Genomic DNA, 57,671 nt, shown 5'->3' with positions numbered 1-57,671 from the left:
CGCCAGATCGGTCGACCCCAGCTTCAAGACATAATCACCCAGTGTTTCAATCTGCGTCGTGAACCCTTCGGTATAGCGGAAATAGGGTAGCAAACGCAGATGCAGCGCGACCCAAGCCGACAGCGGATACTGCCCCTCGCCCCCTGCTTTATAGATATCTGCCAGCAATTCTTGCGCCTGCGCCTCAATCGGGGCGGCTTCGGCACGTTCGGGGAACCGCAGCAAAATACGGCCAAGGGTCAACACCGCTTCGGGATGATTGCCCAATGCATGGTACACCCGTTCAAGCCGACGCAATACTTCCAGCTCGTACCGCCCGCCGCGCCAAGCCTCTGATCCGCCCTCTAGGGTCGATTGTGCCGCCAGCAGCGCCCCTCTTCCGCCATCGGCAAGCGCCATATCCGCAACCGCCAAACGGGCGCGCACGGCGTATTGGTCCCAGCCCTCTGCCGCTTCCAGATAGATCTTGAGCGCGGTCGCCGCGTCCCCCCGCTTTTGCGCGGCCCGTGCACGCAGGAATGTTCCGGATGCGGCCCCGGCCAGCTCTGGCATTTCGTCCAGCAGGCGCAGGGTCGCGTCGACATATTCGCGCTTATCCAGCTCAATCGCCGCCTCAAGCAGCACAGGCAGAACGGCCCTCACGACGGACTCCGGCTGTGTGCTCAGCCCGCCAAAGCTTGGCTCGATATTATCCGACAAGCGCCGAACGTCGGAGGTGGCAATCGCGTCCAGACTGGCCCAAAAGGCGCGATCTGGTCGGTTGCCTGCCAGCGGAGACGTGTTGAAAGGGGGCGTTACCGCGGTCGGTGCTACCCCCGCCAGCAGACGCACCGCGTCGGACAGCGCACGGTGACGGCGTTTATGAACCGGCGTATCAGGGGTCACTTCGGCAAGGATAGAGCCCGCCTCGAACAGCAGCATATGGGCCATATAGAGTTCGGCCACATCCATCATCACCCGCGTCTGGTCGCTGCCCCGCTGGCTGCCGAGCTTGGCAATGTTGTGCCGCAAATCATCGCGCAACCCGTCAGGAGACCAGCGCCGCAAATCCAGATCCCGCCGCCATGTCTGCCCTGCGTCCAACGCGCTGTGATCCAGCGTATCAACCACATCAGAGGGCGCGGCCACAAGTACACCCGCCGGAACCGCAAGAACCAGCAACGCCTTAACGACCGTTATGCAAATATACTGGCGCACACCTATCCTTGAGAGTGTAAATAGAACTTGCCTTATCCTTGTATTCATGAAAATTTGTATTTGCAATGACATGTACAATGCGTTTTTTCGTGATGCTTCAGCACCGCCGGAGGATGAGATGAGCAATATCAGTTATGTGGCGCTTTCTCAGGCAACTGCGCTGACCCGCAGCATGGACACGACGGCGCATAACCTCGCCAACGCCACGACCTCGGGCTACAAGGCGATCCATCCGGTGCTTGAATCCGTGCCCGATGGCAGCGGCGACAACGCGATCAACTATGTGCGCGAAAGCGGGACGTACCTTGAACTTGCCGACGGTCCGTTGATGCAGACCGGCAACCCGATGGACATCGCCGTGGCCGGTGATGGCTGGCTCAGCTTCCAGCTGCCCGGCGGTGAAACCGGCTACAGCCGGCACGGGCGCCTTGTTGTGGATGTGGACGGCCAATTGAAAACCGCAGGCGGTATGCCCCTGCTTGGCGTGGGCGGCGGGCCTGTCGTGCTACCCGATGATGTGGGGGACGAGGTGGTGATCACCACCAGCGGCACCGTGACCAACCCCCAAGGCGCGGTGCTTGGCGCGGTCAGCGTTGTTGCGATCAACGAGGCGGCGCAGATGCTGCCCATGGGCGCGGGCATGTACCAGTTGCCCCCGAACGCAGGTCAGCCGCAGCAGATGGAGAACCCGCAGGTCAAACAGGGCTTTATCGAGGGCAGCAACGTGAACGCCGTCCTCGAAATGACCCGTCTGATCGACATCCAACGGGCCTATGAGAATTCGGTCAAACTGATGGGGTCGGACGATGATCTGACCCGCACGGCCATCCAGAAACTTGGGCGCGTATAACGCCGCCGGAAGGAGCATAAGATGAAAGCACTCGGGATCGCGGCCACGGGCATGTTGGCGCAACAGACCAACGTTGACGTTATCGCCAACAACATCGCCAACGCCAATACCACCGGCTTTAAAAGCGGGCGCGCCGCGTTTCAGGATCTGGTCTATCAAAGCTTTGCGAGCGCTGGATCGCTGACCTCCGAAGAAGGCACTGCGCGGCCCGTAGGCACTGATATCGGCTTGGGCGTGCAAGCGGCGGGCGTGATCCGTCACAACATCCAGGGCGGCTTGATCCAGACCGAAAACCAGCTGGACCTCGCGATCGAGGGGCGCGGCTATTTCACCGTGAACCGTCCCGATGGCACACAGGCCTTTACCCGCGACGGGAACTTCCAGCTCAGCGCCGAAGGCCAGCTGGTCACCCTGAACGGCTATGAGGTAGAGCCCGCGATCATCGTGCCCGAACTGACCCGTCAGGTTGAAATCAACCAGGAAGGCGTGGTCATGGCTTATGTCGAAAACGACCCTGAACCGGTGGAACTGGGCCAGTTGAACTTTGCGACCTTCCTGAACGAAGCGGGCCTGAAACCCGTCGGTGACAACTTGATGGAGCAGACCGCCGCATCGGGTGAGCCTGTGCAGAACGTCCCCGGCACCCCCGGCGTCGGCATCACACGGCAGGGATATCTTGAACAGTCGAACGTCAACATCATCCAGCAGATCACCGACCTGATTTCAGCACAGCGCGCCTACGAGATGAACTCCAAGGCAATCGAGACCGCCGATCAGATCATGACCACGACGAACCAGATCAAGTAACGGGTTGAACCGATGAAACGTGTTGCCATTGCCCTTTTCGTGTTGTTCCAGCTTGCCGCCGCTCTTGTGGTGGCGGGCCCTGTGCTTGCTCAAGCCGTGCCCGTGACCGACCTGATCGAGGAACGCGCCGTCGCCGAACTGGGTGCCACTTTGCCCGCGAAAGCCAAACTGGATATCCGCATGGCCGAGGGGATGATCAAGAAGGGCAACTTCGTGCAGGAGTTCTGGATCGACCCTGACTCGGGCCAATTCATCGCAAATGTGGTAACCGACAGCGGTGTCCCGCAACGCGTATGGGGTCTGGCGATGGTGACATTGACCGTGCCTGTTCCCAACCGGCGCATCGTGCCCGATGAAATCGTCCGCGCCCAGGACGTATCGCTGGTCGAAATGCCGATGCAGCGGGTCGGCAGCTATGCGATCAATGAATATGAACAACTCGTCGGCCAGCAGGTGCGTCGTATGCTGGTCACCGGCCGCCCCGTCCCGCGCAATTCGGTCATGCCGCCCCGTATCATCAGCCGCGGTGAAAAGGTCAAAATCCGCCTGACCCACGGCGGGTTGCAGCTAACGGCCAAAGGACGTGCCCTGGATGATGCCCATAAGGGTCAGGAACTGCGCGTCGTCAATCTTTCCAGCAACAAGGCCCTGTCGACCATCGCGATGGCAGCAGGCGTCGTCGAGGTCGTACAATGACATCCCTTCGTTTTCCCGCTCGGCTCGGCTGCCTGCTTGCAGCTTCGGCGCTTTTTCTGGCGGCCTGTGGTGATTTTCAGGAAACCCACAACCCCACGGTCAGCGATCTGACGCTCAGCCCCGACCACATGGGCGAGGTCAACCGCGTGAGCATCCCGATGCCTCTGCCCAAAGCGCCTGAACAGCCCAAACGCGCGGATCAGGCCAGCCTCTGGAGCAATTCAACACCGCGTCTGTTCCAGGACCGTCGCGCCGGCGACGTGGGCGATCTGGTCACCGTTCTGATCGATATCGATGACCGCGCGCAGTTGCAAAATGCCACAGGGCGCAGCCGATCCTCCTCCACTGGGGTGGACGACCCCGATATCCTGAACTTCGACACCTCGACCGACAGCGGACAGCTGATTGGCCTGTCGAGCAGTTCGTCCAGCGAAGGCGAAGGGTCGATCCGCCGGAACGAGACCATACGCTTGCGCGTGGCCGCCCTTGTGATCCAGACCCTACCTAACGGGAATTTCGTGATCGCCGGACGGCAAGAGGTCAAGGTGAACAACGAACTGCGCGAGCTGCGCATCGCTGGCATCATCCGCCAGTCCGATATCAACGTCGGGAACACCATCGACTATGACAAAATCGCCGAGGCACGGATCACCTATGGCGGACGCGGGCAGATTTCGACGGTGCAAACCGCGCGCTACGGTCAGGACGCGCTTGAAGTGTTCCTGCCCTACTAAGGCGGGACGCGGGCGTGATCAAATACATCATCATCGCCGTTTGCGTGATTGGTGCGGGGGCCATGGGCTATGTCGGGGAACGCTTTATGCGGCCAACGACATCAGCCCCCTCGGATCAGGCGGCCACGCAAGAGTTGATGTTCAAGATGCCCTTGGGCAAATTCACCATGCAAATCATCCAGAGCCGCAAAATCCTGCATCTGGTGTTTGACATGGATGTCTATGTCATGGGGGCTTCGTCGTTTCACGAGATCAACGGTGCCGTCGGGCGCGCCCGTTTGCGTGACGCGACCGTTTCAGCGATCGCCGAGCTTGCGGAAACCGACCTGAGCCTCGCCCAACCGATCGAAGAAGAAGCCCGCAAAGCAGAGCTTGCCGCGCAAATCGTGCGCAAGCTCTACGTTAATTTCCCGGCAGTACGTACGGCGCGGCTGAACAGCTTTTACGCCAATACCAGCCTGCGCAACTGACGGATCCGATCAGCTCGCCGATTTCACGGTGATCGACGACGCCGTTTCGCCGCCGTCCAGACCAAAGATGATCTCTCCCTCGCGGAAACGTACATCTTCGACGCGGGCACTGCGCGACGGCTGGATCGCGATATTGTTGCCAGCGGCATCTTTCGCCGTCAGCACCACGGTGTATTTCCCCGCCAACTGCGCGTTGCCGTAATCGTCCTTGCCATCCCACCCCAGCGGGTTCGCGGTGCCCGATACCGTGGACAGACCGTTGATCGTACGCACATTGCGCCCCAGCGGATCATAGATTTTCGCGCTGACCTCGGCTGCGCCGGCCCCCACCTCGTATGAGGTCGAGCTCGTGCCATCTTCCAGCATCACCACATCGGATTGCACCGTAACATCGCGCCCCAAAAGATCGGTGCCCCCCAGATTCAGCAAGCCGCTGATCTGGCTGGTCAATGTCTCTAGCTGCGTGTTTGTCTGCACCGCTTGTTCCACCTGCGACAACTGCGCAAGCTGTGCGACGAACTGCGTGCTGTCGACCGGCTCAAGCGGATCCTGGTTCTGGATCTGCGCGGTCAGCAGGGTCAGGAACTTGGTATAATCCTCGCCCAACTGGCCCAGTGAATCCTGCGCCGAGCTTTGGTTCGTGCTTGTGAAATTGTTCAACAGTGTCTGGCTTGTCAGCATGGATCACACCCCCTTAGGTGAGAATATCAAGTTGTCCGTCATCCACCACATTTTTGTGTTGAACGCCAGCGGTCACAGGGCCTGCGCCGTCATCAATGCCCCCTCCGAACCCCGCGGTAGAGCGTTGTTGATCGCGCGCACCGTCGTCAGAGAACCCCTGCTGGAATTCAAAGCTGCCCGCGTCGGTAAACCCAAGCCCCTGCGCCAAAAGCTGGCGTTCATCACGCAGCGTTTGCAGCACGGCAGGGTTCTCGACACGGACTACAACGCGGGTGCCGCTGTCCTTGTCGGTGACGACCTCGATCTCGATTTGCCCCAACCCGCGCGGATGCAAGCTGACCGAGGTCCGGCCGTCTTTCGCCTCGACGGCCTTCACTTGCGAGATCAGCGCATCGGCAAAGGGTTTCGGTGCAGGTTTGGCCTGCGTCTCGGCACTTGGCGAGGCGGCTTTCAGATCGCTTGCTTGGTCAGCGAGGATCAGCGCGTTGCTTTCCACGGGCTGCGCCTGAACCACCTCGGCGGGCCGGAAGGTCGCGGTGACATCAACGGGCGCCTTGCCCTGTGCGGCTGCGCCATTCTGACCTGCGTTCAAAAAGGTCGGCTGCTCTGCCCCGAAAGCGGCCTGTCGCAACGGCGCGACGGGCGTATCCGCGTCGATCGATGGTTCTGGCGGGGCGGTTCCCTCAACAGCGGCCGCGGCTTGGAGTGCTGCACGCGGCGGGGTCGACACCTTGTCACTAATCTGCGGTTTAGGGACGGGTTGCACCGCCGCCCCTACCTGCGTTTGCGCAACGCTTTGAACCTCTGCCGTGGCAGCGATCGGTTGCTGTGCCGCTACTGCTGTCGCGGGGGCAGCAACAGCCTGCGGCACAACAGAGGTTTGCGGTGCGGGTGCCGCGATTTTGACATCGGTTTTCGCCTCGACAGGCGATGGTACCGCAGGTGCAGCCGCTTTGGGCGCGACCTTAACAGCGGTTTGCGTCACATTGGCCGCTACCGCGTCGGCGGCCAATGTCGGCGCGGCCAACGGCAACTGGGGGTCAGTTTCGCCAGCTACACCTTGCACGAACGTCTGTGGCACAGTGACAGCGGGAACGCTGACCGTGGCCGCGGTGGTCACCGCCCCCGTTGCTTGAGCGGTCGCCCCCTCGCCCGTCGGTTGGGCGGCCGTCATCAGACCGGTGAAGGATGCCTCCATCGACAGGGCCGTCGGATCGCCCGCTTGCTCTGTGGTCAGCGAAAGCCCCAGCACATCTGCCATCCCTTCGGCGGTAGCATCGTCACTACCCAGCAGAATAGGCTCACCATCGGGGCCGAGGGTGAAGGGCGGCACCGTCGCGCCTGCCTCGCCAATTGCGACGGTCCCCATCAGCGCGGCGAACCCTTCGGGCACGGCGCTAGAGCCCTTGCCGGTTTTCACGCCAGCCTGCCCCGTCATCAATGCGGATAGAGCGACATTCATCTCAGTGCATCTTGCTTGTCATGACGCCACGCGCCGCGAGCTCATACTTCAACCGCGACATCGCGCGACGTTCGATCTGGCGCAGCTTGGCGGGGGTGACCTCCATCCGCGTGGCAAGATCCTGAATACTTTCGGGGGGCTGCTGCAAGGTCCGTGCCCGCAGCACCTCGCGGTCCATCGGTTGAAGCCGTTCCATCGCCTCAAGCAATCGCGCGCGGATCAGGGTTTGCGACGACTGCGCGATCACGGCCTCTTCGGGGTTGGGGTCTTCCGACGCAAGCAGCGCAAAACTGTCATCGTCGTCAATGGAATGCTGCACTGTTTTCTGCACGCCCGCCGGAGTCTCGACAATGGCGCGCAGGTGGTTGCGGGCGGTCATCGTGGCGTTCTTGACCCACCATTTCGCATAGGTCGAAAACCGCACATCCCGGTCCAGATCAAACAGATCGGCGGCGTGGATCAACCCCAGTATCCCTTCGGAAATCAGGTCTTCGCGTTCGGCCTGATCATCGCTGAGCTTGCGCGCCCAGTAGAACACGATACGCGCATGGGACAGCACCAAGGATTCAAGTGCGAACTTATCTTTGCTAACCTGCCAATCCTTTAACAGGACACGTTCATCTTCCAACGCCAACATCGGCGCATTGCGCGCTGCTGCATAAGTTATTGTCATTGCCTGCCCAACTTTTTCCCCAACATGACCACACTTCACGAATCTGGGAAAGTTTATTTTGCTTAAGGCACGGTTAAATTGGGTTTTATCCTTGGCAAACAACCCGATATCAAAGGACAGTTCCCCCTAGAACCCGCTGAGCGTCGGCAACCACGTGGACAGCGCAGGGATAAAGGTGATCAACAGCAACGCCCCCATCAATGCGATAAAGAACGGTGGCATTTCCTTGATCAGGGCCGATGGCTTGATGTTCACCGCGGACGAGACGACAAAAATCAGGCTTCCCACCGGCGGTGTGGTCAGACCAAGGGTCAGGTTCACAATCACGATAATCGCGAAATGATCCGGGTCGATGCCAAGCGCAAAGCTGATCGGCGCAAGGATCGGCACAAGGATCATAACCCCGGGCAGCGGGTCCATGAACAGGCCAAAGACCAGCAACAGCGCATTCACCGCCAGCAAAAAGACAATCGGCGACAGATCCCAGGCAATGATCGTCTCTGCCAGAAACTGCGGCACGCCTTCGATGATCAACACCCAGGCAAAGGCCCGCGCCGCGCCAAGGATCAACAGCACCGCCCCCGACACCAGGGCCGCGCGCAGGATGATCGCGGGCAGATCCGCGACCCGCAGCGACCGGTAAATGAACATGCCGACGAACAGCGCGTAGAAGACCGCGATCACCGACGCCTCGGTCGGGGTGAACACACCAAAACGGATACCGCCGACGATCAGCACCACCAGCATCAGCGCGGGCAGCGCGTAAAGCGCGATCCGCGCGATCTCCGCCAAGGGGGGCATCGGCGCGCCGCTGGCATAACCGCGTTTGTGGCTGACCCGCGCATTGGCCAGCAACACCGCTGCGGTGATCAGGATACCCGGCAGCACACCCGCCATGAACAGCGACCCGACCGATACCTGCTGATCCTGCATGGCGTAGATAATCATCGTGATCGACGGCGGGATAATCGGCCCCACGACCGAGCTCGAGATGGTGAGCGCTCCGGCATAGGCACGGCCATAGCCGCCCTTCTCCATCATGCGGATCATCATCGTCCCCGGCCCCGCCGCATCGGCCAGCGCCGAGCCGGAGATCCCCGCGAACATGGCAGAGCTGACGACATTCGCATGACCCAAGCCCCCTTTCAGATGTCCCACCAGCGATTGTGCCAAGCGCAGCATCGCAAGGGTCACCGCCCCGCCGGTCATGATCTCCGCCGCGAGGATAAAGAACGGCACCGCCAGAAGCGGGAAACTATCAAGGCCCGAGAACATCTCTTTCACCACAACGAGGTTGGGGTAGGACGACCCGAAGCTCAGCGCGACAAAGACGGATATCGCCATCGCAAAGGCCACGGGCAGACCAAGGGCGAGCAATACGAAAAGCGCGGGAAAAAGGATCTCAGCCATTTGCGCCTCCGGGCAGCGGATCGGCGGTGGCCCCATCCATACGTTTATAATCCCCCGCCATGATGAAGGGGTGCGCAATCAGCAGCAGGTGGGCGATCAGCAGCGCAAACCCGACCGGAATCGCGGCGTAGACATACAGGAAGGGCATCCGCAGTGCGGGCGTCACCTGATACTGCATGCGCTGCGCATATTGGATGCCGACGTAGACCATGAATCCGAAAAAGACCAAAAGCCCCAAGGCAATTCCCGCCCGCAGCAGCTTTTGCCCCATGCTGGGCAGCGCATCCTGTAGGTTGGTGATCGCGACATGCCCGCCGGTGCGCAGCACAAGACCCGCGCCGCCAAAGGTCATCCAGATCATCAGATAGCGCGCCGCCTCGTCTGCCCAAGGCAGCGAATGGGCGGTCACATAGCGCAGGGTGATATTGGCACCGACGACCAGCGTCATTGCCGAAAGCATGAGGATCAGCGCCCAACCGTTCAACGCCACGAAAATGGTTTCCAGTCTCTTCACGGCTTCCCCTCGCCCGATGTCGCCGGCACCCGTTGGATGCCGGCGGTATTGCTCACTCGAAGTTTACGATCGAGTCGACCAGCTCTTGGCCGTAGGTGTCATAGTAGCCTTCATAGGCCGATTTGATCGACGCCTGAAACGCGGCTTTCTCTTCGGCGGACAGGGCGTTTACTTCCATGCCACGCTCTTTCAGCGTTTCCACACCCGAGGTTTCCACATTGTCGACATAGCCCCGCATCGCGGCAGCCGCTTCAGTTGCGGCTTTTTCCATCGCGGCTTTCTGATCGTCGTCAAGCCCGTCCCAGAAAGGTTTGGACACCAGCAGCATCGCGGGCGAATAGACGTGGCCCGACAGGGTCAGATATTTCTGAACTTCGTTCAGCTTGACCGAAACGATCACCGACAGCGGGTTTTCCTGACCGTCGATCACACCTTGCTGCAACGACGAAATCACCTCGGGCCATGCCATCGGCGTGGGGGCGGCCCCCATGGCGTCGAAGGCGGCGAGGTGCACGGGGTTTTCCATCGTGCGGATCTTCAGCCCTTCGACATCGGCAGGCGTGTGGATCGCGTTGCGGTTGTTGGTGATGTGGCGAAAGCCCTGTTCGCCCCATGCCAGACCGTGCAGGCCGACAGTGTCGAACTCGCCCAGAATTTCCTGACCGATGGGCCCGTCCAGCACAGCGCGGGCGTGGTCCAACCCGCTGAACAGGAACGGAATGTCAAAAACACCGGTGGAGGGGACGAAGTTCGCCAGCGTACCCGAGGACACGATTGTTGCCTCGATGGTGCCCAGTTGCAGCCCCTCGATCACTTCGCGTTCGCCGCCCAGACCCGAAGACGGGAAATGCTTGAAGCTGAACTGATCGCCGGTCTCCGCCAGCACCACCTCTTCGAATTTCTGCGCCGCGACGCCGTAGTGGCTGTCGGGGGCCAAAGCATAGCCGATCTTGATCTCGGTCTGCGCGGCGGCAGCACCCGCCAGCGCGACAAAGGCGCTTGCGGCCGCAAAATGTGTCAGATTGAATTTCATGGTAACCTCCCAGTAACCTTGTGGATGTGCTATCTAAACCCACCAAAGCTGACAAGATGCAGCCCTCGTGGCACCGCGCAACGCTGACTTAGCCCTGCGCGGATTTCCGGAACAACTTTACCAGCTCGGGCACATAGGCCTGACCATGCCCCGCCTCGACCGTTCGGGCGAGCGCGGCAGAGACGTTATCGGCGACGGTCTGTTGCGCCCCCGATGCGGTCGACATGGCACGGTAATAGTCGATGTCTTTTTGTGCATTGCTGACGAAAAAGGGCAGCCCTTCGCGGTCGCCTTGCGTGATATAGGGGGCAAGGCGGTCCAGCGCGACACTGGCCCCGCCGCCACCGGCCAGAACGTCCACGAACACCTGCGGATCGATCTGTGCATCGGCGGCCTGCGCTGCGGCCTCGGCCAGCAGGGTCATGAACCCGACCGACACATAATTATGCAGCAGCTTCAACCGGTGCCCGTGGCCAAGCGCACCGACGTGGTCGACCGTATCGGTAAAGCTTCCCAGCACGGGCCGGACCTTTTCCAGCACCGCGGCGTCACCCCCCACCAACAGGTTCAACGCCCCGTCATGGGCGTGTTTCGCCGTGCGCGTCATCGGCGCATCCAGATAGGCTCCGCCCGCGGCCTGCACCGCGTCGCCCATACGCAGGGTGCTGTCGGGCAGCGCGGTCGAACAATCGACAACCACCGCACCGGGTTTCAACGCCGACACCAGCCCGTGATCGCCGGTGACAATCGCCTCCACCTGAGGCGATCCGGTGACGCAGAGTATGATCACATCACTCACCGCCGCCAGCGCGGCAGGCGTGTCATACGCCACCGCGCCAAGGCCCGTAATCTCGTCTACCGGCTGGTTGCCGGGGTGATCCAGAAAGCCCAGTTCGAACTTGCCCTTGCGCAAGACGTTCCGCGCAATGCCGTGGCCCATCAGACCGACACCGATAATGCCAACTTTCATCGCGTTCCTCCCTTTGTCCCGCAGCGCGGTTTAATCCGCGTTGATCCAGATCGCTTTGGTGTCCAGATATTCTTCCAGATGCTCGGTCCCACCTTCGCGGCCATAACCCGACATCTTGACCCCGCCAAAGGGCACCGCTGGATCAATGGCGTGATACATATTCACCCAGACGGACCCTGCTTTCAGCCGATGGGCCAGCTTGTGCGCCGTCCCCAGATTGGTCGAGAATACACCAGCAGCCAGCCCATAGGGCGTGTCGTTGGCGCGGGTCACGACCTCGTCCAGATCATCGAACGGCAGCGCGGAAATCACGGGGCCGAAGATCTCTTCGCGGGCGATGCGCATGTCGTCGGTGACGCCGCCAAAAACGGTGGGCTGGATGAAATGCCCACCCTCCAGCGCCGCCCCTTCGGCGCGTTGCCCGCCGGTCAGAACCGTTGCGCCCTCGGCCGGACCGTCCGACAGGAAGCCGGCGATCCGTTCGGCCTGACGGGCCGAGATGATGGGTCCGATATCCGTGCCCTCATCAATCCCCTGCCCGATCTTCAGCCCCGCGGCAAACTCCGCCACACGACGGGTGAATTCGTCATGGATCTCGCGCGCCACAAACAACCGCGATCCGGCGATGCAGATCTGACCCGAATTGGCAAAGACCGACATGGCCGCGACCGGCACCGCCTTGTCGATATCCGCATCCTTGCAGACGATGACCGGCGATTTCCCCCCCAGCTCAAGCGAGACGCGTTTCAACGTGCCCGTTGCCGCGCGGGCAATCGCCTGACCGGTGGCCGTTGAACCGGTGAACACGATCTTGTCCACATCCGGATGCGCCGCCAGCGCGGCACCGGCATCGGCCCCCAATCCGGTCACCACATTCAGCACCCCGTCGGGCAGCCCCGCTTCTTGCATCAACCGCGCGATCATCAGCACGGTCAGCGACGCCTCCTCGGACGGTTTCAACACCACGGTGCAGCCGGTCGCCAGCGCGGGCGCGATCTTCCAGACGGAACCGGCGATTGGCGCATTCCACGGGATGATCGCCCCGACCACGCCCACGGGTTCACGCACGGTGGATGAATAAATCTCGCCGGGGAAGGAGTTCGGGATTGTCTGGCCGTGGATCATCACCGCCTGCCCCGCATAGAACCGCAACATCCCCAACACGCGACGGCTGTTGGCCAGCGTGCGCTGGATCGGCATCCCCATATCCAACGTGTCCGACAGACACAGGCGTTCCCATTCTGCCTCGAACTTGTCAGCGATGCGCAGCAGCAACGCCTGACGCTCGAACGGGGTGAACTTGGCCCAAGGCCCCTCGAACGCCGCGCGGGCGGATTTTACGGCGGCATCAATATCCGCCGCGCCCCCCTGCGGTACAGTCGCCAGCAAAGACCCGTTCGCCGGATTGCGCGCATCCATCTCTGCGCCCGATTGGGCCGGACACCATTTACCGTTGATGAACATCGGCCGAAAGCTGCCGTCATACAGCGCGCTCGCCAAAGCGTTCCAGTCTTTCATACGTGTCTCCCTTGCTTTGCAGACCACCGCGTATACGGCGTCTTTCTGCACCTCGGATCGAGGCGCCGCAAGGTAAGGTAGGCGAATTAATCCAACTTTTTGAAAGTTTTACGGCAATGGCATGCCCGAATGGCCCGCAAACCTGTGTTTTGTCAGGATATTCGGACCATCTCTTTTGTGTTTGCGGGAAGGGGCACCCCATCAGGCTGCCCGCCCCGCGTCAGAACTTGAGCGAGAGACTCGCCCCGATGTCGTGGCTGTCATAGTCGAACAACGCCACATTCGATTTCGCCCGCGTGTAGGTATAGGTGATGCGCGGCACGTATTTCCCGATCTGCACCTTGTTGTGCTGAACGGTGAAGGTGAGGCTGGTGGTGTCATCCTCGCGCGGGGTCGTGGTGCCGGGGAAGATGCCGTCGTATCTGTCCTGTTCGTATGCCAGTATCACGCCGGTCGAGAGACCCGATTTCCACTGTTTGTCGATCCCCATCGACACGCCGGTTTCATGGTGATCCAGATGCGCGCGCTGTGTCGTTTCGCGCAGCTGCGACAGGCCGAAGGATAGCCCGAGCGTCGGCGTCAACCGATGTTGGTACGAGACCGAGGCCCGCATCCGGTGCCCGTCCCGAAACGGGCTTTGGTCATAGGTCTGCCGATCAAACCGAAGCGCCCCCGACACCAGATCACGCGGACGCAGCTGATAGGCGCCGCGCAGCTCCGCCCCCCACCGTCGTCGCACGATGTCTGAATCAGAAAAGCTCAGCTCGGCAATCGGCCCGAAAGAGAACCGCCCTCGCTGCCCGCCACGAATGACATCGAACCGTGCGACGGCCGTGGTTTCCGTGTTCAGCGCGGAATCGTAGAATTTCGCATCCAGACTGGCCGTGCCCACGCCGGACCATCTTTCATTCCACTGCCAGCGCCGCCACGCAGTGCCGCCAATCGCCAGCCCCACCCCGGAAGACGCGCGCGACGCGGGGTTCAGCGTGAACGGCACCCCGCCAATCAGGATCTCCTGCTCGGCACTGCCGCGGGTCTGGTTCGACGACGGCAACAGCGCGAACCGCAGGGCAAAGCCGCCGGGCTTGCGCGAGCTATTGTTCAGGATAAAGGTCTGCAATCCGGCGCGCAGCTGTTCGTCGGCGGTTTCCGCGACCAACCGTTCCGCATGATAGCGCGCAGCGGTCACGTCACCGCGATAGGCCAGCAGCAGGGTCAGCTCTCGTCTTGCCGGTTCATAATCGGGCGCGATGCGCACCAGATCGCGAAACAGATCAACCGCCGCCGCAGGCTGGTTCTGGCGCATCAGGATTTGACCTTCCAGATAGGCCTGATGCAAGGGCCCGTTCGGATCCCCCTTGACCAACTGCGCCAGACTGGCCCGCGCGGCGTCATAGTTTCCCTGTTCCAGATAGTCCTGTGGCGTCGCGGCCTGCGCCTGTCCGGGCGATTGGCACGCCAAAAGAACGCCCATCAGGGCGGCAAAAAGCAAATGTTTCATGGATTAACCCTCAAGCAGTTAAATCGGCGTGAAACCTGAACTCTGCACTGCGTCTCCCACATGAAATAATGGGGAGACGCAGGCATGGCTTGAGGTCATGCCCACGCCCAGAGAAGCGGGACCCGTAATTTGATCGACGCTTCTCTATCCCGTTGTCGTCGACCTTAGTCGACTTTGTCGGCCGAGAAGTAGCCGTTCCCGTTCAGCGACCCGTCGTCAGCGCCGATACCAAATGTCAGCGCACCGGCAACCTGTTCGGCATTTGGCCCATAGAACGCACCGGAGTACGTCCCTTCGGCGCTATTGACGTCGATATCGCTGATGAAGTCCGCATCTGCCGTCAACGTCCCGGCAAAACCATTGTTGTCGAACGTGGTTTTATCCATCGCGATGGTCCCTTCAACGGCGTCACGTTCACCGTCTTCGGGGTCTTCGATGGTGGTGTTCCCGATGGTGCCCCAGATCTCGCCGGCGCCAAAGTCTGCCGTCATCGCGATCTCGCTACGCACCTTGTACCGGCTTTCGCTGTTCGATTCGAAGCCGCTGTTTGGCACAACATTGATCCGCGACCGGCCCGTATATTCGGCCTTTGGCAGATCTTTCAAATCTTCATCCGCCGTCTCGGTGCCAAAGATCGCAAAGGTACTGTCGCCGGAGACGTGACCTTCGGCGTTCTCGGACGACCGGAAAATCTGCACCACCTGGGCAAAGCCGTTGCCCGCCGTCAGCAGATCTTCAACCGGACCATTATAGTTGTAGACGCCCGCGAATTTCCCATCCACCTCGACCTCGTAGCCGTCACCTTCGCCATTCACGTCGGCAGGGGTGAACGCCAGCTCTTCGCCGTCGATGGTCACGGTCAGCGCGCCATCATCATTGCGCTTGATCGACGCGGTGACATCAGTCGTCGTGCTGGTTTCCCCGGTGTGATAGTTCAGGTTCTGCAAGGCGACGCCCACGGCGCGCGCGGTCAGTGTCTTGCCTGACGCAATGGCCGCACCGGCATCGACCGGATCACCGTCCTCGTCTGTCGCAAAGGTCCGTTTGGCCTGCGCCTCTTCGGTGATGTCTGTCACATCAATCACCTTGTCGACCCCGTTCGATGACCCGCAGGCCGCGACGCTCAGCGCCAGCGCGGTCGTTGTCATCAATTGCATGTAAAGTTTCATTTCAATGCCCTTTCTAAATAGCCCCAAGCGGGCGGGTGCCTGCCGAAATCGCAGCAGGTTAAGAAAGGTTAAAAATCGACCGTAAACGTACCGTAAATTTTTGCGCGGCGCTCCGTGAAAAAATCGTGAAAAAAGAATGCATCAGGCGGTTTTTCGTCGCTAAACGCTCAGAGGGCCTAACCTATAGTTGCGACAGATATGCCAGCGCCTGTTTGCTTGGCATAAAGAAGTAGCCCCCCGCCACCGTTCGGGTGAAATCCACCGGCGCAGGCTGCGCGACCCCCTCCCCTTCCGCGCGAGACATCGGGCACATATCCAGCGCCAGCGACTCCTCCGACCCCGGAATAATGAACGTATCACCCTTCTGTTTCGGCGTGATCAAAGGGTCCGGCCCATGCCGCCCACCGTGGAACCCGTCTGCGTTGATCCAGGTCTGCTGCACGAATTCGAACTGCCGTTCGATATTGGCGTTAAAGCACATAAAGAAGGTGCCTTCCTCTTCCTCAACCGGCGGTACGGTCTCGGTATCGCGCCGCACCCAGCCCGCGTCGATCAAGCCTGCGTCCTGCGGCGTGTCAAACGTGCTGCTATAGGTCCGGCCCCGCCGCAACAGCCGATGGCGGTTGTTGATCTGCAATGTGATCTCGTGACCGGGGCGGAAACTGTCGCGCGGGTTGGCGCGGCGGATATGCGACCCGATCGGGCAATACAGCCCCAAGGGGTCGTCCTCACCGTGGCGGAAGTCATTATCGGGGATCACCGGCCGCAGCAGATCGCGCGGTATGCCAAGGGGGCCGACTTCATGCTCAAGCTCTGACAAGGCATCGTTGAACGCGGCCCAGCCCTGCGTCGTCCAGATCGTCTCATCCATGCTCAGCCCGCCATGCACGCCCAAACGGCCGCGACCCCTTGGCGTATGTGTCCGGTCAAGGAACTGCTGCAGCGCAACAAGATGGCCGTCGGTCGCAGGGCGCTGGTCCGTCGCGGCTTGCAATGCCTTGAGGCGCAGCCCGACATAGCGCCGCACGACCGCGTGATAGCGCGCGCGGTTGCGCAGGCTGCGCGACACCGACGGGTTGCGCGCCAGTGAACTGCCGTCCGCCCACCGACCGATGATCTTGGCGGTGATCCATTGCTCCATCCAGATCTGCCGTGCATCCGGCCCCATAGGCACATCGCCATAGGGCGACTGATCCATTTGCCCGCGCTGCATATCCCCCAGCACGATATCCTTGTCGCCGGGCATGCGGTCGCCCTGCCGGATTCTGATGTCGGCCTGAATATCCTCGCGGATCGCATCCGCGATGCCCTTTTGCGGCAGATGTCGCGCCTCAAGCCCGCGCGCCTTGGCCGCCACAAACTCCTTCAGAGCCTTGTCATTGTGCAAGATCTGCCGCACCGCCAGAAAGCTCCCGCCGCGGCCAAAATCACGCTGGTCCCCCAGATGCAGCCGCCCAAAGCGCGGCACCAGATCCGTGACCGGCCGCTCGACCGCCGACAGCCCCTGCGCCGCCGGCGTATCGGCGGGCACGGTGATCGCCAGCGGCAGGTAGCCCCGGGAATCGGGATACCCCAGGATGAACTCCCCCGCGCTGACCACATCATCCGGCGCGGCCTTGCCTTTGGCAAAGGCCTGGGTGTGGCGCATGATCGGCTGCGAGATACCGTCACGCGTGCCGAATCCGTCGCTATGGACCAAACCGCGGCGTTGCAGATCCGCCCGCACGATGCTGTCCACCGCGATGCCATATTGCTCGAACATCACGGTCAGCGTGTCGTCGGTTGCCGCCTGCTCCAAAGGATCGCGGGCATAGGACAGCAGCAAAGCGTGCGCGGCGCCGTCGCTCCATCGCCAGCGGGCGGGATCGGCGGGCGTGCCCGCATCGCCCAACACCCGCGCCCGTGCCGCCATGCCGCTGGCAAAGGCATGGGGCAATGTCGCGCGCCCGTCGTGGGGCGTGTCGGGAAACCCCAGCAGCGACAGCCCGCCAGACGACAGGGCAATGAAATGCGCCGGATAATCGGGATAGGCGTCGCCAAAGCTCAGCCGCGCATCCCAAGGCGCACCGGGGGTCTCGGCATTGCGTGCCTCTTGCAGCAACTGCGCGATCAGGCGTTTGCCCCCCTGTCCCGTGTCAAAGCGCAGCACCCGCGCGGTCATCAACGGATGCCGCCCCAGCCCGTTGAACAGCAAGGTCTGCACCTGGTCCGTCTCGATCGCATCGGCGGGGCGCGGCGCGGTGTAGAATAGGGTGGCCCACGCGCGATATTCGTCATGGGTCAGCGCCCGCGCCAGCCCGTCGCGCACCAGCGCATTGGTGCGGATCATCCCAGTGGTCAGCTGCGGAAAGCGGCTGTACCAGACCTGCGTCTGCACCTGCTGGCGCCGCACCCAGCGTTTGAACCTGTCACCGTCCTGCGCCCCATTCAGAAAAAACCACCGGCTGCGCGGAAAACCCACGCAGTTGTTCCACGCCATCGTCTGGCCGCGGTGCACCTTGGTGATGAAATCCTCTAGGTAGCTTTCCCAGCTGCCGTCGTAATTGCCCTGAAAGATCAGCTTTTGACTGCCTTTGGGGCAGTACCAGCGCGCATAATGGATGGTGGCGAAATCGGTGACAAAGCCGGGGCGGAACCACAGGATTTTCATATATTTGATGATGTGGAACGCCAGCGCCGTGGTCAGCCGCCGCAGCAGCCCGGGCTTCAAGGCACTGACCGAGGTGATGTGGTTCTGCGCATAGCCGGGCAGATCCTCCATCGCTTGCACGGCGGCGACGTGATCATGAGGCGCATAGCGGTCATCCGGCGTCTCGTGCGTCTCGACCCGCCGCAACCATGCCAGCACCCCGCCCGCCACCGTGAGCGCCAGCAACAGCGGCACCATCCACAGCGAGACATAGACATCCGCCGCCTGCAGCAGACTGACAAGACCAAAGGCGACCAGTCCCACAGGCAGCACCAACGCCAGCAGCGCAAAGACCGCCAAGGGCTTCAGCCCCAGCCCCGCATATTTCGCGATAAACCCCCAGAAGGGGAAATCCTTGTGCCGCGAGAAGCGCGGATAGCGATGGGATGGGCGGTACAGCAGCGCCGCTTTCGCAGGGTCCTCCTGCATCTGGTTGCGGATATCGGCGACCAGATTGGCAGGGTCCGTAGTGCCCTCGGCTGCGCGCTGTCGCACCTGCGCCTCGGCCCAGTCATACAGGTTTCTCTCCTCCTCGATCTGGCGCACGGGCATATGTTCGGTGCCGTTGAAGTTCACCCCGATGGTGCCCCAGGGCTTGGTATCGGGGTGTAGCAAATGCGCGCGCACCGCCGCGATAAACCCGCCCTGCGCGTCTTTCAGAAACCGCAGCACTGTCGAACAGGGCGCGTCGATCCGTTGCGCCAGCCGCGCCAGCGCGTCCCGCGGCATGCCATCGGTGTTGAACTCTGCCAGCAGATGCGTGGGCCGCGCATCAAGCCGCGTCTCGGCCCCCAGATTGACCAGATTGAGGCTTGCGAAATGCACGATCCCCGTGCCCTCAAGCCCCTGCTTCAAATCCGATGTCTCCTCCTGCAACCCCGCCAAGACCGCGCGGAGCGCCTCGATATCCACCCCCTCTTTCAAGGGCACAGGCGCCACGATCGTCGACTGTGCAGCGTGGCCTTCCACCATGTCGAACCGCATCCGCAAGCGGCCCAGATAGGGGCCATAGAACTTTGGCCGCTCGGGCAGAAAGGCGATGCCGGGGCGCGACAGGATGATCTGGAATGCCTCGGTGATGATCTCATGGGCCATCTCGTGCCCCAGACAGTGATGCATCCCCAAACCAAAGGACAGATCCGGCAGCGCGGTGCCGTCCTTGGCCAGGAACCCTTCGCCGGGCATGAAGCGGTTGGGGTGTTTCACCACCCGCGGATCATGCAGGGCTTGCGCTGTTGCCAGAATGACCACGGCACCGGGTTTGATCCGCCGCAGCGCCTCGGGCAGGCCGTGGGTATCGCCGGCCTCTTTACGCAGGCGGAACTGGCCGGGAAAAAGCGACGGATTGAAGCGGGCGATCTCGAACAATATGTCACGCAGGGCCAAGCGGGCCTGCGGGTCGTCGGGGGAAGCTTCGGCCCGCGCGGCACAGCGCAGCGCCTGATGGAACTGGTCCGGCTTGCGGCGCATCTGGTCGAGTATCTTGCCCGCCGCAAGCGCGGTGGTGGGCACAAAGCCGGTGATCACCCCGAACAGGATCACCCGCACGGTGTCTTTATCCGACTGTTCCCAAACCGGTCCGCCATCGTCCTGCCGCGCGACCTGATCCATCAACCCTTGCAAGAACCCCGCCTGTACGGGGTCCGCCCGTTCGTCGGCGGACAGCTTGGCATAGGCGTCGATGCTGGCATCCAGCAGATCGCAGATGCGCTTGGCCCCGATCATCGCCTGCCGACGCACCGCAGGCGTGCCCGAGGGGTCGGCAAAGATCAGCGAGGAACATGCCGCCGAAAACGCGGCAAAGTTTTCCGCGCTCGGGGCCGCGATGCCAAAGGTCTTCAGACAGGCCTCTGCCGTGACGCGCATAAAGACATCGCGCGCCATGTCGATCTGCCCGCCGCTATCCTCCAGCAAAGCTTCGGTCACGCGGCGCACCACAGGGCGCACATGGGTCACCGGATCGATTCCCGCCCAAGGATCGCGCAAAATCGCCATCTGCGCGGCATGGGTCTGTGCGTCATCGCCCAAGGCAAAAACCGGCGGGCCTGCCATCTCTTCCATCTCGGGGCCAAAGGGCACGCCGAAAACATCGGGCCGATGCAATGCCGCGACAATATCGGCGTGGCGCGTGACAAAGTGATATGGCCCCAACCGCACCACCGGCGCAATCCGCTGCATCAGGCGCAGCCCGCCATGTTTCATCAGCCCTTGCGTGATCCGGCTACGCAGCTGTGCGACCCAACTGCCGTTCAGCGCATCAAGCGTGAAATGCCGCGTTCCCAGATCAGAGGGATGCGCCCGCTCCTCCGCCTGCGCTTGCCGGATACCAGCGTAGTTGTCTGCATATTTCGTCATGCGTCGGATGCCTTCTGCAAAGGCCCCTCGGGGGGTCACCAGCCGGCGCGCCGTACCTAGAACATCTCTTCAATCATACGTGCGTTCAGCGACCGGTCCGAAAAGGGAAGCCAGTTGATATAGCTGCGGTTGAAACGGGGCTCGAACTCGTACAACTCGCGCTTGGCACGCGCCACGGCGTCGGGGCGGCCCATGCGGTGCAGCGCCAAGACCTTGACCATATGGGCGTACCAATAGGCGGGGCGCAGCAACAAGGCGTGATCCGCGTGCTGCAATGCGGCCGACAGATCACCCGCCAGCAGCGCGGCAAGGGCTGTCTCCCCCTCGAAACAAAAGCGCTGCGGGTGGTGGGGCGACAGGCGAATCGCGTGTTCCAGCGCCTCCAGCGCCGCCAGGGGGTTGCCATCATAGGCCAGATTCGTGCCGCGCTGGTCATGGGCAAAGGCCAGCGAGGGGCACAGCCGGATCGCCTCGTCCGTGTAATGCACAGCCGCCGTCTTGTTGCCCAGCCAACATTCCGCACAGCCCGCGATCCAATAGCCCCGCCCGTCCGACACATCCAGCTTGATCGCCTTTTGCGCCTGTCGCCGCGCCAGCTTGATGTCACGCGGATCGGCGCGGCAGGTCCAGACCCGCCACAGCGTGGTCAGCGCAAGATAGACATGCGCCTCTACATGACCGGGGTTGCGCGCGATGATATCCTCGAAGATCGCCTGCGCCTTCTCGAAATCCTCGGGGGTGAGGCGGTTGATATGCCAGCGCCCCTGCCACACCAGCGCCTCGTCGCTTTGTGCCGGCCGCGACTGGGACCGCTGTTCGTAGGATTGCGCCAACGCACAGCTGAAATTCCCCGCCACCTCGATCGCCATATCCCGCGCGACGGCGGCAAACCCCGCCCCGATATCGGCAGCATCGGCCAGCGGCGCGGTAAATTGCGCACGTTTCACCGATTGCCCCGTGGTCAGATGCGTTAGCTCCACCATCAAGACCAACCGCCCGCCGCTCTGGCGCAACTGGCCGGTCACCACGTAATTCGCCGTCGCAGGCCGCGCGGCACCGGCGGCGCTGCGGCCACTGTGCACGGCCCAATCCATAAAGCTGATCCAACGATGCCGCGCCAGCTGGTCCAACACCTGCTCTGCCAGCTCTTGCGCCTGAGGGGTCAGCGGCTCGGCACTGGCAAAGGGCATGAGCGTCACACAGGGCACATCCAGCGGCGGGGCGAAGTCAACCTCTGATGGGTCGGGACCGCTCTGCGAGGTCTCTAGCTGGCGAGACCAAAAGGCGCGCTGATCGCGCAGCCAGTTGTCGAACTCAGGGTCCCTGATATCAAGCCCTTCAAGAAACTCCGCCTGCCCCGGCAACCGCTGCGCCACCGACGAAAGCTCAAGCACATCTACCGCGACCTCGCTCAGCGACAGCGTGACCGTGGTGCGATCCGCCTCCAGCACATCGCCCATCGGGGCAAGCGCACGGCGCAGGGCAGACAGCGTCTGGCGCAGGCTGGCCGCACCCTCACGCTCTCCGCGTTCGCTCCATAGCTTGTATTGCAACCAACGTCTTTCGCGCCTGCCACCGGGGGCGACCGCCAACATCGCCAGCACAGCGCGCGCCTTCTTCGAGGTGATGGTGACACGTGACCCATCGGTGCGCCGCAAATCGAACGGCCCGATGACATTTAGCTGCAATCCTAGAGTTTTATGAGAACCATCCGCCAAAACTACCCACCACTTTCGTCATGGTTGAGTGTGCGGGATACGTTTCCATCCGTCAATTTTTTTTCACCGCCGATGTTTCCCTAACGGCATTGCAAAACCTGCCCCGGCGTGCTGCATCTTCGGCAATCGAAAATACCAGATGACATGGACGGAGCCCGACCAATGACCCAGAACGCCCCCCTCAAACGCCGGACCGGCGGACAGGTCCTTGTGGACCAGCTTTTGATCCACGGGGCCGACACCGCCTATTGCGTGCCCGGTGAAAGCTACCTCGAGGTGCTGGACGCGCTGCATGACGTGCAAGACCGGTTCACCCTGATCAACGCCCGCCACGAGGCCGGTGCGGCGAATATGGCCGAAACCTACGGCAAACTGCACGGCACCCCCGGCATCTGCATGGTCACCCGCGGCCCCGGCGCCTGCCACGCCGCCATTGGCGTGCATATCGCGCAACAGGATAGCACGCCGATGATCCTGCTGGTGGGCCAGATCGCCCGCGACACCACCGACCGCGAAGCTTTTCAGGAAGTCGACTACCGCGCCATGTTTGGCCCTATCGCCAAATGGGCGACCCAGATCGACGATGCGTCGCGGGTGCCTGAGTATATGGCCCGCGCCTTCCGCGTCGCCACCTCTGGCCGGCCCGGTCCGGTTGTCATCGCCCTGCCCGAGGACATGCTGACCGATATCGTCGAAGTCGCCGATGCGCGGCCCTATACCGCCACGCAGGCCCAGCTTTCGACAGCAAATGTAGACGCGCTGAAGGACGAGATCGCCCAAGCCAAACGCCCGCTGATGCTGCTTGGCGGCTCCGGCTGGACCGAGGATGCCGCCGCCGCGATCACCCGCTTTGCCGAGACCAACAACATCCCTGTCGCCACCTCCTTCCGGCGACAGGATATCGTGCACAACCTGTCGCCTGTCTTTGCGGGCGATTTCGGCACCTCCACCGCGCCGACGCTTTTTGCCCACAAGAAAGAGGCCGACCTGCTGATCGTCATCGGGGCCCGCTTGGGCGAGATGACGACCAAGACCTACACCACCCTGCAATCGCCCAACCCCGATACCCGTCTGGTGCACCTGCACCCTGACGCGGACGAGATCGGCCGCGTCTATTCCCCCGACCTCGGCTTTGCCGCCTCCCCCGCCGCTGCGGCATCGGCGCTTGGGGGCCTTGATCTGGGCCGCGCCGACGATTGGCAGGATTGGTGCGCAAAGCTGCATGGCGATTACCTGACCGACACCGACAGCCCCAATGGCGCGGAATGGGAGCTCGACATGGGCGTCGCCCTTTGCCAGATCCGCGATAGCCTACCGCAAGATACAATCGTGACGCTGGACGCGGGCAACCACACCGGCTGGGCGCAACGCTATCTGCGTTTTGGCCGCCCGGGGCGCATCGTCGGGTCGACCTGCGGCGCGATGGGGTATTCCGTTCCGGCCGGCGTCTCTGCGGCGCTGGCGCATAAGGATCAGCTGGTGCTGTCTTTCGTCGGCGATGGCGGTTTCATGATGAGCGGGCAAGAGCTCGCCACCGCCGCGCAATACGGGGCAACGCCGATCGTGCTGCTGTTCAACAACGGCATCTACGGCACCATCCGCATGCATCAGGAACGCGACCACCCCGAACGCATTTCGGGCACCACGCTGATCAATCAGGATTTCTGCAGAATGGCCGAGGGCTACGGCGCGCATGCGGAACGCGTGACCAAAACCGCCGACTTCGCCGCCGCCTTTGACCGAGCCCGCGCCAGCGGTCGCCCGGCCTTGATCGAACTGGTCACCAACCCCGAACAGATCTCTACCCGCACCACGATCACGAAACTGCGCGATGCGGCAAAGAAGTAGGCTCTGAACCGCGGATTAGAGACACATAACGGCACCCCGCCCGCTCGTTTTTGCGCGGGCGGGGCCCCTCCCCTAGCCGCGCCCGATAAAAGGCATCTTGGTCGCCATCACCGTCACGAACATGGCGTTTGAAGCAGGCGGCAGGCTTGCCATATAGACCAGCGTGCGGCCCACATCCTCTACATCCATGCGCGGCTCTGCCCGACGTGACCCGTCCGGTTGCAGCACACCCTGGGCCATCTGCTCTGTCATCTCGCTGGCGGCATTGCCGATGTCGATCTGACCACAAGCGATGTCATGCGCCCGCCCGTCCAGCGACAACGACCGCGTCAGCCCTGTCACCGCATGTTTCGTCGCCGTATAGGGTGCCGAGAACGGGCGCGGCACATGGGCAGAAATAGACCCGTTGTTGATGATCCGCCCGCCCTTGGGCGACTGCCGTTTCATCAACCCGAAGGCCGCGCGCGCGCATAGAAACGACCCCGTGAGGTTCGCGGCCACAATTGCGTTCCAGTCGTCCAGCGACAGGTCGTCAATCTCGACCGCGGGGGCGTTGACGCCCGCATTGTTGAACAGCAGGTCCAACCGCCCGAACTGCGCCTCGATCTGGTCAAACAGCGCCAGCACATCCGCCTCGACCCCGACATCGGCGGTGATGGCCAGATGCCCTTCCCCCGCCAACGCGGCGCGGGCCTCCTCTAGCGGGGCCATCCGGCGCCCCGTCAGCACCAGCGTAAACCCCGCCTCTGCCAGCGCTGCGGCGCAGGCGCGCCCGACGCCGCTGCCCCCGCCGGTAACCAGTGCAATCTTCCTCTCCATCATCCCCCCGATCTGCGCCTTTGTGATCCGCGCAAGCTGATTTATACCAAGGGCATAGCAACCCGTTTTCCCCCCTGACGCAAGCCGAAGGACGCCGCAATGATCGACCTCTATACCTGGACCACCCCGAACGGCCGCAAGGTCTCTATCCTGCTAGAGGAGTTGGGCGTCCCCTATACCGCCCACCCCATCGACATCACGAAGGACGACCAATTCGCGCCCGACTTCCTGAAAATCAGCCCCAATAACAAGATCCCCGCGATCAAGGACCATGACAATGGCCTCTGCCTGATGGAATCCGGCGCGATCATGTGGTATCTAGCTGATAAATATGGTAAATTCCTGCCGAGCGATGCGATCGGACGTGCCAAGGTGCATGAATGGCTGATGTGGCAGATGGGCGGCTTGGGTCCGATGGCCGGACAGGCGCATCACTTCTTGCAGTTCAACCCGGGCAAGGCTCCCTACGCCGAAACCCGCTATGCGACAGAGGTCCAGCGGCTTTACGGCGTGCTCGACAAACAGCTCGAGGGGCAGGACTTCATCTGCGGAGACTATTCGATCGCGGATATGGCCTGTTGGCCCTGGGTCGCGCGCTATGAATGGCAGCGGGTGGACCTGACGCAATTCCCCAATGTGTTGCGCTGGTACAAAGCACTGCGCGCCCGCGACGCGGTGATCAAAGGGTATCAGGTGCCGAAAGATGTGGGCGAGGTTCCCCGCGGGGAACCGTAAGCCGCGGACACCGTCACAGCCCGTCGATCAGGATATCCAAGGCCCGCTTCAATGCATCGCGCTCTGCCTCAAGCGAGGTCACCTTGTCGCGCAGCGCGGTGCCGGGCACGGCGGCCAGCTCTTGCACCCGCACGATCCATGCGGTGCCGTCGACCTCTACCTGCGGCGTCAGACCGGGAAAGGCAGCGTACCGCCCCGCCTCGCGCAGCGGTGCCACCATGCGCGAGGCGTCGATGCCAATCAGGTCGGTTTGCAGATCCACCACAAGCTGCCCGCCCGCAAGCCGGTACACATCAAACTGCGCCATAACGCACCCTAGAAACTGCGGAAGCGCTCAAGCGGCAGGCCCTCGGCCTCTACCTCTTGCGCATAGGCATCCAGCGCCTGCTGATTCTCGATCCGCCAGCGGCGATTGCGTTCCGCCTTGGCGGCGTCCGAAATCGCAGCCTCGGCCAACCGCGACATGTTCAGCCCAAGCGCGCGCGCCGTCTCGGCGACGCTGGCATCCAATGTAAGATTTACTTTGACACGGCCCATGACACCCTCTCGCACTATGCGTATAGGGCAGGAGTATAGGTGAGGATGAAGATTCGGGCAAGGCGGCGATGGTTGGCGTGTATATGTAGGCCTATCGCGCGCATTAGGCCCGACCCATCGCAAAGAAGAAGGGGCAAGGCGATCCGCCCTGCCCCCTTCGAGTTTCAGTCTTTCTGATCCAGCGCTGCAAGGAACGCCTCGATCCCGCGCTGTAATCGCGCCTTGCTGACAGCCGAGAAATCGCGCGGCAAGCGCATCTCTACCTTCCCGTCCGACGCGATCACCCGCATCTCCCCCTGTGGCAACCCAAGCCGCAAGGATGTCTTGGCAGAGCTTCGGCCCGCGGGCTTTGGTGCGGCTTTCTTTGCTGTGATCCCTGCCCGCAGAATCGCAAGTTCGGCATCGGCATCCCGTTCAGGCTGCTTGATCAACGCCTTTTTCAGCGCCATCGCATTGCCCGCCTGCGCATCAAGGAACCGATAGACATCCAGCCCAAGCGCGCGCGGGATCGCCTCGGGGTAGCGCAGCGCGCCGTCCAGATCGGCAAGCACACGGGCGAATTGCCGGATATAGGTCTTCTTCTGTTTCAACGCAGAGGCATAAAGTGTGCCAACCGCGTCACTCACCTCGACGCCCGAATCCTGCGCATAGGACAGGGCCAGTCGCGCCATCTCGCCAAAGGACAGGTCTTTGCGCACAAGGTTCTCGTCCACCATCTTGCGATACAGATCCGCAAGGGGTTCCCCGCGGGGAACCAGCGCGGCGGGGATGCGGGAATAGCGCGGGTCGCCGGTTTCCGCCGCAAGCTCGCGAAAGGCGGTGAGCCGGCGGAAACCTTGAATAAGCTCATACCCGTTATCCGTCTGCTCCACCCGAATGGGGTTGGAGAGGCCGACCGACTGGATCGACTGCTTCAGCTCTGCCAGTTCGGGGTCGACATTGGCCGACCGGTCGCGGGTCAGCTTGTCGGTATGCACATCCGAGGTCTGGATCAGATCGGTGATCAACCCCAGCCGTTTCAGCCGCACATGCTCATGCGCCAGCGCGTCGTTTTCCGCGCGAATGGCGGCCTCTGCGCTGGCGCGCTCGGAAGTGGCTTCAAGCGTTTCCGAGATCGCGCTTGCCATCGGGCCGCGTCGCGACGGGGCAGGGGGGTTGGGCACAGGATCAGAGTTCTGCAACGGGTGTCCCTGAATGTTGTACTCTTTCACAACGGGCGGTTCGGCAGGTGCGTTCCCCGCGGGGAACCCCGCGTCTTCCTCTTCATCCAGATCGAAGTTGATATCGAAAACAGAGCGTTTCTTAACCATTATTCATCCTCCAGTTTATCCCACGCATCGACAAGCGTGGCACGGAATTCATCATAGGCCCGATCAAAGGAGGCCCGCGCGCGGCGCCAGGTCTCGCGGGTCATCTGGCGGTAGTCCATCTCATAGATCGACGACAGGAACCGGCCTGACTGTTCAACCGCGCGGGTCATTTCAATCGGGTGCTCTGCTACATGTGGCTTAAAGACCTGATTAAATGCTGACTGCATCGCACGGTGCAGATCGTTATTAGGCTCGAAACGGGTCAATAGAAACTTGATGTCAGCAAAGGCCTTGACCGGATCGGTGCCCGACGGCAGCCGCCCGCGGAAGCGGCCCAGATCCTCAAGCGCTTCAGAAAGCTGGCCGATGAAGCTGGTGGTGCTGTCATATTCCCAATAGCCGGGGCCGGAGGGGATATACAAAACATCCGCCGCAAAGACCGCGTTCATCGACTGGTAGCCAATGGCGGGCGGGCAGTCGAAGATGATCAGGTCATAGGCGTCCGGCGGGATCGTATCAAGATAACGGGACACGGCGGCAAAGAACGACCATTCGGGGTTCAGGTGCCGGTACTGCGCGCTGGCAAATTCAACGAACGCGGCGTTGGCACAGCTGGGGATCAGGTCGATCGTGGGCCAGCTGGTTGGCTTGATGAAATCGGTGGCGCGCAATTCGCTCAGCCCCATGCCGGTAACAGAGGCAGGCAGTTTGCGTTGGGGCAGGGTGGCCCCGCTTTCCGCGCCGCCTTGCACCGCGTTCATCCGCTCTGTCTCGCGGATCAGGTCGCGGGCCATGATACCCCAGACAGTGACCTCTTCCGAGACATCCGACAGCCCCATCGAATGGCTGAGCGTGGCCTGCGGATCGAAATCCACGGCCAGCACGCGGTAGCCGTCAAGCGCGGCCGCATGGGCGAAATGCAGCGCGACGGTGGACTTGCCTGCGCCGCCCTTGAAGTTGGCAATCGCGGCGCGCACCGCCCGCTTGCCCGCAGGGCGCGGCGGCATCAGCGACCGGTTCTTGATCTTCAGCTTGCGCCGCAGCTCGTTGATCTCTTCCAGCGAATACCAGCGCTGGCGGCCTTCCTCTTCCACCTGCCCCTCGGGCAGGGACGGGTCGGCGGCCAGCCGGCCGCGCAGGGTCGACGGGTTGGTCTTGAAGATCAGCTCCGCCACTTCCCAGCTTGAGAACCGGCGCAGGGTCTTTTCCATCTCGGGCGAATAGGTCTGATGCCGGATGTGCCCCTGCATCTTGAGCGACTGCGCCTGAAGCTTTGCCAGGTCCGCATAGGTAAACATAAGCTGTCCTTTTCCCTACCCGTTCCCCGCGGGGAACCGTCGCCCCGCACGCTGTGGCGGCACCGGAAAACCCGAAAGAGAACGCTAATTACTACTCAATTTGGATTTACGCTGAATTTGCATCTCATGGAAAGACATTTATTCTATAAACAGGTTTTCAATATCCCTTATACCACAGGGCCTCGGCGCGATTCGGGCGATAGGTGCGGCTCTATAGCCCCGGGGCGGAAATATAGGGGGACAGCAGGATCGGCCCCGCGACATATTGGGGGACAAAAACGCTGTAATAGGGGACGCTCAGGATGACCCCCTATACCAATGATACCTCAACTTTCAAATTTGAATGGGGAAGAAAGAGGGTCGGTGCAAAACCAATCCTTGACAGAATCGGGTTTCCGGACGCAAATCAGGGAAGAGGCAGAAAAGACGTTGTCTACGCCCCGAGGATCCATCAAGAGATCGAACTGAGGCTGCACATTCACACCGTGCCAGATCGGAGCAGCTATGCTTTCACCGAAACCCGTGGGGCGTGACGCCGCCGCGCGCAAGTATGATATCATCACCGCCTTGGGGGCCTATGCCCTTGCCGGCGGGAAACATGATCACCGTCTGGTGCTGCGCTTCATTACACTTGTAACGGCGCGCTACAACTGGGCGCGCAATGAACTGGCCGTGGGTCAGCGCGAGATCGCGCAGCTTTGGTCCGTTGATGAACGCACCGTCAAACGCGAGATGGCAAAGCTGCGCGGCTGCGGCTGGCTGGTGGTCAAACGTCAGGGCGCGCGCGGACGGGTGACGGAATACGGGCTCGATCTTGATGCGATCCTTGAAAAGACGCGCCCGCAATGGCCGCAGGTCGGGCCGGACTTTGATCTGCGCATGCAGGGCGCGCCGGAACCGACGCGGGTGGTGCCTTTGCCCGTGCGTGGCACCGCCCCGACGCCGCCTGTCGAAGGGGGCAGCGAATGGGCGTTGGCGCAGGCCGTGCTTCATGCCGAAGATGCCGGTGTCTATGGCAGTTGGCTGCATAATCTCACGCGGCAGGATCGGGCAGGGGGGCGTGTCACGCTTCAGGCCCCCAGCCGTTTTCACGGGGCCTATGTGCAGACCCATCTGATCCCCCGCGTGCTGGCGGCATTGCAGGCCGTAGATAGTGACGTGTCCGAGGTCGTGATCACCGCCTGAACCGGATCGGCTGAACGGGGGGGCCGCGTGCCCCACGCTTTGCCATTGTAATCCGCGAAACCGCAGGCGACATTCCCCGCAATTAAACTGTTGCCCCTGCGTCAGCAGGGAAGGGGAGGATACCATGCAATTGAACGGACAGGCCGCCATCGTCACCGGTGGCGCTTCGGGATTGGGCGGGGCCACGGCAGCGTTTCTGGCGCAGGCCGGGGCCAAGGTCACCATCTTTGATATGAACGTTGAACTGGGCGAGGAAAAAGCCACCGCCATTGGGGGCAAGTTCCTGCGCGTTGATGTCACCGACGAAAGCGCGGTAGAGGCCGCGATCGCAGAGGCCGAAGGGCTGCACGGCAAGGCGCGTATTCTGGTAAACTGCGCGGGCATCGGCCCGCCCGCCAAAGTCGTGGATCGTGACGGCGCGGCGCTGCCCTTGGCAAGCTTTACCAATGTCGTGAATGTGAACCTGCTGGGGTCGTTCAACGTGTTGTCGAAATTCGCCGCCGCCTTGCACAAGGCAGAGCCTGTGGGCGAAGAACGCGGCGTGATCATCAACACGGCATCGGTCGCGGCGTTTGATGGCCAGATCGGGCAGGCGGCCTATGCGGCATCGAAGGGCGGGATCGTGGGCATGACCTTGCCCGTCGCCCGCGAGCTGGCGCGCTATGGCATCCGGGTGATGACGATCGCACCGGGGCTGTTCCTCACTCCGCTGCTGGAGGGGCTGCCGCAGGAGGCGCAGGATTCGCTCGGCGCGCAGGTGCCCTTCCCCAGCCGTTTGGGCGATCCGTCGGAATACGCCAAGATGGTCGGGGCGATTATCGACAACCCGATGCTGAACGGTGAAACGATCCGCCTTGATGGCGCGATCCGCATGGCACCGAAATAGAGAGTGGATAGAGGGGAAAGCGTTATGGCACATGCCTATATCGTAGAGACAGCCCGCACCGCAGGGGGGCGCCGTGGCGGCGCGCTGCGCGACTGGCACCCTGCCAATCTGGGGGCCGAAGTGTTGAATGCGCTGGTGGCGCGATCCGGGATCGACGGCGCGGTGATTGATGACGTGATCGTCGGGTGCGTCAGCCAGGGCGGAGAGCAATCCTTTGCCTTCGGGCGCAACTGTGTGCTGGCGTCGAACCTGCCGCAATCGGTGCCCGCGGTCACCATCGACCGGCAATGCGGCAGCTCGCAACAGGCGGTGCAATTCGCGGCGCAGGCCGTGATGTCGGGCACGCAGGATGTGGTTGTCGCCATGGGTGTCGAAAGCATGACACGGGTGCCGATGGGGTCGAATGTTTCGCTTTATGCCAAGGCGGGGTTGGGCGAGGGCCCGTTCAGCGACCGGATCGAAGCGCGCTACGGCACCAAGAATTTCAGCCAGTTCATCGGCGCGGAAATGGTCGCACAGAAGCACGGGTTCACCCGCGCGGAACTGGACGCCTATGCGCTGGAAAGCCACCGCCGCGCCGCCGCTGCGCGGGATGGTGGGGCCTTTGACGCAGAGATCATTCCGCTGGCCATCGACGGCAGGATGCACACCCGCGACGAAGGCATCCGCGATGATGCGACGCTTGACGGGATTTCCTCTGTTAAACTGCTTGATCCGGACGGTATGATCTCTGCCGCGAATGCGTCGCAGATTTGCGATGGGGCGGCGGGCGTGTTGGTCGTGTCCGAAGCTGCGCTCAAGAAATACAAGCTGACCCCGAAGGCGCGGATCGTGAACCTGACGGTGACCGCAGGCGATCCGGTGATCATGCTGGAGGAACCGCTGCCCGCCACCGACCGCGCGCTGGAGCGGGCCGGTATGAAAATCGACGACATCGATCTGTTCGAGGTCAACGAAGCCTTTGCGCCGATCCCGATGGCCTGGGCGAAACACACCGGGGCCGATCCGGCCAAGTTGAATGTGAATGGCGGCGCGATTGCGCTTGGGCATCCTTTGGGGGCCTCTGGTGCGCGGCTGATGACGACGCTGGTGCACAGCCTGCATGCGCGCGGCCAAAGATACGGGTTGCAAACCATGTGCGAAGGCGGCGGCATCGCCAATGTCACCATCGTCGAGGCGCTGTAGTCCCGATCACAAGAAGGGGGTGACGGACGCAACGTTCGTCATTTCCAAAGCGCGCACATCCTGACAAGTTGCAGGAAAATAATACGTCCCGGAGGAACAAGATGACGCTACCCGCCCTTTTCGACAATTTGCGAATCCCGCTGATTGGCAGCCCGCTGTTCATTATCTCGAACCCTGATCTGGTGATTGCACAGTGCAAGGCCGGTATCGTGGGCAGCTTTCCAGCGCTGAACGCACGCGAAGCGGAAGGCGAACCGATTGAGCTGGACCGCTGGTTGACGCGCATCAAGGAAGAGCTGGACCGTCACAACCAAGCGAACCCTGACAATCCCGCCGCCCCCTATGCGGTGAACCAGATCGTGCATAAATCCAATGCGCGGCTTGAACGCGACGTAGAGATTTGCGTCAAGCACGAGGTGCCGCTGTGGATCACGTCGCTTGGGGCGCAGGAATGGCTGAACGATGCGGCGCATGGCGCGGGCGGTGTTGTCTTGCACGACATCATCAACAACCGCTTTGCCCATAAGGCGATTGAAAAAGGGGCCGATGGTCTGATCGCCGTGGCCGCAGGGGCAGGGGGGCACGCCGGTGCCTTGTCGCCGCTGGCGCTGATCCAGGAGATCCGCGAATGGTTCAACGGACCGCTGTTCCTGTCGGGGGCGATTGCCAAGGGCGACAGCATTCTTGCGGCGCAGGCCATGGGCGCGGATGGCGGCTATGCCGGGTCGGCGTTTATCGCCACGCAAGAGGCGAATGCCGACGCACGCTACAAGCAGATGATCGCGGATTCGGGGGCCTCGGATATTGTGTACTCCGATTTGTTCACCGGCGTTTGGGGCAACTATCTGAAAGCCTCGATCGAGGCGCAGGGCATGGACCCGAACAACCTTGAACGGTCCGACCCGTCGAACATGAACTTCGGTGCCGATCGCGAAAAGCCCAAAAGCTGGAAAGAGATTTGGGGGGCCGGTCAGGGCATCGGCGCGGTCAAGGATGTGCGCCCCGCCGCCGAGGTGGTCGAGCGGATGGCGACAGAATACGCCGCGGCACGCAAAAGGCTGTTCGATCAGACCGCGTGAGTGTAAAACAGGCCGTCCCTTCGGGGGCGGCTTTTTTGATGACGGGATAGGGATCGCCATGCACACCGCGCCGGAGACGACTTTACGCCGCTTGTTCGACCGCGCGGTTGCCGTGGCCGATCCGATGCAATCGCTGGCCGCGCATCTGCCGCCGAAACCGGCGGGGCGTGTGGTGGTGATCGGTGCGGGCAAGGCCAGCGCGCGCATGGCCGAGGCGGTCGAGGCGGCCTGGGGCCCCTGCGACGGTTTGGTGATCACCCGCTATGGATACGCCCGCCCCTGTCAGGGGATCGAGATTGTCGAGGCCGCCCACCCCGTGCCCGATGCCGCCGGACAGGCCGCAACCGCGCGGATGCTAGAGCTGGTGCAGGACTTGGGCGAGGGGGACTTTGTGCTGGCGCTGATCTCGGGCGGGGCGTCGGCGCTGCTGACCGCGCCCTTGGGGGAGATTACGCTGGCCGAGAAACAAGCGGTGAACGCGGGGTTGCTGGCCTCTGGCGCGCCGATCACGCAGATGAATGTGGTGCGCAAGCATCTGTCGCAGGTCAAGGGCGGGCAGTTGGCGGCAGCGGCCTATCCGGCGACGATGCACACGTTGATGATCTCGGACGTGCCGGGGGATGATATGGCGATGATCGGGTCGGGCCCCACGGTGGGCGATGCCTCCACCTCGCGCGATGCGCAGGCGATCTTGACGCAGTGGGGCGTGGCAGTTCCGGCCTCGGTCACGCGGGCGCTGGCTGCGGGGTCGCAGGTCGTGCCGCCGGATGATGCGCGGCTGTCGCGTGCGATGAACCGGATTTATGCGGCCCCCAAGCAATCGCTGGATGCGGCACAGGCTTTGGCCGAGGCAGAGGGGTTTCGCGTGATCCGTCTGGGCAATGATCTGGAGGGCGAGGCCCGCGAGGTCGCCCGGGCCCATGCCGCCTTGGCCCTGCAAGAACAGACGCGTCTACATCCCGGCGATGCGCCGATTGTTGTCCTGTCGGGGGGGGAGATGACGGTCACGCGGCGCGGGGATGGCGTTGGTGGACCGAATGCGGAATATGCCTTGGCGCTGATGCTGGCCCTGAACGGGGCGGCCGGTATCTGGGGGTTGGCCTGCGATACCGACGGCGTCGACGGCGCGGCAGAGGTGGCGGGGGCGATCATCGGGCCCGACACATTGGCACGGGCGGGGTCCGCGCGCCTCGACGCAGAATCGGCGTTAGCGGTAAATGACGCCCACGGTTTCTTTGGCCGGATCGGCTGTCAGGTGGTGACGGGACCGACGCTGACGAACGTCAACGACTTCCGTGCTATGATTGTGCATCCCGTCTGATCGGCAACCCTGAGTTGGGGTGTCTTCAGATTCTGTTGAGGTTTCTGTCTTAATCCTGTGCGCAAGTAATAATTAACGTTGGCAGGGAAACCGGTGCTACTTATAAGTGAGGGATGCCGGTAACATGATCAGCGGGTGGCTTTCATCGATTAGGCGCTTTTCAGTTTTGCGAAATGTGAGAGTATAGTTTTGTTCAAGCGCTTAGATTTGATTTTGATCGTTGTCTGCCTTCTCGTGACCTTCGGGATCTACGCTGAAGGCGCGCGAATGAACCGCGCCGCGGCCAAGGCCGAATTCGCACGCATCACCGAAGACGGGCTTCAGGCGCTGGATCGTCGGATGAATATCTATCTGCAAAGTCTGAACGGTGCCGCGGGGATGATGCAATCGTCGGAGAATATCGAGTACGACGATTTCGAGACCTTTGTCGAAAGTCTGGATTTCGAAAACTACCTGCCCGGCATCAACGGGATCGGTTTTGTCGAACCCGTCGCCAAGGTGGACGAGGATGCTTTCGTCGCAGATATGCGTGCCAATGGGACGCCGGGGTTCGAGATCAGGCCAGAAACGAACCATGACCAGAAATATGTGATCAAATATATCGCGCCGGTGCTGCCCAACAAGGAAGCCGTCGGGCTGGACATCAGCTTTGAAAAAGGGCGGCGCGAGGCGGCGGATCGGGCACGCGAAACCAACACCCCGCAGCTGACTCCGCGCATCCTGCTGGTGCAGGACGCGATGAAGCAACCGGGATTCTTGCTGCTGCGCCCGCTGTTCTATGCCTCCGGCCCGCGCGAGGGGACGTTTCGCGGCTGGGTCTATGCGCCGTTCATCGGCCGCAACCTGTTGCAGGACCTGACGCCGAACCAGAACAATGTGTATGATTTCCACGTCTATGACGGCGACACGACCGACCCCGAAGCTCTGATCTATGCCAGCCAGGATCACGAACATGCGGCGGGTAAGTATAGTGTGGTCTATACCACCGAATTCTTCGGGCGGACCTGGACCGTCCAATATGAAAGCACCCCCTTGTTCGAGGCGTTGTTCCCCGGTGGGACGCCGCTGCTCGCGTTGATCGCAGGGATTGCCCTGACCGCGATGCTGATCGTGGTGCTGCGCGCCATTCGCCAACGCGGGGATTCTCTGGCCGAGGTGGCCGCGCTGCGCGAACAGCAGATCAACGCCCGCGAAGAGGAAAACCGGTCGATCATCGAGAACAGTGTCGTGGGGATCTTCATTCTGGATGAACGCCGCGAGATCCTGTTTGCCAACCACGCCGCGCTCGAGATTTTCGACAAGCGTGAAGACGGGATGGGCGGGTTGCCCCTGACCAAATTCGTGACAGAGGCGGGGTGGCTGCCCGCAGAGGCAGGCTATAACGCCACGGGCACCAAACACGACGGATCCACGCTGCACCTTGATCTACATTATAACGAATGGGAGACGCTGAATGGCGTCAAACGCATCACCGCTATTGTGCGGGATGTGTCGGTCGAGGTCGGGGCCGTCGGGGAACTGGCCGGGATCAAGGAACGCTATGACCATGCCCTCGCGGGGTCAGAGATTGGCGTGTTCGAGATCGACCTGATGTCGGGCACATCGGTGGTCTCGCCGACGTGGCGCAAGATCATGGATGTCGGTCCGGAGATCGAGGATACGCAGGAAGAGTTCCTGAGCCGTATCCACCCCGACGATCTGCCCCGTCTGATCGAGGCGGATCAGGATTGTATCACCGGCAAGGCAGAACGGTCGCGGACCGAATACCGGATGCAGTTCGGCGAAAGCTGGCGCTGGATGCGGTCGGATGCCGTGGTCGTGGACCGCGCCGACGATGGGTCGGCGATACGGATGGTCGGGACGCAAAGCGACATCACCGCGCTGCGTCACGCCCGCAACGCGCTTGAGGCAAGCGAGAAGCGATTCCGCACCGTGCTGAATGCGGCCCCCGTAGGCATGGCGACCCTGAACAGCAACGGGCAGTTCACCAGCGTGAACAACGCGATGTGCGAGCTGACGGGATATTCGCAAAAGGCAATGACCGACCAGTTCAACCTTGCGCAGATCATCCCCGAGGAAGATGTGAAGCTGATGCGTGATATCGTGACCAAGTTCACCGAAAGCGGGTCGAACGAGGTTTACCGCGGCGAACATCCGATCCTGCACAAGGACGGCGGCCAGCGGTGGGGGCTGTTCAACATCACCTGGACCTTCGACAAAAACGAAGGGGCTTATGTCTTTATCGCGCAGGTCAACGATATCACCGACCAGAAGAAGATCGACGAGATCAAGAATGAGTTCGTGTCCACCGTCAGCCATGAATTGCGCACGCCGCTGACCTCTATCAAGGGGGCGCTTGGCCTGATCGAGATGTCGGCGCGTGACACCATGCCGGCCTCGGCGCTGCGCCTGATCGAGATCGCGCGCAACAACGCCGACCGTCTGACCACCATCGTGAACGATATCCTCGACCTCGAAAAAATATCGTCGGGCAAGATCGACTTTGACCTCAGCCCGATGAGCCTGAACGAGGTCATCTCTTCGGCCGTGCAAGAGATGATGCCCTTTGCCGTCACCCATAACACCAAACTGGTGATGGATCTGCCCGACACCGACATCAATGTAACCGCCGATTGGTCACGGATGATGCAGGTGCTGGCGAACCTGATGTCGAATGCGTGCAAGTACTCGACCGAAGGCACCGACGTCACGATCAAGGCCGAGACGATTGGCGACATGGCGATTGTTTACGTTCAGAACTTCGGCCCCGGCGTGCCCGAGAATTTCAAGAACCGGATTTTTCAGGCGTTCTCTCAGGCCGATGGATCGGACACGCGGGCCAAGGGCGGGACGGGCCTTGGGCTGAATATCACGCGACAGATCGTCTGGCGTCAGGGCGGCAACATCGGCTTTGAAAGCAAGCCGAGCGGGACCACGATTTTCTGGTTCACCTGCCCGCTGGCCACCGATGCCGAAGGGTATGACGTGCTGCCCGATGCCCGCACGTTCGAAGTGATCGACGGCACGAAGGACAACCTTAGGGTGTTGCACCTTGAGGATGACGAAGAATTTGCAGAGGTGCTGCGCGAAGGGCTGAGACCTTTTGCCGATGTGCATAACGTCACGCGGCTGAACGAGGTCCACGAAGCGCTGAGCGCGGGGCCGCTGGATGTGATTATCCTTGACTGGACCGTGCCAGATGGCGACGCCGCTGCCGTCCTGGACGATATCGCTGAGCTTCAGCCAACGGCGCGGGTGGTCGGGCTGACCTCTGACGCTGCGCGCGAGAAGGATAGTCGGGTGGGCACCCATCTGGTGAAGTCTCAGACCGATCTGAACCACATTATCGAAAGTATTGTAGGTCCGACACAAAGAGCGAGTTGATCTCCTTATGGTTGTTTATGAAGTTACTAAAAATCGCCTTAAAAATGTCTAGATACTTTTGTCTATGATGGCGCAAGGGATGGAGAGGGTGCTTGGCTAGGGATGGTGCCTTCTTTTTGTAAGTAAGGACGCGATATGTCTTGGAACGGAAAGAAGCGCCATATTGCCACCGGTTTCGTCGCCGGATCGGCCTTGGCTGGGGGGTGGTATGCCGCGACCTCGGCGCTGCTGTCAGGGGCACCGGCGCAAACCGTTCCGGTTATCGGGGCCATCGCCATTGCCAGTCTGGTGCCGCTGATCGCCGCGAATGTGCGCGCCACGCCGGCGCGTGCGACGGTTGATGACAGCGTTGCCCAACAGCTGCGCGTGCTGAAGATGCACACAATGGTAAACGTGGTCGACACCGATAACCTGCTGGTCGAGGTGAACGACCTGTTGCTCGAGGCAACCGGCTATACCCGCCAAGAGCTGATCGGCAAACCGGTCGCGATGCTGTATTCCAAGGACAATAGAACCACCGCCACTGAAATCCGCGATCTGCTGCGGCAGGGCAAAAGCTGGCAGGGTGAAACGACGCTGCGCAATCGCGACGGGTCCACCTGCGTGACACAGACGACAGTGACCCCGTTGCTGGATGCGAATGGCCGCTGGATCGGGTCGATCTCGGCGCGGACGGACATTACCTCTACCACCAAGCTGATCGCGCGGCGCGACACGGCGATGACCTTGCACGAGCTGCGCGACGATATCTGGATCGTGTCCGAAGACAATCTTGAATTGCGCTATATGAACCTCGCCGCCAAGGCGCGGTTCGGCTGGTCGACGCGGCCCAAGAACGGGCAAACGGTGCGCGATATGGCGGCCGAACGCGGCTGCGAGGATGTGCTCGATGCCTGTCTGCGGATGATGGATATCGGCGACACCTATATGACGTTCAGCGCAACGATATCGGGCACGAACTTTGAAGGGTCGATCAAGTGGCTCAACAAGGGGACAGTCGACGGGCGTCTGCTGATCATGCTGCACGACATCACCGAACGGCTTGAACAAGAGCAACTTCAGGCGGATTTTATCTCTATGGTCAGCCACGAACTCCGGTCGCCCTTGACCTCGATCAAAGGGTCTATGGGGCTGCTGTTGTCGAAAGCCGCGGGCCAGCTGCCGCCCAAGGCCGAGGGCCTGCTGGAGATCGCGCATCGCAATGCCGATCGTCTGGTGCTGATCATCAACGACATCCTGGATATGGAGAAGATCTCCTCCGGGCGTCTGGATTTCGAACTGGAAACCGCCGACCTGTCAGAACTGGTGGCCGAATCTCTGCGCGCCAATGCGACCGCCCATCAGCGGTTCGGCTTGCAGATCAAATGCCACGGGGTGGATACGCCCACCTATATCGAGACCGACGCCAACCGTATCATTCAAGTTTTAACCAACTTGATGTCGAATGCTGCGAAGTTTTCCAAGCCGGGCGGCACGGTGGAGATCTCCGTCGATAAAACCCCTGAAAACGTATGTGTGTCTGTACGCGATGAGGGTATGGGCATTGCGCCCGAAGACCAGCATAAGATCTTTCAGCGGTTTGCAGATATGGCGAATTCCGACCGGGCGACCAAAGGCGGTACCGGTTTGGGGCTGAGCATCTGTAAAGCAATTGTTGAAGGTTTGGGTGGTACGATCGATTTTGTCAGTAAAGAAGGGCGGGGGACAACTTTCACCTTCACTTTACCTGTCAAAACGCGCCATTCTGGGCCAGAGAATGATTTTGAAAGACTAGAGAACGTTGGATAAGAGTCCCGTATGATTAAATTGCTTCACGTAGAAGACGACGCCGATATTCGCGAAATCGCCAAAATGTCACTCGAACTGTCGGGTGATTTCGTGGTGGAGCAATGCGACTGCGGCGAACAGGCGCTTGAAAAGACGCTGGACTATATCCCCGACGTGTTTTTGCTGGATATGATGATGCCCGGCATGACCGGCCGTCAAACGCTTGAGAAACTGCGCGAGAATCCGGATTTCGCGAATGTGCCCGCGATCTTCATGACCGCCCGTGCCCAGCCGAACGAGCTGGAAGAACTGCGCGGCATCGGCGCGACAGAGGTGATCAGCAAACCCTTTGATCCCATGTCGCTCGCCGACCAGATCAAGGCAGCCATCGCCTGAATAGGGCCAGACTTTAGATGAAGAAACCGCGGCGGAAATGCTGCGGTTTTTTTGTTTTGTGGGTTTCGTCGTTTGTCAGGTTGATACGGGTGGGGCGTTTGTTTGGGAATTAGAAATTTTTAGTCAACGTTATGTTAAATAACGGCGAGCGCTTAAACCCTGCCGGTGAAGCCATCTGAATACCGGTTAAGAGTCACCCGCGTGCGCCGCGATTTTTCCGGCAAGCATCACGGATATTCTCGACGCAACTCCTACGCCCGATCCCGCACGAAGAATGCCGACAACGGGCCGTGTTGGCTTTGATCCGGCCTGAAAACGCGGTACGGATTGATATGGCGCAGCGTACCCTTATCGAGATTCTTTTGCCTGAGTTGAGGGCCTATGCCACGGCCATCTGTCAGTCGCGCGACGCGGCAGAGGATCTGGTGCAGGACGCGGTGGAGCGGGGGTTGCGGTCTGATCGCAGACCCGAGCTGCTGGAGGAATTGCGCCCGTGGATGTTCCGCGTCATTCGCAACCTGCATTATGACGAGCTGAGAAAAAGGCGCGTGCGCCGTGAATATTCGGCGGAGGAGAAACGTCTATCTGATGAAGCAGGCGGTCCGGATACCGCGCGGGATGTATTGATCCGGCTGGCGTTCGAGAAGCTGCCGCCCGAGACCCGCGAGGTGCTATGCCTTGTGGACATTATGGGCCTGAAATACGCCGAGGCGGCGAAAGTGATGGATGTGCCGAACGGCACAGTGATGAGCCGGATCAGCCGCGCGCGTCGGGCGTTACTGGACGTGGTCGATGGGGCTGGAACGGCAAAACAGGAAGTGACGCGGAAGACATGAGCGAGCTGAACGACAAAGACTGGGAACAGGTCAACGCCTACCATGATGGCGCGCTGAGCGCGTCGGAAATGCGCGCCTTGGAGACGCGGTTGGCAGCCGAACCCGCGCTGGCTGCGGCGCTTGAGGATGTGCGGCGCGTTTCGCGCGGTTTGGCGTTGATGCGTCCGGTGCTGGACGACCAAGACGCTACGCCGCAAACGAGCGCCGCAAACAGCAACCGGCACCCGCGACGTTGGCTTTGGGGCGGCGCTGTCGCCGCAGCGGTGGCTTTGGCGATGGTTTTCGGGTCTGACTTCGTCGCCACCCCCACGGCTTTCGACATTCACACCGAACTGGCAGCACAGACCTATGATGTAGGCTCTGGCGATCTGCGCCCCGTGGCGGGGGGGGGACTGGCGGGTGTGCCGGATCTTGAGGGCGCGAACCTGACAGCCGTCGCGTCCCGCGTGGCAAAGCAGGGCGATATCATGCATTATGCGGGCCAGAATGGATGTCGCCTGACCTACCTGCGCGGCGGGTTTGCCCTGCCAGAGGGTAAGAGTACGTCAGAAAAGCAGATCGCGAGCTGGGGCTCACGGGACCAACAGCACCATATTATCGTCGCGACAGGGATGGACCGCACCCGGTTCGATGCCATTGCCCGCTATCTTAGGCTTGAAACGCGCGAACGCGCCTCTGAAAGCGTGATGGCAGCGCTTTCAAAGACGGTTCGTTCGGCGCGGCCTTGCGTCGGTTAGGTCAGTCGGCGTCTGACAAACTGGCGAGATAGGCGATCACATCGGCTTGGTCTTCCGGCTTGCGCAGCCCGGCAAAGCTCATCTTGGTGCCGGGCACGGCCTTGCGGGGGTTGGCAAGGAAAGTCGCAAGCCGGTCGGGTGTCCAGTCGCCGCCATGGTCGGTCAGCGCGCCGGAATAGCGGAACCCGTCCACCGCCGCGACAGAGGCACCGACGATCCCGTAAAGATTTGGCCCGACGCGGCTTGGGCCATCTTCTTCGACCGTGTGACAGGCTTTGCACTTCCTGAACACCTTCTCGCCCGCGGCGGGGTCGCCTTGTGCCAGAATCTCGGCACCGGGGGTTTCCGGCTCTGCTGCGGCGGCGTCCTCGGTCGGCGCGCTGGCGTCGCTTTGGGCCGCGGCGTCTGATCCGCCCGCGACCGTCGCCACATAGGTCGATAGCGTTTCGATCTCCGCATCGGTCAGCGTTTCGGCAAAGCCGGGCATAATGCCGATCCCGCTTGTTACGGCGGCGCGGACCTGTTCGACGGTGGGCTTGAAGTCGTCAAGGTTCGGGCCGATCTCGCCTTCGGCACCTGCATCTTTCAAGCTGTGACAAAGGGCACATTGCGGCTGCGCTGTCTCGTTGAAAAGGGCGCGCCCGGCGTCAAGAGAGGCGTCGGCTGCTGCTACGCTGCCGATCAGCGCAAGGAAAAGGGCACCGCCAAGGCGCGGCGTCAGGGATGGGGTCATTTCAATGTCTCCGGGTAAGGGTCGGACCGACGGCCAAGGCCGCCGGTCTATGGTATCAGCTGACAGTCACGTCGACGGCATGTGCCCGCCATCCGTTGTTGCCATAACCGCGTTCGTTTGGCGGAAAGTTCTCTGGCTGGGCGTCGCCTGCGGCGTTGGTTGCCCGGCTGGCCAGCATATGTGTGCCTTCCGTCAGATCGGTGATCAGCACAAAGGGTCGCCACGCGTAGGGGCCAAGGTCAGGGCCCAGAAACTGCGCATCGGCCCAATTCTGCCCGCCGTCTGTGGACACTTCGACTTTCTCCAGCCCGCTGACACCGCCCATGGCGACGCCGTGAATCTGCACCTTGCCCGTTGCAGCATCCACCAGCGGCCCGGTGATCCATGATTTCACCGACATCTCGTACATGGAGGGTTGCGAGGGATCACCTTTTTCGCCGACAGGGCGGACGCGGTAGCCGGTCTGCTGGATCTTATTGGGCGATTCCTCGACCGTCAGGGCCAACCGTTTGAGATACTTGATATTGTTGACCCCGTAGTAGCCCGGGATAATCAGCCGCAGGGGGCCACCATGCGCCAGCGGCACGGGTTCGCCGTTCATCTCCCACGCGAGGATCGCGCGATCCATCGCAGCCTTGGGGACAGAGCGTTCAACTTGGATCGATTCAGGCGGGAGCCCTTGGGGAATGTCCTCTCCGCCGGTGCCGGTCAGATACACGGCATCCGCATCGGCGCCGCCCATTGCGTCAATAACGGCGCGCACGGGCACACCTGTCCACACGACATTGCCCGCCGCCCCGACAGACCACTGCGACCCGCTCGTCTCGTGATCGAAGAAAGCGCGCCCGTTGCCCGAGCATTGCAGCACGCACACCACCGTTTCGACGCCAAGCGTTTTCAACGCGCCGACGGTCATCTTGCCGGGGTTTGCAACACCGTCGATCTCGACCTCCCAGGCATCGCGGTCGGCAACGATCTTGTCCGAGGGGGCGGGCAAGTTGTTGCGGATGTAAAGTTCGGTTGTGGGGGTGATCAGCTCTGACCCCTGTGCGGCGCGTTTCGTCTCGAGCGTCTGCTTGGAATGGACGATCATGTCCTCGGCGTCTTTCCAGGCGACGTAATCCGGCAAAGGCTCTCCGCCTGATTGTGCCAAAGCCGGTGCCCCGACCGCGACGGCTGCCATCGTGCCTGCCGATCCGATTAAAAAGTGCCGACGCTTAACGTTTTCAATGACTTTCATGTCTTCCTCCCGTGGTTCCGGGCCTTTGCTCTGTATGGTGGGCAAAGGCTCTATGACCAAGTGACGTCCGGGGGGTGCGGTTTATTCCCGCGTGACAAAATAACTTTTGATAAAGATTGGGGGCGCCCGCTGGATCGGTGCCCGTTCGCGCAGGCCCGCTGTATCCAGCGGTTTGGCAGAACTCGGGTCTGTCGCGTCGCGGGAGCCGTTGTGTTGTATTGGGGGTGCTCCTCTTGGCTGTCTTGCGGTTGGTAGGATCAGGTCGGGTTCAGGCGTTCCCGCGGACAGGTTTGTCGTTGTTGATTGTGAATATCATCCCGTCGAGAAGTTCATCCAGATCGGGGCGCGCCGCCGGACCGTTAGAGATGGCTATGATCTGCGTTGTGCCGTCGGGGCGCAGGCAGAAAATACCGGGCTCTGCAAAGCGACGGTCGGTTTCCTGCGAAGACAGCGGGTCGCTGACGTAAAGCCCCATGGCGCGCATGTCACTTTCTTGCAGGTCGTAGCCGATGTCGAAGGTCCACCCGAAGCGCGCGACATCATCGCTGACTTTTTCCAGCGGGTCGGCCGAGACGCATTTCACCGCAAAACCCGCGTCTTCCCACTTTGCATAGTTGTGTTCCAGCTTGCCCAGGTAGGTCTTGCAGCGTCCGCAATGCTTGCCACGGTATACAATGAGCAGCGTCCAGCCGTCGGTCGCGCCGCCCACCGTCATGGTGCCGCCGCCGAATTTAGGCACCTCGAACACGGGGAAGGCGGTGCCCGCCTGTAGTTTGGTTGTCTGGTTGGAATACGAATTTGTCATGTATCTACCTCTTCCTATGTATTAGCCCGCCCGTGCAGCAGGGGCGAAATTGCCGTCGCCTTACTCGTCTCTTCGCAGGCCTTAAGCCCTTTAAAATTCTAAATTTTTGGGTCGGTGCAGTGAATATCAAAACGACAAGGTCGGGCGCGTCCCCATTAAAACTCGAAAAATAGTACTTGTAAATATTTGTAAGTAATGTGATCACTTTTGCAATAATTTGTCTTTGGGAGGAAACAAATATGAAACTGAATAAAATCATCACCCGTGGTGCCTTTGCGATTGCCGCGGCATCGACGCTGGCTGTCATGCCCGTGACGGCGCAGGCAAAAGACTGGCGCGGCTGGAATATCCACGTCGAGGATTACCCTGTATCGCACGGTATGGAAGCCTTCATGGAAGAGGTCACCGAAAAGACAGGGGGCGAGATCAAGGGCAAGGTGTTCCACGCTGGCGTTCTGGGCTCGCAGCCCGATGCGATTGAACAGCTGCGTCTCGGGATTATGGATTTTGGCGTCTTCAGCCTTGGGCCAATGGGGCAGGCCGTGCCTGCGACCAACGTCGTGTCCTTGCCTTTCGTCTTCAAAAGCGTGCCACAGATGTATGAGCTGATGGACGGCGAACCCGGGGCCGCACTTGGGGAAGCGCTAGAGGAAAAGGGGATTGTCCCCCTTGGCTACTATGACGCCGGCGCGCGGTCTTTCTATAACTCGGTCAAGCCGATCAATACGCCCGAAGACGTGCAAGGCATGAAAGTGCGCGTGATGAACAACGACCTGTTCGTCGGCATGATCGAATCCATGGGCGGCAACGCCACCCCGATGGCCTTTGCGGAAGTCTACCAATCGATCAAGACCGGCGTTGTGGACGGGGCAGAGAACAACCCGCCGTCTTATGAATCCACCAGCCACTTCGAGGTTGCGAAATACTATTCGTTGACCCAGCACCTGATCATTCCCGAATGTCTGTGCATGAGCAAAAAGACCTTTGACGGTCTGACACCGGAACAGCAGGAAATCGTGAAAACCGCCGGTAAAAACTCCACCGATCTGCAGCGCAAACTCTGGGGCGAACGTGAAGCGGCGTCGATGAAGATCATCATGGACGGTGGCGTCGAAGTGAACGAGATCGCCGACAAATCGGCGTTCCAGGAAGCGATGGTGCCCGTCTACGAAAAGTATCTGGCGGCCAATCCAGAGATGACGGATCTCGTCAATCTGTTCCGCAACGCTGACTGATCAGCGCGGCTGGACAATCGTGCGCCCTGTTGCAACGGGGCGCACCCCTTCTCTCACAAAGGAATAGGGCCGTGGAACACGTACCCCTCTGGATGAAGCATACCGAGCGTGCGCTCGACGGGCTGAGTTTTCTTTGCATGCTCGCGGCCTCTATCGCCATCGTCGTGCTGATCGCGACCTTTGGCTGGCTGGTGTTCGGGCGCTATGTCTTGAACGTCACACCGACATGGGTCGAACAGCTGGCGCTATTGCTGATCTGCTATGTGACCTATCTGGGCGCGGCGGTCGGGATCCATGAGAACACGCATCTCGGGGTGACGCTATTCCGCGACATGATGGGCTGGCGGGTCAGTAATTTCCTGAAGCTCGTCATTGATATCGTCCTTGCCGGTTTCGGCCTGATCATGCTGGTCGCAAGTATTGAACTGGTGAAATTCGGGTGGAGCACAATGCTCCCCATGCTGAACATCCCCGAGAGTTTCCGGTCCTTGTCGGCAGCGATGTGCGGTGGGCTTGTCTTTGTATTTGCCGGACTGCGCGCGGTGTTTCGGATCGCCTGTCTTCTGCGCGGTATCCCCTATCATGAAAAAGGTCTGTTTTAATCATGGGTCTGACAATCCTTCTTGGCATTTTCGGTGTCTCCGTCGTGATCGGTATCCCCGTCGCCTTTGCAATGGGTATCGCAGCCCTGACCGCTTTCTGGTACGAAGGTTTTCCGCTGCTGATCACCTTTCAGCGGTCGGTCTCCGGCATCTCTGTCTTCTCGCTGCTGGCGATCCCGTTCTTTGTTTTCGCAGGCGAGCTGATGCTGCACGGCGGTATCGCCATGCGTCTGGTCAAGTTCGCCTCGGCCCTTGTGGGTCACGTGCGCGGCGGTCTGGCATCGGTGAACATCTTTTCCAGCATGTTGTTCGGCGGGATTTCGGGATCGGCTGTGGCTGATATCTCGGCGCTCGGGTCTATTCTGATCCCTGTCATGAAGGAACGGGGCTATCATTCCGATTATGCGGTGAACGTGACCGTTACATCATCGATTGCGGGCATCGTTATTCCGCCCAGCCACAATATGATTATCTTTGCAGTGGCCGCAGGCGGGGGGATCTCGATCTCGAAGCTGTTCCTCGCGGGGGTGGTGCCCGGCATGCTGATGTGTCTGTGCCTTGCGGTGGCGGCCTATGTCATTGCGATCAAACGCAACTATCCGGCGGAACCCTTCCCCGGCTGGCGTGCGGTCGGCGTTGCATCGCTGCATGCGCTGCCGGGTCTGGTGACGGCTGTGATCATCGTGGGCGGGGTGCTGTCGGGTATTTTCACCGTGACTGAATCCGGTGCCTTCGGTGCGATCTATGCGCTGCTGCTGACCTATTTCGTCTATCGCAGCCTTGACTGGAACGGGTTCAAGACCGCCGTCGTCTCTGCCGTGCGCACAACCGCGATGGTCATGGTGCTGATCGGTTTCGCCAGTTCATTCGCCTATCTTCTGGCGCTGTATCAGGTGCCTGAAAAGCTGAGCAGCTTCATGCTTGGCATCTCGGAAGAAAAGATCGCCGTTCTGCTGATGATCAACATCATGCTGCTGGTGCTGGGGATGATCATGGATATGGCCGCGCTGATCCTGATCTGCACCCCGATCTTCCTGCCCATTGTGCGCGATCTTGGCATGGACCCCACCCAGTTCGGGATCATGCTGCTGGTCAACCTCGGGCTTGGTCTGTGCACGCCCCCCGTTGGCACCTGCCTGTTCGTGGGCTGTGCCGTTGGCAGGGTCAAGATCGAGGAAACGCTCAGGACCATATGGCCCTTCTACCTGGCCATTCTTATGGCGCTCTTGCTGGTCACATATGTCCCTGCGGTGTCGCTGTTCCTACCCTCATTGCTTGAATGAGCCGACCTTTTCCACGCCTTTCAAAACGCCCGAAATACCATAGTAGAAAGTTTTCACCATGACTGAACCGACGCCAGAACTCCTTGAAAAGCTCATGCATGTCAGCACGGCAACGCTGACCACCGCATTGTTCAAGCGCGGCTTTCGTAACGTCTTTATTCAGGGGCCGTACCGTATGAACCCCGGGCCGAATATGGTCGGGCCGGCCTACACCCTGCGCTATATTCCCGCGCGCGAGGATCTGGACGGGCTAGAGTCTTTCGCGGACCGCGCCAACCCGCAGCGCAAGGGCGTAGAGGAATGCCCCCCCGGGTCCGTCTTCATGATCGACTCGCGGCGCGATTCAACGGCGGCCTCGGCGGGGTGTATTCTGGCCACCCGATTGATGAAGCGCGGCTGCAAGGGGATCGTCACCGACGGGGGGTTCCGCGACACGCCCGAGATTTCGGCGCTCGAGATGCCCGCCTATCACACCCGCCCCAGTGCGCCGACAAACCTGACCAAACACCACGCCGTCGCGATCAATGACCCTATCGCATGTGGCGGTGTTTCCGTCTTTCCGGGTGATATTATCGTGGGCGACAATGAAGGCGTCGTTTGCATCCCCAAGCATCTGGTGGCAGAAATAGCGTCAGAAACCGAAGAGATGACCGTTTTCGAAGACTTCGTTCTGGAAATGGTGCAAAATGGTGCTTCGATTTTTGGGCTTTACCCACCGACAGATCCGGCAACGAAGGACGAATTCAAAGCATGGCGGGAACAAAACAACCGGTAGCAGGCGCAGATGCGAGCCGTTCCGCCATGGGCAAGCCCGCCAAGGAACGCACGCTCGCGGATCACGCCTACGAGAAAATCCTCGCGATGATTTCCAGCGGGGAGACCGCGGTCGGGGATAAGCTGCCGACGGAACACGCCATGAGCGAGATGCTGGAGGTGTCCCGGCCGGTGCTGCGTCAGGCGCTCAAGCAGCTACGCGAAGACGGGGTGGTCGTGTCGCGGCAGGGGTCAGGGTCATTCGTGCAGCGCCGCCCCGATACGGCGGTGCTGACCTTTGCGCCCGTGGGGTCCATCGCTGATATCCAGCGCACCTTCGAATTCCGCGCCGCGATCGAGGGGGAGGCGGCGTTCCTTGCCGCCGTGCGCCATACAGAAGCGGATCTGGCCAAGCTGCGCGCGCATTTCAAGGAGCTGGACCGCTGTATTCGCGAAGGGGAGTTGGGCGTCGAGGCAGACGAGGCCTTTCATCAGGCGATCTGCGAGGCGTCCGGCAACCAGTATTTCGCAACTGCGCGCACCTCGATGAAGTCGAACATCCTGACTGGCCTTAACCTGACGCGGAACCTGTCGCTCAGCAAACCGCGCGAGCGGATGGAGCTTGTCCAGCAAGAACACCGCCGCATCCTCGCCGCGATCATTGCGCGGGATCAGGCCGAAGCCCGCGCCGCCATGCGCGCCCATGTCGAGAATGCAAAGAACCGTGTGTTCGAAGGCTAACCGCTTACTCTAGCGGTAGCCCGTGGGCCGCCATGAAATCATCCCGCCGCGGCGCAAAACTGTCGAGCAGTTTCCCCGCCTGCAAGCAGAGGCAGGAGTGTTCGACGTTCGACGGGATGATCAACGCATCGCCGGGGTTCAGGATCTGCGTGTCGCCCCCAACGGTGAATTCGAACTGGCCAGAGGACACGAACGTCGTCTGCACATGGGGATGCGAATGGGGCACGCCGACGCCGTCCTTTTCGAACATGAACTCTACCATCATCAGCGCTTTGTCCTGACACAAGATGCGCCGCTGCGCGCCGGGGCCCGAGGTCATCCAACCCTGTGATGCGTCTGCTGTGGTGTCCATTGGTATGCCTCCCCCCGGCTTTAATCAGATGTAATAATTTGTAACTGTTTTTTCGATGTTGTCAACAGACTTGGGTGAGAGGCTCGCCTTAGTCCGCAGCGATTTTCATCGGGTTTTGTGCCTAATTACGTCCATAATCCACTGTTTTCTAGGGATTATCCGCAGGAAGCAAAGACCTTCGCGATTCACCAACCTCCATATTTGTAATAATTTGTATTGTCGCGCCCTGAGGTTTGCCCTAAGCAAGAGGACGGATAATGCAGTTGTTGGGCGTGCATCGCCGCCCTTGAACCCCATTGTGCATCGAAGGGAGACGCGGAGAGCACTGCTCGGTCAGGTTCCTCCGCAGAATTTTATATTCAGGAGACGATCATGGACCTCAAAGGGAAAACCGCAATTGTAACTGGCGGTGGCCGCGATATCGGCCGCGCCTGTGTGCTTGAGCTCGCGGCGCGGGGCGCGAATGTGGCGATCAACTATATGGCAAGCTCTGAAGGGGCCGACAGCGCCGTCGCTGAAATCAAGGCGGCGGGCGGTAATGCCTTCGCGCTGCAGGGCGATATGACCAAAGAGGCCGATGTTGCCGCGTTGGTAGAAAAGACCGTCAAGGAATTCGGACAGGTCGATACGCTGGTCCACGTCACGGGCGGGCTGGTCGCGCGGGTCACCATGTCGGAGATGACGCTGGATCACTGGCAGTCGGTCATGGACGTGAACCTGACATCCTTTGTGCTGATGGTGCGTGAATGTCTGCCCCATATGACCGAAGGGTCGTCGATTGTCGGGCTTGCGTCGCAGGCCGGTCGCGATGGCGGCGGGCCCGGTGCCTCGGCTTACGGCGCATCCAAGGGGGCGCTGATGACCCTGACGCGGGGTCTGGCGAAAGAGTTGGGTCCGAAAATCCGCGTGAATTCGCTTTGTCCGGGAATGATCGATACCGATTTCCACAACATCTTTACCAAACCCGAAGTGCGCACCCATGTGGCCAATGTCTCGCCCGTGAAACGCGAGGGGACTTCGGAAGATGTGGCCAAGCTGGCGGTGTTCCTTGCCTCGGATGATGCTGCGTTCATCACGGGTGCCAACGTCGATATCAACGGCGGCATGCTGTTTTCCTGACAACGACACGACCGGCGGCCGCGGATGCACGCGGCCGCCGGATTTTTGACAGAAGCTAAAGGAAGCGCAGCATGGAACTGATGGGCAAACACCTGATCGCAGGCGAATGGACCGACGCGGCAGAGCAATTTTCATCCGACCCCGCCGACGGGGAGCCACGGATTTTCGCCGCCGGTACCGTTGATCTGGTAGACCGCGCCGCGCAGGCTGCCGAGGATGCGTTTGACGCCTACAGCGCCACCACAGCGCAGGATCGCGCGGCCTTCCTGAATGCGATCGCGGACGAGGTTGACGCCCGTATCGACACATTGGCCCTGATCGGCGCCCAGGAAACCGGCCTGCCAGACGCACGTTTGCGCGGTGAAACAGGGCGCACATCCGGTCAGCTGCGGATGTTCGCGACACATATCCTTGAAGGCGACTTTCTGGACGCGCGCCATGATGCGGCCCTGCCGGATCGCACGCCTTTGCCGCGATCCGATTTGCGGATGATCCAGCGCCCGATTGGCCCTGTTGCGGTCTTCGGGGCATCGAACTTCCCACTCGCTTTCTCGACGGCGGGCGGGGATACGGCGTCGGCCTTGGCGGCGGGCTGTCCGGTGGTTGTCAGGGGGCACCACGCGCATCCCGGCACGGCAGAGGTCGTGGCCGCAGCGATTGCCGCCGCCATTACAGCTTGCGACATGCCCGCGGGAGTATTCTCGTTGATCCAGGGGGGCGGGCTAGAGGTCGGGCAGGCGCTGGTGCAGCATCCGCTGATCAAGGCCGTCGGCTTTACCGGATCACTGCGCGGCGGACGGGCGCTGTTTGATCTATGTGCACAACGGCCTGAACCCATTCCGTTCTTCGGCGAGCTTGGGTCGATCAACCCGGTCTTTGTACTGCCCGCCGCAGCCTCCGCCCGTGGCGCAGAGATCGGCGCGGGGTGGGCAGCGTCGCTGACGATGGGGGCAGGGCAGTTCTGCACGAACCCGGGCGTGGTTGTGGTCACCGACGGCTCCGGTGCCGATGCCTTCCGCGATGCCGCCGTCGCCGCCTTGCACGACAGCCCTGCCCAAACAACGCTGACGGCGGGGATCGCCGATGCCTATTTCGACGGGCGTGATCGTATCGCGCGCGCGGGGTGTACGCGCGCGCTCGTCTCTTCGGATCGGGGCGAGGCGCGTCGTGTCACCCCCGCTGTCTTCGAGGTCTCCGGCACCGATTGGCTGAACAGCGACGCGCTGGCGCATGAGGTCTTCGGGCCGCTTGGCATTATTGTGCGTGTAGCCGATGCGGATGAGATGGCCGCGGTTGCCAAAGGGCTGGACGGACAGCTGACCTGCACGTTGCAAATGGATGCAGGCGATACCGCTGCCGCCAAGGCCTTGATGCCGGTGTTAGAGCGCAAAGCGGGGCGGATATTGGCCAACGGCTTTCCCACGGGCGTGGAGGTCAGCGGGGCGATGGTCCACGGCGGGCCCTATCCCGCGTCGACCAACTTTGGCGCGACCTCGGTCGGGACGCTGGCCATCCGCCGTTTCCTGCGCCCCGTCTGCTACCAAGACCTGCCGGCAGAGCTGCTGCCGGTCGTTTGACCCTGTGTGGGGCAGCGGTGCGTGGGGGGTAAGCCGCTGATAACCTTGGTGTATACAAATAATTATAAATAAACTTGACGCATTACAAATACTAACGACATATTTCACGTCAGGGAGAATCTGGTCAGGCACGTATCTGGTCAGGCAACAATCAGGGAGGACTACCATGTCATTTTTTACCAAGACAGCACAGCTTGTTTCGGGTGCCGCCGTTGCTGCGACGCTCTTTACCGCGACCGCGCAGGCCGAGACGGTTCTGCGGGGGGCCAGCATGTTCGACGAGGAACATGCCTTTACCAAAACCCTGCGTAAATTCGAGGAACTGGTCGGCGAGAAATACGACGGCGATGTGACGTTTGACTTACGTCTGAACGGGGAGCTTGGCGTCGAAAGCGATTACGTCACCTTCCTGAACCAGGGTGTGGCGATTGATTATAGCATCCTTGCGCCGTCCAACATGGCCAAGTTCGCCCCGTCGATCCCGCTGATGGACATGCCGTTCCTGTTCCGCGATCTGGACCACTGGAATGCGGTCCTGTCCAGCGATGTGCTTGCGCCGCTGGAGGACGAGCTGCTGGAGAAAGCCGATATCAAGATCGTGGGCTACACCGGCGGGGGCACGCGCAATCTGCTGTCGAAAAACCCTGTTGTGACCTTTGATGATCTGAAGGGCCACAAGATGCGGGTCATGGGCGCGCCGATCCAGGCACAGATCTTCCAGGCGTTGACGGCGGCCCCGTCGGCGATTGCCTATAACGAGGTTTACAACGCCATCCAGACCGGTGTCATCGCAGGGTTTGAAAACGAGGCCGCGAGCATTCAGAACCTCAAGTTCTACGAGGTGGCCCCGAACCTGACGCTGACGCGCCATTCGATCACCGTGCGCCCCATCGTGATGAGCGGCAAGACCTTCAACAGCCTGCCCGCAGACCTGCAGGCCGCCGTGCTTGAAGCGGGCGAAGAGGCAGGGGCCTTTGGCCGCGAGCTGGAATCGCGCGAGGACGGCGTAAAGCTGCAAGAGATGGTCGATGCGGGTCAGCTGACCGTGTCCGAATTCGAAAACCGCGACAAGATGCTGGAAATGGTCAAGCCGGTGCAGGATGCCTATGCCGCCGAGATCGGTGCATCTGACCTGCTTGAAGCGGTCCGCGCCAAGTAATCCCTGCGGATGCCCCCCTTGGGTTCTTGTGACCCGAGGGGGATTTTATTTTCACTCAAGTTGATCGGTAAGCACATGATCCTGCGTGGTCTGGAACTGCTCGCATCCTTGCTCCGCTTCGTTGTGGGGGTGCTGATGTTTTCACTGGCGATCCCCGTCGGCCTGCAGGTCATCGCGCGCTACACCGGGGTGATCCCCGTCTATTTATGGACCGAAGAACTGGCCACGTTCATCTTTGTATGGGTGGTCATGCTCGGGTCTGCCCTGGCGGTGTGGGAGGGGACGCATTTCGACGTTCAGGTCATCCCCGGTGCCAAGCATCCGCTGCTGGCGTTCTTGCAACAAGCGCTGGTGCTTGGGTTGGTCGCGGGGTTTGCGCTGTTGTTCGCATGGTACGGCATTGATTACGCCAAGTTCGGGGGCAACCAGACGTCGGTCATGATGCGTGCAAATCTGATGTTCACGCATATCTCTGTCCCGATTGCCGGTGTGCTTTGGGCGGTCTTTGCCCTTTACCGTTTGTATCAAGCATTTGCGGTCTACCGCACAGAGGGGCGGGCCGTATCATGATCGTTTCAACGGGCCTTGCCTGTCTTATTCTTGTGGGCGGTTTCATCCTGCTTGTGGCGCTGCGGGTGCCGGTCGCCTTTGCCTTGGGGATCGCGACAATTCCGATTGTGATGCTGGATATCCGGCTGACGCCCTTCATCGTCATCGACCGGATGTTCCAGTCGTATAACTCGTTCATCCTGCTTGCCGTGCCGTTCTTTCTGTTGGCGGCGAACCTGATGAATTCGGGGTTGATCACGCAAAAGCTGATTGATTTTGCCCGCGTGCTGACTGGCTGGATGCCCGGAGGGTTGGGGCATGTGAATGTCGCCGTATCGATGCTGTTTGCCGGTATCTCGGGGTCGTCCACGGCAGATGCGGCGGGCTGCGGCAAGATCCTGATCCCCGCGATGGTCAAAGAAGGCTACGACACCCGTTTTGCCATCGCGATCACGGCCTGTTCGTCCGTGATGGGGGTGATCATTCCGCCCAGTATCCTCATGGTGGTCTGGGGCGGGGTCATGCAGATTTCAGTCGGCGCGCTGTTTCTGGCGGGGGCCATTCCCGGCTTGCTGATCGGTTTTGCCCTGATGGCGACGGTCTATGGCTATGCCAAGACATACGACTACCCCGTCACCCTGCGGCCCACATTCGCGCAGTTCTGGTCGGCGTTCAAAGGCGCGGCGCTGGCGATGCTGACCCCGGTTCTGGTGATCGGCGGCATCGTGGGGGGCATTGTGACCCCCACCGAAAGCGCGATCATTGCGGCGGGCTATGCGTTGATCCTTGGGGTTTTCGTCTATCGCACCGTGTCGGTGCGGGATCTTGGCGGCATCTTCTATGACACGGGCCGTTTTGCGTCGATCTCACTTTTTGCGATCGGGACGGCTTCGGCTTTTGGCTGGATGCTGGCGTTCTACAACGTGCCGCGTTTGATCGTAGACGTGTTGACCGCGCACGAGCTTGGCGTCATCGGCACGTCGTTGATCATCGCGGCGCTGTTCCTGTTCTTCGGTCTGTTCATCGATGCCATCCCGACCATTATCATTCTGGGAACGGTGCTTTTGCCCGTGGCGCGGGCGGCGGGGATTGATCCGGTGGCCTTTGCGATCATCGGGATCATCTCGTTGGCCTTTGGTCTGGTGACGCCGCCCTATGGCTTGTGTCTGCTGATCTCTGCGTCGATCGGGGGGATGAATGTGGTCAAGGTGCTGCGGGATGTCTGCATCATTCTGGCCCCGATGCTGGTGATCTTGTTGCTGGTCATTCTCTTTCCTCAGATCGCCCTGTGGCTGCCGCGCACGCTCATGCCGATGTCATTCCAATGACCCGTCGGCGCAGACATCTGATCGAATAGGATATCCCATGAAAGAAACATGGCGCTGGTTTGGCCCCACTGATCCGGTCACGCTTACCCATATCAAGCAGGCCGGCGCGTCGGGCATTGTGACCGCTTTGCACGACTACGCCCCCGGCGAGGTCTGGCCGCTGAGGGATATCACGGCCCTTCAGGCGCGGATCGAGGAGGCCGGCCTGAGCTGGGATGTATGCGAGTCGATCTGGATGCCGGATGCGATCAAGCTGAAGGGTGCCGGTGCCACGGCAGAGATCGCGGCATGGGTCGAGACGATGCGCAATCTGGCGCGCGCGGGCGTCAAGACGATCTGCTACAACTTCATGCCGCTGCTGGACTGGACCCGTACCGATCTGCGCTTCGAGATCGACGGGCAGGGGCAGGCCTTGCGTTTTGACATGGTGGATTTCGTGGTGTTCGACGTGCATATTCTTGCGCGCCCGAACGCTCAGGCCGATCACGCCCCCGATCTGCTGGCCGCGGCGCAGATGCGGTGGGGGCATATGACAAAGCCCGAGATCGCCGCGTTAGAGGCGAATATCATCGCCGGGCTCCCCGGTAGCGCGAAAGGGTTTACGCGGGCGGATCTGCTGGCGGGCATCGAAAGTTTCGCATCCCTGTCGCACCGCGACCTTCAGGCCAATCTGGCCGCCTTCCTGAGCGTCGTCGTGCCGGAGGCAGAGGCCTTGGGGGTGCGGCTTGCCATCCATCCCGATGATCCGCCGTTCCCGCTTTTCGGTTTGCCGCGCTGCGTTTCGACCGCGCAGGATCTGGCGTTTATTCTTGATGAGGTGCCGCGCGCTGCGAACGGGCTGACCTTCTGTACTGGGTCACTTGGGGCCCGTGCGGATAATGATCTGCCGGACATGGCCCGCCGCTTTGGCGCGCATATCCACTTTGCCCATTTGCGCAATGTGCAGCTCGAGGGGGATGGCAGCTTTCATGAAGCCGCAGCGCTTGGGGGGAGCACCGATATGATTGCGGTCCTCGCGGCCCTGCGCGCGGCAGAACAGGGGCAGCCCGCCCGCGCTATCCCGATGCGGCCGGATCACGGTCACCTGCTGGCATTCGAACAGCAGCAGAGAACAAATCCGGGCTATTCCTATCTGGGGCGGCTCAAAGGATTGGCGGAGCTACGAGGCGCCTTGGCCGCGCTGGACCATTCAGCCACCGGATCAAACCACGCAAGGCAGGTGCAATGACCTCAATTCTTGGCATCGGCGAATGTATGATCGAACTGTCGTCGGCGGGCGATGACCTGTGGCGGCAACGATTTTCCGGCGATGTGTTCAACGCCCTGTGGTACGCGCGGGCGCATTCCGCCGATGATGCGGATGTCGCCTTTCACACCGCTGTTGGCACGGACCCTATGTCGGACCAGATGCTGACCTTTATCCGGTCGGGCGGAATCCGCTGCGCGCAGACGCCGCGCATCGCTGATCGGCGCCCCGGTCTGTATACGATCCAGCTGAACGGGGCCGAGCGCAGCTTTACCTATTGGCGCGACACATCGGCGGCGCAGATGATGGTGCGCCACCCCGGCCCGCTTTGGCGCGATGTGGCAGGGGCGGATGTGGTCTATTTCTCGGGCATCACGCTGGCGATCCTGCCGCCCGACGACCTAGAGACACTCCTGGCCGGTTTGGTAGAGCATAAAAAGCAAGGTGGGCTTTTGGCGTTTGATCCGAATATCCGGCCTCACCTCTGGGCGGATAAAGACCGGATGCTTGATGTCATATCGCGGACCGCGGGGCTGAGCGAACTTGTACTGCCAAGTTTCGACGATGAAACAACGGCCTTTGGTGACCGCACCCCGCAAGACAGCGCGAAACGCTATGCCGATCTGGGGGCCGGGCATGTTGTGGTCAAGAACGGGCCTGCGGATACGATCCACCTGCAGGACGGCCAGTTGACGGCTTTCCCCGTGGCCCCGGTCGGGGACATTATCGATACGACAGCCGCCGGAGATTCCTTTAACGGTGCCTATATCGCATGCCTTCTGCGCGGCTTGCCGACCGAGGCCGCTATATCGGCCGCGCAGAGATGTGCGGGGCAGGTGATCAGGCATAAGGGTGCCATTATCTCGCGCAACGATCTGGGGCTGGTCTGACAGAGCGCGCGCACCCGCCGATAGATTGCCCCCTGGAATTGCCGCCAAGCCCGTGCCGCATTTGATCTAGATCAAGGCGCCGCCCCCGCCGCCATGAGAACCGTGTCCCGAAATAAAGGGGATTCGGGATATGTTCGATACGCTCAAGTTGGTCGTGCTTGCGCTCATTGTGTTTTTCGCAGCTTTGGCGGCCGATTGGGCGCGGGATCCGGCCTATATGGTCCATGCGCTGCTGATCATGGTGATCGCCGCCGGCCTGTTCTTCTGGCAACTGCGCAATATGCCGGTC

Annotated in this window: 52 protein-coding genes (2 of these 52 cut by a window edge); 30 read left to right on the top strand and 22 right to left on the bottom strand. The window is 61.2% G+C overall.

The annotated features are described in order from the left end of the window. A protein-coding gene (locus tag EE36_RS02145; protein ID WP_254655534.1) for a lipopolysaccharide assembly protein LapB crosses the window boundary here: on the bottom strand, positions 1–1,197 show its 5' portion. The gene continues 621 nt to the left of window position 1, outside the view; only the first 1,197 of its 1,818 coding nucleotides appear in the window; its start codon is at positions 1,195–1,197; the stop codon falls past the left edge of the window. A gap of 118 nt (positions 1,198–1,315) precedes the next feature. Between EE36_RS02145 and EE36_RS02140 the strand changes: the two genes are divergently transcribed. Genes EE36_RS02140 through EE36_RS02120 form a run of 5 tightly spaced genes read left to right on the top strand, consistent with a single transcriptional unit; the run spans position 1,316 to position 4,754 of the window. Further along, positions 1,316–2,047 (top strand): flagellar hook-basal body complex protein, encoded by a 732-nt coding sequence (locus EE36_RS02140; protein ID WP_235183701.1) that lies wholly within the window; start codon positions 1,316–1,318, stop codon positions 2,045–2,047. Positions 2,048–2,068: 21 nt separating this feature from the next. Further along, complete coding sequence (gene flgG / locus EE36_RS02135; RefSeq protein WP_005849013.1) at positions 2,069–2,854, top strand: flagellar basal-body rod protein FlgG; 786 nt, start codon at positions 2,069–2,071, stop codon at positions 2,852–2,854. A gap of 12 nt (positions 2,855–2,866) precedes the next feature. Continuing rightward, the gene (flgA, locus tag EE36_RS02130; RefSeq protein ID WP_005849011.1) at positions 2,867–3,550 is read left to right on the top strand and encodes a flagellar basal body P-ring formation chaperone FlgA; all 684 of its coding nucleotides are present in this window, start codon (positions 2,867–2,869) and stop codon (positions 3,548–3,550) included. Beyond that, positions 3,547–4,284 (top strand): flagellar basal body L-ring protein FlgH, encoded by a 738-nt coding sequence (locus tag EE36_RS02125; protein ID WP_005849010.1) that lies wholly within the window; start codon positions 3,547–3,549, stop codon positions 4,282–4,284. Before flgA ends, EE36_RS02125 begins: the two co-directional genes overlap by 4 nt. A gap of 14 nt (positions 4,285–4,298) precedes the next feature. Continuing rightward, positions 4,299–4,754, top strand: a complete 456-nt coding sequence (locus EE36_RS02120) for a hypothetical protein (RefSeq protein ID WP_005849008.1) — start codon at positions 4,299–4,301, stop codon at positions 4,752–4,754. 9 nt (positions 4,755–4,763) lie between these two features. Here the strand turns inward: EE36_RS02120 and EE36_RS02115 are convergent, their stop codons facing one another. The 12 genes from EE36_RS02115 to EE36_RS02060 all read right to left on the bottom strand — a co-directional run bounded on the left by EE36_RS02115 (position 4,764) and on the right by EE36_RS02060 (position 22,417). Then, positions 4,764–5,435: a flagellar hook assembly protein FlgD gene (locus tag EE36_RS02115; protein ID WP_005849006.1), complete on the bottom strand. Its 672-nt coding sequence runs from the start codon at positions 5,433–5,435 to the stop codon at positions 4,764–4,766. Between the two features lie 13 nt (positions 5,436–5,448). After that, positions 5,449–6,897, bottom strand: coding sequence for a flagellar hook-length control protein FliK (locus EE36_RS02110; protein WP_005849005.1), 1,449 nt, complete (start codon positions 6,895–6,897; stop codon positions 5,449–5,451). Position 6,898: 1 nt separating this feature from the next. After that, positions 6,899–7,570 (bottom strand): sigma-70 family RNA polymerase sigma factor, encoded by a 672-nt coding sequence (locus EE36_RS02105; protein ID WP_005849004.1) that lies wholly within the window; start codon positions 7,568–7,570, stop codon positions 6,899–6,901. Positions 7,571–7,696: 126 nt separating this feature from the next. Continuing rightward, a complete protein-coding gene (locus EE36_RS02100) occupies positions 7,697–8,980 on the bottom strand; it encodes a TRAP transporter large permease (protein ID WP_005849002.1) in 1,284 nt (427 codons plus the stop codon). Further along, the gene (locus EE36_RS02095; RefSeq protein ID WP_039911364.1) at positions 8,973–9,494 is read right to left on the bottom strand and encodes a TRAP transporter small permease; all 522 of its coding nucleotides are present in this window, start codon (positions 9,492–9,494) and stop codon (positions 8,973–8,975) included. Before EE36_RS02095 ends, EE36_RS02100 begins: the two co-directional genes overlap by 8 nt. Positions 9,495–9,546: 52 nt before the next feature. Continuing rightward, positions 9,547–10,527 carry a TRAP transporter substrate-binding protein gene (locus EE36_RS02090; protein ID WP_005849000.1) on the bottom strand — a complete coding sequence of 327 codons (981 nt, stop codon included), beginning with the start codon at positions 10,525–10,527 and terminating at the stop codon, positions 9,547–9,549. 88 nt (positions 10,528–10,615) lie between these two features. After that, complete coding sequence (locus tag EE36_RS02085) at positions 10,616–11,497, bottom strand: NAD(P)-dependent oxidoreductase (protein WP_005848998.1); 882 nt, start codon at positions 11,495–11,497, stop codon at positions 10,616–10,618. Positions 11,498–11,527: 30 nt separating this feature from the next. Then, the gene (locus EE36_RS02080; RefSeq protein WP_005848997.1) at positions 11,528–13,015 is read right to left on the bottom strand and encodes an aldehyde dehydrogenase; all 1,488 of its coding nucleotides are present in this window, start codon (positions 13,013–13,015) and stop codon (positions 11,528–11,530) included. Between the two features lie 220 nt (positions 13,016–13,235). After that, a complete protein-coding gene (locus tag EE36_RS02075; protein ID WP_005848995.1) occupies positions 13,236–14,516 on the bottom strand; it encodes a surface lipoprotein assembly modifier in 1,281 nt (426 codons plus the stop codon). 164 nt (positions 14,517–14,680) lie between these two features. Continuing rightward, complete coding sequence (locus EE36_RS02070; RefSeq protein ID WP_254655533.1) at positions 14,681–15,673, bottom strand: transferrin-binding protein-like solute binding protein; 993 nt, start codon at positions 15,671–15,673, stop codon at positions 14,681–14,683. A 193-nt stretch (positions 15,674–15,866) separates the two neighbouring features. Further along, a complete protein-coding gene (locus tag EE36_RS02065) occupies positions 15,867–20,729 on the bottom strand; it encodes a cytochrome P450 (RefSeq protein WP_005848992.1) in 4,863 nt (1,620 codons plus the stop codon). 56 nt (positions 20,730–20,785) lie between these two features. Beyond that, positions 20,786–22,417, bottom strand: a complete 1,632-nt coding sequence (locus EE36_RS02060) for a hypothetical protein (RefSeq protein ID WP_005848991.1) — start codon at positions 22,415–22,417, stop codon at positions 20,786–20,788. A gap of 192 nt (positions 22,418–22,609) precedes the next feature. On the opposite strand from EE36_RS02060, the gene EE36_RS02055 reads away from it, so the two are divergent. Beyond that, positions 22,610–24,295 (top strand): thiamine pyrophosphate-binding protein, encoded by a 1,686-nt coding sequence (locus tag EE36_RS02055; protein ID WP_005848989.1) that lies wholly within the window; start codon positions 22,610–22,612, stop codon positions 24,293–24,295. A gap of 72 nt (positions 24,296–24,367) precedes the next feature. Here the strand turns inward: EE36_RS02055 and EE36_RS02050 are convergent, their stop codons facing one another. After that, positions 24,368–25,117, bottom strand: a complete 750-nt coding sequence (locus EE36_RS02050; RefSeq protein ID WP_005848987.1) for an SDR family oxidoreductase — start codon at positions 25,115–25,117, stop codon at positions 24,368–24,370. 96 nt (positions 25,118–25,213) lie between these two features. Here EE36_RS02050 and EE36_RS02045 point away from each other — a divergent pair, with 96 nt between their 5' ends. After that, positions 25,214–25,849: a glutathione S-transferase family protein gene (locus EE36_RS02045; protein ID WP_005848985.1), complete on the top strand. Its 636-nt coding sequence runs from the start codon at positions 25,214–25,216 to the stop codon at positions 25,847–25,849. A gap of 13 nt (positions 25,850–25,862) precedes the next feature. On the opposite strand, the gene EE36_RS02040 is transcribed toward EE36_RS02045, so the two are convergent. The 4 genes from EE36_RS02040 to EE36_RS02025 all read right to left on the bottom strand — a co-directional run bounded on the left by EE36_RS02040 (position 25,863) and on the right by EE36_RS02025 (position 28,994). Then, complete coding sequence (locus EE36_RS02040) at positions 25,863–26,156, bottom strand: CcdB family protein (protein WP_005848984.1); 294 nt, start codon at positions 26,154–26,156, stop codon at positions 25,863–25,865. 8 nt (positions 26,157–26,164) lie between these two features. Then, a complete protein-coding gene (locus EE36_RS02035) occupies positions 26,165–26,386 on the bottom strand; it encodes a type II toxin-antitoxin system CcdA family antitoxin (protein WP_039911359.1) in 222 nt (73 codons plus the stop codon). A gap of 164 nt (positions 26,387–26,550) precedes the next feature. Further along, entirely contained in the window at positions 26,551–27,696 is a 1,146-nt protein-coding gene (locus EE36_RS02030; protein WP_005848981.1) for a ParB/RepB/Spo0J family partition protein, read from the bottom strand. Beyond that, the gene (locus EE36_RS02025; RefSeq protein WP_005848979.1) at positions 27,696–28,994 is read right to left on the bottom strand and encodes an AAA family ATPase; all 1,299 of its coding nucleotides are present in this window, start codon (positions 28,992–28,994) and stop codon (positions 27,696–27,698) included. Before EE36_RS02025 ends, EE36_RS02030 begins: the two co-directional genes overlap by 1 nt. Positions 28,995–29,498: 504 nt before the next feature. On the opposite strand from EE36_RS02025, the gene EE36_RS02020 reads away from it, so the two are divergent. The 10 genes from EE36_RS02020 to EE36_RS01975 all read left to right on the top strand — a co-directional run bounded on the left by EE36_RS02020 (position 29,499) and on the right by EE36_RS01975 (position 41,770). Continuing rightward, positions 29,499–30,179 (top strand): DnaA N-terminal domain-containing protein, encoded by a 681-nt coding sequence (locus tag EE36_RS02020; protein ID WP_005848978.1) that lies wholly within the window; start codon positions 29,499–29,501, stop codon positions 30,177–30,179. Between the two features lie 124 nt (positions 30,180–30,303). Beyond that, positions 30,304–31,065 carry an SDR family NAD(P)-dependent oxidoreductase gene (locus EE36_RS02015; protein WP_005848977.1) on the top strand — a complete coding sequence of 254 codons (762 nt, stop codon included), beginning with the start codon at positions 30,304–30,306 and terminating at the stop codon, positions 31,063–31,065. A 24-nt stretch (positions 31,066–31,089) separates the two neighbouring features. Further along, positions 31,090–32,250 (top strand): acetyl-CoA C-acetyltransferase, encoded by a 1,161-nt coding sequence (locus tag EE36_RS02010; protein ID WP_005848975.1) that lies wholly within the window; start codon positions 31,090–31,092, stop codon positions 32,248–32,250. Between the two features lie 101 nt (positions 32,251–32,351). After that, entirely contained in the window at positions 32,352–33,329 is a 978-nt protein-coding gene (locus EE36_RS02005) for a nitronate monooxygenase family protein (protein ID WP_005848974.1), read from the top strand. Between the two features lie 58 nt (positions 33,330–33,387). Further along, positions 33,388–34,650, top strand: a complete 1,263-nt coding sequence (locus EE36_RS02000) for a glycerate kinase (protein ID WP_005848972.1) — start codon at positions 33,388–33,390, stop codon at positions 34,648–34,650. A 267-nt stretch (positions 34,651–34,917) separates the two neighbouring features. Then, positions 34,918–38,034, top strand: a complete 3,117-nt coding sequence (locus tag EE36_RS01995; protein ID WP_254655532.1) for a CHASE domain-containing protein — start codon at positions 34,918–34,920, stop codon at positions 38,032–38,034. 135 nt (positions 38,035–38,169) lie between these two features. Beyond that, a complete protein-coding gene (locus tag EE36_RS01990; RefSeq protein WP_005848969.1) occupies positions 38,170–39,822 on the top strand; it encodes an ATP-binding protein in 1,653 nt (550 codons plus the stop codon). 9 nt (positions 39,823–39,831) lie between these two features. Beyond that, on the top strand, positions 39,832–40,197 hold the full coding sequence (locus EE36_RS01985; RefSeq protein WP_005848967.1) for a response regulator: 366 nt from the start codon (positions 39,832–39,834) through the stop codon (positions 40,195–40,197). Positions 40,198–40,529: 332 nt separating this feature from the next. Then, positions 40,530–41,033 carry an RNA polymerase sigma factor gene (locus EE36_RS01980; RefSeq protein ID WP_009824384.1) on the top strand — a complete coding sequence of 168 codons (504 nt, stop codon included), beginning with the start codon at positions 40,530–40,532 and terminating at the stop codon, positions 41,031–41,033. Next, positions 41,030–41,770: a hypothetical protein gene (locus EE36_RS01975; RefSeq protein WP_005848964.1), complete on the top strand. Its 741-nt coding sequence runs from the start codon at positions 41,030–41,032 to the stop codon at positions 41,768–41,770. The genes EE36_RS01980 and EE36_RS01975 overlap by 4 nt, the downstream gene beginning before the upstream one ends. A gap of 1 nt (position 41,771) precedes the next feature. Here EE36_RS01975 and EE36_RS01970 read toward each other — a convergent pair whose 3' ends face one another. From EE36_RS01970 to EE36_RS01960, 3 genes are all read right to left on the bottom strand, one after another. Next, on the bottom strand, positions 41,772–42,503 hold the full coding sequence (locus EE36_RS01970; protein WP_005848962.1) for a c-type cytochrome: 732 nt from the start codon (positions 42,501–42,503) through the stop codon (positions 41,772–41,774). Positions 42,504–42,558: 55 nt separating this feature from the next. Continuing rightward, complete coding sequence (locus tag EE36_RS01965; RefSeq protein ID WP_005848960.1) at positions 42,559–43,743, bottom strand: sulfite oxidase; 1,185 nt, start codon at positions 43,741–43,743, stop codon at positions 42,559–42,561. A gap of 268 nt (positions 43,744–44,011) precedes the next feature. Next, positions 44,012–44,548, bottom strand: coding sequence for a peroxiredoxin (locus EE36_RS01960; RefSeq protein ID WP_005848958.1), 537 nt, complete (start codon positions 44,546–44,548; stop codon positions 44,012–44,014). A gap of 239 nt (positions 44,549–44,787) precedes the next feature. On the opposite strand from EE36_RS01960, the gene EE36_RS01955 reads away from it, so the two are divergent. From EE36_RS01955 to EE36_RS01935, 5 genes are all read left to right on the top strand, one after another. Further along, positions 44,788–45,783: a TRAP transporter substrate-binding protein gene (locus tag EE36_RS01955; RefSeq protein ID WP_005848957.1), complete on the top strand. Its 996-nt coding sequence runs from the start codon at positions 44,788–44,790 to the stop codon at positions 45,781–45,783. Positions 45,784–45,854: 71 nt separating this feature from the next. After that, on the top strand, positions 45,855–46,385 hold the full coding sequence (locus EE36_RS01950; protein WP_254655531.1) for a TRAP transporter small permease: 531 nt from the start codon (positions 45,855–45,857) through the stop codon (positions 46,383–46,385). Positions 46,386–46,387: 2 nt separating this feature from the next. Further along, positions 46,388–47,668, top strand: coding sequence for a TRAP transporter large permease (locus tag EE36_RS01945; protein WP_005848953.1), 1,281 nt, complete (start codon positions 46,388–46,390; stop codon positions 47,666–47,668). Positions 47,669–47,726: 58 nt separating this feature from the next. Further along, a complete protein-coding gene (locus EE36_RS01940) occupies positions 47,727–48,443 on the top strand; it encodes a ribonuclease activity regulator RraA (RefSeq protein WP_005848951.1) in 717 nt (238 codons plus the stop codon). Then, on the top strand, positions 48,419–49,162 hold the full coding sequence (locus tag EE36_RS01935) for a FadR/GntR family transcriptional regulator (protein ID WP_050752188.1): 744 nt from the start codon (positions 48,419–48,421) through the stop codon (positions 49,160–49,162). Before EE36_RS01940 ends, EE36_RS01935 begins: the two co-directional genes overlap by 25 nt. Positions 49,163–49,166: 4 nt before the next feature. Here EE36_RS01935 and EE36_RS01930 read toward each other — a convergent pair whose 3' ends face one another. Then, on the bottom strand, positions 49,167–49,514 hold the full coding sequence (locus tag EE36_RS01930) for a cupin domain-containing protein (RefSeq protein WP_005848947.1): 348 nt from the start codon (positions 49,512–49,514) through the stop codon (positions 49,167–49,169). Positions 49,515–49,886: 372 nt separating this feature from the next. On the opposite strand from EE36_RS01930, the gene EE36_RS01925 reads away from it, so the two are divergent. The 8 genes from EE36_RS01925 to ccoN form a co-directional block, all read left to right on the top strand. Beyond that, complete coding sequence (locus EE36_RS01925; protein ID WP_005848946.1) at positions 49,887–50,633, top strand: SDR family NAD(P)-dependent oxidoreductase; 747 nt, start codon at positions 49,887–49,889, stop codon at positions 50,631–50,633. 71 nt (positions 50,634–50,704) lie between these two features. After that, complete coding sequence (locus EE36_RS01920; protein WP_005848944.1) at positions 50,705–52,210, top strand: aldehyde dehydrogenase (NADP(+)); 1,506 nt, start codon at positions 50,705–50,707, stop codon at positions 52,208–52,210. Positions 52,211–52,376: 166 nt separating this feature from the next. Next, positions 52,377–53,369, top strand: coding sequence for a TRAP transporter substrate-binding protein (locus tag EE36_RS01915; protein ID WP_005848942.1), 993 nt, complete (start codon positions 52,377–52,379; stop codon positions 53,367–53,369). Positions 53,370–53,444: 75 nt separating this feature from the next. Further along, a complete protein-coding gene (locus EE36_RS01910; RefSeq protein WP_005848940.1) occupies positions 53,445–53,939 on the top strand; it encodes a TRAP transporter small permease in 495 nt (164 codons plus the stop codon). Next, a complete protein-coding gene (locus tag EE36_RS01905) occupies positions 53,936–55,246 on the top strand; it encodes a TRAP transporter large permease (RefSeq protein ID WP_005848938.1) in 1,311 nt (436 codons plus the stop codon). Before EE36_RS01910 ends, EE36_RS01905 begins: the two co-directional genes overlap by 4 nt. Before the next feature lie 37 nt (positions 55,247–55,283). Beyond that, positions 55,284–56,474: a mannonate dehydratase gene (gene uxuA / locus EE36_RS01900; protein WP_005848936.1), complete on the top strand. Its 1,191-nt coding sequence runs from the start codon at positions 55,284–55,286 to the stop codon at positions 56,472–56,474. After that, a complete protein-coding gene (locus tag EE36_RS01895) occupies positions 56,471–57,382 on the top strand; it encodes a sugar kinase (RefSeq protein WP_005848934.1) in 912 nt (303 codons plus the stop codon). Before uxuA ends, EE36_RS01895 begins: the two co-directional genes overlap by 4 nt. 130 nt (positions 57,383–57,512) lie before the next feature. After that, positions 57,513–57,671: the 5' portion of a cytochrome-c oxidase, cbb3-type subunit I gene (ccoN, locus tag EE36_RS01890; protein ID WP_005848932.1), read on the top strand. 1,452 nt of this gene lie beyond the right edge of the window; only the first 159 of its 1,611 coding nucleotides appear in the window; the start codon lies at positions 57,513–57,515; its stop codon lies beyond the right edge, outside the window.

Origin of the sequence: Sulfitobacter sp. EE-36 (assembly GCF_000152605.1) — a bacterium.
Classification (GTDB): domain Bacteria; phylum Pseudomonadota; class Alphaproteobacteria; order Rhodobacterales; family Rhodobacteraceae; genus Sulfitobacter; species Sulfitobacter pontiacus.
The sequence above is the reverse complement of the archived record's forward strand: the minus strand, read 5'-3'. Positions and strand labels throughout refer to the sequence as shown.

Bases quoted from the DNA above. Each gene is read 5' to 3' on its own strand.
- EE36_RS02000 (WP_005848972.1), top strand. From the start codon at position 33,388: ATGCACACCGCGCCGGAGACGACTTTACGCCGCTTGTTCGACCGCGCG.
- EE36_RS01980 (WP_009824384.1), top strand. From the start codon at position 40,530: ATGGCGCAGCGTACCCTTATCGAGATTCTTTTGCCTGAGTTGAGGGCC.
- EE36_RS02025 (WP_005848979.1), bottom strand. From the start codon at position 28,994: ATGTTTACCTATGCGGACCTGGCAAAGCTTCAGGCGCAGTCGCTCAAG.
- EE36_RS02105 (WP_005849004.1), bottom strand. From the start codon at position 7,570: ATGACAATAACTTATGCAGCAGCGCGCAATGCGCCGATGTTGGCGTTG.
- EE36_RS01955 (WP_005848957.1), top strand. From the start codon at position 44,788: ATGAAACTGAATAAAATCATCACCCGTGGTGCCTTTGCGATTGCCGCG.
- EE36_RS02080 (WP_005848997.1), bottom strand. From the start codon at position 13,015: ATGAAAGACTGGAACGCTTTGGCGAGCGCGCTGTATGACGGCAGCTTT.
- EE36_RS02125 (WP_005849010.1), top strand. From the start codon at position 3,547: ATGACATCCCTTCGTTTTCCCGCTCGGCTCGGCTGCCTGCTTGCAGCT.
- EE36_RS01945 (WP_005848953.1), top strand. From the start codon at position 46,388: ATGGGTCTGACAATCCTTCTTGGCATTTTCGGTGTCTCCGTCGTGATC.
- EE36_RS02085 (WP_005848998.1), bottom strand. From the start codon at position 11,497: ATGAAAGTTGGCATTATCGGTGTCGGTCTGATGGGCCACGGCATTGCG.
- EE36_RS01995 (WP_254655532.1), top strand. From the start codon at position 34,918: ATGAACCGCGCCGCGGCCAAGGCCGAATTCGCACGCATCACCGAAGAC.
- EE36_RS02100 (WP_005849002.1), bottom strand. From the start codon at position 8,980: ATGGCTGAGATCCTTTTTCCCGCGCTTTTCGTATTGCTCGCCCTTGGT.
- EE36_RS01965 (WP_005848960.1), bottom strand. From the start codon at position 43,743: ATGAAAGTCATTGAAAACGTTAAGCGTCGGCACTTTTTAATCGGATCG.
- EE36_RS01930 (WP_005848947.1), bottom strand. From the start codon at position 49,514: ATGGACACCACAGCAGACGCATCACAGGGTTGGATGACCTCGGGCCCC.
- uxuA (WP_005848936.1), top strand. From the start codon at position 55,284: ATGAAAGAAACATGGCGCTGGTTTGGCCCCACTGATCCGGTCACGCTT.
- EE36_RS02005 (WP_005848974.1), top strand. From the start codon at position 32,352: ATGACGCTACCCGCCCTTTTCGACAATTTGCGAATCCCGCTGATTGGC.
- EE36_RS01895 (WP_005848934.1), top strand. From the start codon at position 56,471: ATGACCTCAATTCTTGGCATCGGCGAATGTATGATCGAACTGTCGTCG.
- EE36_RS02090 (WP_005849000.1), bottom strand. From the start codon at position 10,527: ATGAAATTCAATCTGACACATTTTGCGGCCGCAAGCGCCTTTGTCGCG.
- EE36_RS01990 (WP_005848969.1), top strand. From the start codon at position 38,170: ATGTCTTGGAACGGAAAGAAGCGCCATATTGCCACCGGTTTCGTCGCC.
- EE36_RS01970 (WP_005848962.1), bottom strand. From the start codon at position 42,503: ATGACCCCATCCCTGACGCCGCGCCTTGGCGGTGCCCTTTTCCTTGCG.
- EE36_RS01960 (WP_005848958.1), bottom strand. From the start codon at position 44,548: ATGACAAATTCGTATTCCAACCAGACAACCAAACTACAGGCGGGCACC.
- EE36_RS01910 (WP_005848940.1), top strand. From the start codon at position 53,445: ATGATCCTGCGTGGTCTGGAACTGCTCGCATCCTTGCTCCGCTTCGTT.
- EE36_RS01940 (WP_005848951.1), top strand. From the start codon at position 47,727: ATGACTGAACCGACGCCAGAACTCCTTGAAAAGCTCATGCATGTCAGC.
- EE36_RS01915 (WP_005848942.1), top strand. From the start codon at position 52,377: ATGTCATTTTTTACCAAGACAGCACAGCTTGTTTCGGGTGCCGCCGTT.
- EE36_RS02045 (WP_005848985.1), top strand. From the start codon at position 25,214: ATGATCGACCTCTATACCTGGACCACCCCGAACGGCCGCAAGGTCTCT.
- EE36_RS02055 (WP_005848989.1), top strand. From the start codon at position 22,610: ATGACCCAGAACGCCCCCCTCAAACGCCGGACCGGCGGACAGGTCCTT.
- EE36_RS02065 (WP_005848992.1), bottom strand. From the start codon at position 20,729: ATGACGAAATATGCAGACAACTACGCTGGTATCCGGCAAGCGCAGGCG.
- EE36_RS02075 (WP_005848995.1), bottom strand. From the start codon at position 14,516: ATGAAACATTTGCTTTTTGCCGCCCTGATGGGCGTTCTTTTGGCGTGC.
- EE36_RS01975 (WP_005848964.1), top strand. From the start codon at position 41,030: ATGAGCGAGCTGAACGACAAAGACTGGGAACAGGTCAACGCCTACCAT.
- EE36_RS02035 (WP_039911359.1), bottom strand. From the start codon at position 26,386: ATGGGCCGTGTCAAAGTAAATCTTACATTGGATGCCAGCGTCGCCGAG.
- EE36_RS01920 (WP_005848944.1), top strand. From the start codon at position 50,705: ATGGAACTGATGGGCAAACACCTGATCGCAGGCGAATGGACCGACGCG.
- EE36_RS01905 (WP_005848938.1), top strand. From the start codon at position 53,936: ATGATCGTTTCAACGGGCCTTGCCTGTCTTATTCTTGTGGGCGGTTTC.
- EE36_RS01935 (WP_050752188.1), top strand. From the start codon at position 48,419: ATGGCGGGAACAAAACAACCGGTAGCAGGCGCAGATGCGAGCCGTTCC.
- flgG (WP_005849013.1), top strand. From the start codon at position 2,069: ATGAAAGCACTCGGGATCGCGGCCACGGGCATGTTGGCGCAACAGACC.
- EE36_RS02030 (WP_005848981.1), bottom strand. From the start codon at position 27,696: ATGGTTAAGAAACGCTCTGTTTTCGATATCAACTTCGATCTGGATGAA.
- EE36_RS02015 (WP_005848977.1), top strand. From the start codon at position 30,304: ATGCAATTGAACGGACAGGCCGCCATCGTCACCGGTGGCGCTTCGGGA.
- EE36_RS01985 (WP_005848967.1), top strand. From the start codon at position 39,832: ATGATTAAATTGCTTCACGTAGAAGACGACGCCGATATTCGCGAAATC.
- EE36_RS02020 (WP_005848978.1), top strand. From the start codon at position 29,499: ATGCTTTCACCGAAACCCGTGGGGCGTGACGCCGCCGCGCGCAAGTAT.
- EE36_RS02115 (WP_005849006.1), bottom strand. From the start codon at position 5,435: ATGCTGACAAGCCAGACACTGTTGAACAATTTCACAAGCACGAACCAA.
- EE36_RS02140 (WP_235183701.1), top strand. From the start codon at position 1,316: ATGAGCAATATCAGTTATGTGGCGCTTTCTCAGGCAACTGCGCTGACC.
- EE36_RS02010 (WP_005848975.1), top strand. From the start codon at position 31,090: ATGGCACATGCCTATATCGTAGAGACAGCCCGCACCGCAGGGGGGCGC.
- EE36_RS02070 (WP_254655533.1), bottom strand. From the start codon at position 15,673: ATGCAATTGATGACAACGACCGCGCTGGCGCTGAGCGTCGCGGCCTGC.
- EE36_RS01925 (WP_005848946.1), top strand. From the start codon at position 49,887: ATGGACCTCAAAGGGAAAACCGCAATTGTAACTGGCGGTGGCCGCGAT.
- EE36_RS02110 (WP_005849005.1), bottom strand. From the start codon at position 6,897: ATGAATGTCGCTCTATCCGCATTGATGACGGGGCAGGCTGGCGTGAAA.
- flgA (WP_005849011.1), top strand. From the start codon at position 2,867: ATGAAACGTGTTGCCATTGCCCTTTTCGTGTTGTTCCAGCTTGCCGCC.
- EE36_RS02040 (WP_005848984.1), bottom strand. From the start codon at position 26,156: ATGGCGCAGTTTGATGTGTACCGGCTTGCGGGCGGGCAGCTTGTGGTG.
- EE36_RS02050 (WP_005848987.1), bottom strand. From the start codon at position 25,117: ATGATGGAGAGGAAGATTGCACTGGTTACCGGCGGGGGCAGCGGCGTC.